General features: G+C 71.5%; 53 protein-coding genes and 2 tRNA genes (1 of these 55 only partly in view). 33 read left to right on the top strand and 22 right to left on the bottom strand.

Translation table 11 applies throughout. The features are described from left to right. The 4 genes from KVA01_RS01480 to KVA01_RS01465 all read right to left on the bottom strand — a co-directional run. Positions 1-2,236, bottom strand: partial view of an FAD-binding and (Fe-S)-binding domain-containing protein gene (locus KVA01_RS01480; RefSeq protein WP_068469151.1) — the 5' portion only. 776 nt of this gene lie to the left of the window's left edge; 2,236 of the gene's 3,012 nt are visible here — the first part of the coding sequence; its start codon is at positions 2,234-2,236; the stop codon falls past the left edge of the window. Between the two features lie 57 nt (positions 2,237-2,293). Further along, a complete protein-coding gene (locus tag KVA01_RS01475) occupies positions 2,294-2,620 on the bottom strand; it encodes a 2Fe-2S iron-sulfur cluster-binding protein (RefSeq protein ID WP_068469153.1) in 327 nt (108 codons plus the stop codon). A gap of 124 nt (positions 2,621-2,744) precedes the next feature. Then, entirely contained in the window at positions 2,745-3,569 is an 825-nt protein-coding gene (locus tag KVA01_RS01470; protein WP_068469155.1) for a thioesterase family protein, read from the bottom strand. A gap of 240 nt (positions 3,570-3,809) precedes the next feature. Beyond that, positions 3,810-4,448: a LysE family translocator gene (locus KVA01_RS01465; protein WP_068469157.1), complete on the bottom strand. Its 639-nt coding sequence runs from the start codon at positions 4,446-4,448 to the stop codon at positions 3,810-3,812. Positions 4,449-4,545: 97 nt separating this feature from the next. Between KVA01_RS01465 and KVA01_RS01460 the strand changes: the two genes are divergently transcribed. Beyond that, the gene (locus KVA01_RS01460; RefSeq protein WP_068469159.1) at positions 4,546-4,998 is read left to right on the top strand and encodes an Lrp/AsnC family transcriptional regulator; all 453 of its coding nucleotides are present in this window, start codon (positions 4,546-4,548) and stop codon (positions 4,996-4,998) included. A 207-nt stretch (positions 4,999-5,205) separates the two neighbouring features. On the opposite strand, the gene KVA01_RS01455 is transcribed toward KVA01_RS01460, so the two are convergent. From KVA01_RS01455 to KVA01_RS01435, 5 genes are all read right to left on the bottom strand, one after another. After that, positions 5,206-5,295, bottom strand: a tRNA-Ser gene (locus KVA01_RS01455). Between the two features lie 212 nt (positions 5,296-5,507). After that, positions 5,508-5,993, bottom strand: a complete 486-nt coding sequence (gene tadA / locus KVA01_RS01450) for a tRNA adenosine(34) deaminase TadA (protein ID WP_068469161.1) — start codon at positions 5,991-5,993, stop codon at positions 5,508-5,510. 5 nt (positions 5,994-5,998) lie between these two features. After that, positions 5,999-6,667: a hypothetical protein gene (locus KVA01_RS01445; protein WP_068469162.1), complete on the bottom strand. Its 669-nt coding sequence runs from the start codon at positions 6,665-6,667 to the stop codon at positions 5,999-6,001. A 54-nt stretch (positions 6,668-6,721) separates the two neighbouring features. Continuing rightward, complete coding sequence (locus tag KVA01_RS01440) at positions 6,722-8,005, bottom strand: ABC transporter permease (RefSeq protein WP_068469164.1); 1,284 nt, start codon at positions 8,003-8,005, stop codon at positions 6,722-6,724. After that, positions 8,002-8,907, bottom strand: coding sequence for an ABC transporter ATP-binding protein (locus KVA01_RS01435; protein ID WP_141268622.1), 906 nt, complete (start codon positions 8,905-8,907; stop codon positions 8,002-8,004). Before KVA01_RS01435 ends, KVA01_RS01440 begins: the two co-directional genes overlap by 4 nt. Positions 8,908-9,157: 250 nt before the next feature. Between KVA01_RS01435 and upp the strand changes: the two genes are divergently transcribed. From upp to KVA01_RS01420, 3 genes are all read left to right on the top strand, one after another. Next, complete coding sequence (gene upp / locus KVA01_RS01430; RefSeq protein WP_068469168.1) at positions 9,158-9,793, top strand: uracil phosphoribosyltransferase; 636 nt, start codon at positions 9,158-9,160, stop codon at positions 9,791-9,793. A gap of 316 nt (positions 9,794-10,109) precedes the next feature. Then, a complete protein-coding gene (locus KVA01_RS01425; RefSeq protein WP_068469170.1) occupies positions 10,110-10,910 on the top strand; it encodes a winged helix-turn-helix domain-containing protein in 801 nt (266 codons plus the stop codon). A gap of 90 nt (positions 10,911-11,000) precedes the next feature. Continuing rightward, positions 11,001-11,522, top strand: a complete 522-nt coding sequence (locus tag KVA01_RS01420) for a SixA phosphatase family protein (protein WP_068469172.1) — start codon at positions 11,001-11,003, stop codon at positions 11,520-11,522. Here the strand turns inward: KVA01_RS01420 and KVA01_RS01415 are convergent. The 3 genes from KVA01_RS01415 to KVA01_RS01405 all read right to left on the bottom strand — a co-directional run bounded on the left by KVA01_RS01415 (position 11,504) and on the right by KVA01_RS01405 (position 13,033). Beyond that, positions 11,504-11,758 (bottom strand): hypothetical protein, encoded by a 255-nt coding sequence (locus KVA01_RS01415; protein WP_068469174.1) that lies wholly within the window; start codon positions 11,756-11,758, stop codon positions 11,504-11,506. The genes KVA01_RS01420 and KVA01_RS01415 overlap by 19 nt on opposite strands. A 22-nt stretch (positions 11,759-11,780) precedes the next feature. Continuing rightward, the gene (locus KVA01_RS01410; RefSeq protein WP_082810327.1) at positions 11,781-12,647 is read right to left on the bottom strand and encodes a GmrSD restriction endonuclease domain-containing protein; all 867 of its coding nucleotides are present in this window, start codon (positions 12,645-12,647) and stop codon (positions 11,781-11,783) included. A 313-nt stretch (positions 12,648-12,960) separates the two neighbouring features. Beyond that, positions 12,961-13,033: transfer RNA gene (locus tag KVA01_RS01405), tRNA-Arg, on the bottom strand. A gap of 272 nt (positions 13,034-13,305) precedes the next feature. On the opposite strand from KVA01_RS01405, the gene KVA01_RS01400 reads away from it, so the two are divergent. The 3 genes from KVA01_RS01400 to KVA01_RS01390 all read left to right on the top strand — a co-directional run bounded on the left by KVA01_RS01400 (position 13,306) and on the right by KVA01_RS01390 (position 17,030). Next, positions 13,306-15,171 (top strand): phosphoenolpyruvate carboxykinase (GTP), encoded by a 1,866-nt coding sequence (locus KVA01_RS01400; protein ID WP_141268620.1) that lies wholly within the window; start codon positions 13,306-13,308, stop codon positions 15,169-15,171. A gap of 129 nt (positions 15,172-15,300) precedes the next feature. After that, the gene (locus KVA01_RS01395) at positions 15,301-15,786 is read left to right on the top strand and encodes an RrF2 family transcriptional regulator (protein WP_141268618.1); all 486 of its coding nucleotides are present in this window, start codon (positions 15,301-15,303) and stop codon (positions 15,784-15,786) included. A gap of 56 nt (positions 15,787-15,842) precedes the next feature. Beyond that, positions 15,843-17,030, top strand: coding sequence for a globin domain-containing protein (locus KVA01_RS01390; protein ID WP_068469182.1), 1,188 nt, complete (start codon positions 15,843-15,845; stop codon positions 17,028-17,030). 92 nt (positions 17,031-17,122) lie between these two features. On the opposite strand, the gene KVA01_RS01385 is transcribed toward KVA01_RS01390, so the two are convergent. After that, positions 17,123-18,532, bottom strand: a complete 1,410-nt coding sequence (locus KVA01_RS01385) for a phosphomannomutase/phosphoglucomutase (RefSeq protein WP_068469184.1) — start codon at positions 18,530-18,532, stop codon at positions 17,123-17,125. 135 nt (positions 18,533-18,667) lie between these two features. On the opposite strand from KVA01_RS01385, the gene manA reads away from it, so the two are divergent. From manA to KVA01_RS01355, 6 genes are all read left to right on the top strand, one after another. Further along, positions 18,668-19,813 (top strand): mannose-6-phosphate isomerase, class I, encoded by a 1,146-nt coding sequence (manA, locus tag KVA01_RS01380; protein ID WP_231860636.1) that lies wholly within the window; start codon positions 18,668-18,670, stop codon positions 19,811-19,813. A gap of 98 nt (positions 19,814-19,911) precedes the next feature. Further along, complete coding sequence (locus tag KVA01_RS01375) at positions 19,912-20,490, top strand: TetR/AcrR family transcriptional regulator (protein WP_068469188.1); 579 nt, start codon at positions 19,912-19,914, stop codon at positions 20,488-20,490. Positions 20,491-20,589: 99 nt separating this feature from the next. Further along, complete coding sequence (locus tag KVA01_RS01370) at positions 20,590-21,252, top strand: SDR family oxidoreductase (protein WP_068469190.1); 663 nt, start codon at positions 20,590-20,592, stop codon at positions 21,250-21,252. An 84-nt stretch (positions 21,253-21,336) separates the two neighbouring features. Beyond that, positions 21,337-21,675 carry an acylphosphatase gene (locus KVA01_RS01365; RefSeq protein ID WP_082810328.1) on the top strand — a complete coding sequence of 113 codons (339 nt, stop codon included), beginning with the start codon at positions 21,337-21,339 and terminating at the stop codon, positions 21,673-21,675. Positions 21,676-21,824: 149 nt separating this feature from the next. Beyond that, on the top strand, positions 21,825-22,625 hold the full coding sequence (locus tag KVA01_RS01360) for a di- and tripeptidase (protein ID WP_068469192.1): 801 nt from the start codon (positions 21,825-21,827) through the stop codon (positions 22,623-22,625). 122 nt (positions 22,626-22,747) lie between these two features. Beyond that, entirely contained in the window at positions 22,748-23,488 is a 741-nt protein-coding gene (locus tag KVA01_RS01355; protein ID WP_068469194.1) for a glycerophosphodiester phosphodiesterase, read from the top strand. On the opposite strand, the gene purB is transcribed toward KVA01_RS01355, so the two are convergent. Beyond that, entirely contained in the window at positions 23,476-24,909 is a 1,434-nt protein-coding gene (gene purB, locus KVA01_RS01350; protein ID WP_141268614.1) for an adenylosuccinate lyase, read from the bottom strand. The genes KVA01_RS01355 and purB overlap by 13 nt on opposite strands. A gap of 189 nt (positions 24,910-25,098) precedes the next feature. Between purB and KVA01_RS01345 the strand changes: the two genes are divergently transcribed. The 6 genes from KVA01_RS01345 (at position 25,099) to KVA01_RS01320 (ending at position 32,814) form a co-directional block, all read left to right on the top strand. Continuing rightward, positions 25,099-25,599: a hypothetical protein gene (locus KVA01_RS01345; protein WP_068469198.1), complete on the top strand. Its 501-nt coding sequence runs from the start codon at positions 25,099-25,101 to the stop codon at positions 25,597-25,599. Then, positions 25,596-27,644: an alpha/beta hydrolase family protein gene (locus tag KVA01_RS01340; RefSeq protein WP_068469201.1), complete on the top strand. Its 2,049-nt coding sequence runs from the start codon at positions 25,596-25,598 to the stop codon at positions 27,642-27,644. Before KVA01_RS01345 ends, KVA01_RS01340 begins: the two co-directional genes overlap by 4 nt. A gap of 42 nt (positions 27,645-27,686) precedes the next feature. Beyond that, on the top strand, positions 27,687-28,931 hold the full coding sequence (locus KVA01_RS01335) for a histidinol-phosphate transaminase (protein WP_082810329.1): 1,245 nt from the start codon (positions 27,687-27,689) through the stop codon (positions 28,929-28,931). 112 nt (positions 28,932-29,043) lie between these two features. After that, positions 29,044-30,225, top strand: coding sequence for a thiamine pyrophosphate-dependent enzyme (locus KVA01_RS01330; RefSeq protein WP_068469202.1), 1,182 nt, complete (start codon positions 29,044-29,046; stop codon positions 30,223-30,225). Then, positions 30,222-31,196 carry an alpha-ketoacid dehydrogenase subunit beta gene (locus KVA01_RS01325; RefSeq protein ID WP_068469204.1) on the top strand — a complete coding sequence of 325 codons (975 nt, stop codon included), beginning with the start codon at positions 30,222-30,224 and terminating at the stop codon, positions 31,194-31,196. The genes KVA01_RS01330 and KVA01_RS01325 overlap by 4 nt, the downstream gene beginning before the upstream one ends. A gap of 52 nt (positions 31,197-31,248) precedes the next feature. Then, the gene (locus KVA01_RS01320; RefSeq protein ID WP_068469206.1) at positions 31,249-32,814 is read left to right on the top strand and encodes a dihydrolipoamide acetyltransferase family protein; all 1,566 of its coding nucleotides are present in this window, start codon (positions 31,249-31,251) and stop codon (positions 32,812-32,814) included. 66 nt (positions 32,815-32,880) lie between these two features. On the opposite strand, the gene KVA01_RS01315 is transcribed toward KVA01_RS01320, so the two are convergent. The 5 genes from KVA01_RS01315 to KVA01_RS01295 all read right to left on the bottom strand — a co-directional run bounded on the left by KVA01_RS01315 (position 32,881) and on the right by KVA01_RS01295 (position 37,998). Further along, entirely contained in the window at positions 32,881-33,723 is an 843-nt protein-coding gene (locus KVA01_RS01315; RefSeq protein ID WP_141268612.1) for a DNA-3-methyladenine glycosylase I, read from the bottom strand. Between the two features lie 107 nt (positions 33,724-33,830). Next, a complete protein-coding gene (locus KVA01_RS01310; RefSeq protein WP_233438721.1) occupies positions 33,831-34,871 on the bottom strand; it encodes a hypothetical protein in 1,041 nt (346 codons plus the stop codon). After that, positions 34,868-36,175, bottom strand: a complete 1,308-nt coding sequence (locus KVA01_RS01305; RefSeq protein ID WP_233438720.1) for a sensor histidine kinase — start codon at positions 36,173-36,175, stop codon at positions 34,868-34,870. Before KVA01_RS01305 ends, KVA01_RS01310 begins: the two co-directional genes overlap by 4 nt. 19 nt (positions 36,176-36,194) lie before the next feature. Further along, positions 36,195-36,911, bottom strand: coding sequence for a LuxR C-terminal-related transcriptional regulator (locus KVA01_RS01300; protein WP_141268610.1), 717 nt, complete (start codon positions 36,909-36,911; stop codon positions 36,195-36,197). A 58-nt stretch (positions 36,912-36,969) separates the two neighbouring features. Next, entirely contained in the window at positions 36,970-37,998 is a 1,029-nt protein-coding gene (locus KVA01_RS01295; protein ID WP_141268609.1) for a hypothetical protein, read from the bottom strand. A 171-nt stretch (positions 37,999-38,169) separates the two neighbouring features. Between KVA01_RS01295 and KVA01_RS01290 the strand changes: the two genes are divergently transcribed. Then, a complete protein-coding gene (locus KVA01_RS01290; protein WP_141268607.1) occupies positions 38,170-39,879 on the top strand; it encodes a long-chain-fatty-acid--CoA ligase in 1,710 nt (569 codons plus the stop codon). A gap of 12 nt (positions 39,880-39,891) precedes the next feature. Continuing rightward, positions 39,892-40,842, top strand: a complete 951-nt coding sequence (locus KVA01_RS01285; RefSeq protein ID WP_141268605.1) for a LysR substrate-binding domain-containing protein — start codon at positions 39,892-39,894, stop codon at positions 40,840-40,842. A gap of 341 nt (positions 40,843-41,183) precedes the next feature. Here the strand turns inward: KVA01_RS01285 and KVA01_RS01280 are convergent, their stop codons facing one another. Both KVA01_RS01280 and KVA01_RS01275 read right to left on the bottom strand, forming a co-directional pair. Beyond that, the gene (locus tag KVA01_RS01280) at positions 41,184-41,669 is read right to left on the bottom strand and encodes a MarR family winged helix-turn-helix transcriptional regulator (protein ID WP_068469220.1); all 486 of its coding nucleotides are present in this window, start codon (positions 41,667-41,669) and stop codon (positions 41,184-41,186) included. A gap of 52 nt (positions 41,670-41,721) precedes the next feature. Beyond that, entirely contained in the window at positions 41,722-42,471 is a 750-nt protein-coding gene (locus tag KVA01_RS01275; RefSeq protein WP_068469222.1) for an NADH-quinone oxidoreductase subunit J, read from the bottom strand. A 164-nt stretch (positions 42,472-42,635) separates the two neighbouring features. On the opposite strand from KVA01_RS01275, the gene KVA01_RS01270 reads away from it, so the two are divergent. Together KVA01_RS01270 and KVA01_RS01265 are read left to right on the top strand one after the other, a co-directional pair. Further along, complete coding sequence (locus KVA01_RS01270; RefSeq protein WP_141268603.1) at positions 42,636-43,730, top strand: glutathione S-transferase family protein; 1,095 nt, start codon at positions 42,636-42,638, stop codon at positions 43,728-43,730. 234 nt (positions 43,731-43,964) lie between these two features. After that, positions 43,965-44,810 (top strand): HpcH/HpaI aldolase/citrate lyase family protein, encoded by an 846-nt coding sequence (locus tag KVA01_RS01265; protein ID WP_068469225.1) that lies wholly within the window; start codon positions 43,965-43,967, stop codon positions 44,808-44,810. A 139-nt stretch (positions 44,811-44,949) separates the two neighbouring features. Here KVA01_RS01265 and KVA01_RS01260 read toward each other — a convergent pair whose 3' ends face one another. Beyond that, positions 44,950-45,660: an HAD family hydrolase gene (locus tag KVA01_RS01260; protein ID WP_141268601.1), complete on the bottom strand. Its 711-nt coding sequence runs from the start codon at positions 45,658-45,660 to the stop codon at positions 44,950-44,952. A 118-nt stretch (positions 45,661-45,778) separates the two neighbouring features. Between KVA01_RS01260 and malQ the strand changes: the two genes are divergently transcribed. The 10 genes from malQ to KVA01_RS01210 form a co-directional block, all read left to right on the top strand. Continuing rightward, entirely contained in the window at positions 45,779-48,025 is a 2,247-nt protein-coding gene (malQ, locus tag KVA01_RS01255; protein ID WP_141268599.1) for a 4-alpha-glucanotransferase, read from the top strand. Positions 48,026-48,608: 583 nt separating this feature from the next. Then, entirely contained in the window at positions 48,609-48,845 is a 237-nt protein-coding gene (rpmB, locus tag KVA01_RS01250) for a 50S ribosomal protein L28 (RefSeq protein ID WP_012397434.1), read from the top strand. Position 48,846: 1 nt separating this feature from the next. Beyond that, positions 48,847-49,014, top strand: coding sequence for a 50S ribosomal protein L33 (rpmG, locus tag KVA01_RS01245; RefSeq protein ID WP_012397435.1), 168 nt, complete (start codon positions 48,847-48,849; stop codon positions 49,012-49,014). 4 nt (positions 49,015-49,018) lie between these two features. Beyond that, positions 49,019-49,324 (top strand): 30S ribosomal protein S14, encoded by a 306-nt coding sequence (gene rpsN, locus KVA01_RS01240; RefSeq protein ID WP_068469230.1) that lies wholly within the window; start codon positions 49,019-49,021, stop codon positions 49,322-49,324. A gap of 77 nt (positions 49,325-49,401) precedes the next feature. Then, positions 49,402-49,686: an HU family DNA-binding protein gene (locus KVA01_RS01235; RefSeq protein WP_055082754.1), complete on the top strand. Its 285-nt coding sequence runs from the start codon at positions 49,402-49,404 to the stop codon at positions 49,684-49,686. A gap of 175 nt (positions 49,687-49,861) precedes the next feature. Continuing rightward, on the top strand, positions 49,862-50,461 hold the full coding sequence (locus KVA01_RS01230) for a hypothetical protein (RefSeq protein WP_068469232.1): 600 nt from the start codon (positions 49,862-49,864) through the stop codon (positions 50,459-50,461). Positions 50,462-50,567: 106 nt separating this feature from the next. Beyond that, a complete protein-coding gene (locus KVA01_RS01225; protein ID WP_082810331.1) occupies positions 50,568-51,143 on the top strand; it encodes a copper resistance CopC family protein in 576 nt (191 codons plus the stop codon). A gap of 250 nt (positions 51,144-51,393) precedes the next feature. Beyond that, positions 51,394-52,200, top strand: a complete 807-nt coding sequence (locus tag KVA01_RS01220; protein WP_068469236.1) for a copper chaperone PCu(A)C — start codon at positions 51,394-51,396, stop codon at positions 52,198-52,200. Continuing rightward, positions 52,190-53,551, top strand: coding sequence for a Dyp-type peroxidase (locus KVA01_RS01215; protein WP_082810333.1), 1,362 nt, complete (start codon positions 52,190-52,192; stop codon positions 53,549-53,551). Before KVA01_RS01220 ends, KVA01_RS01215 begins: the two co-directional genes overlap by 11 nt. A 55-nt stretch (positions 53,552-53,606) precedes the next feature. Continuing rightward, the coding region (locus tag KVA01_RS01210) for a bifunctional copper resistance protein CopD/cytochrome c oxidase assembly protein (RefSeq protein WP_141268597.1) at positions 53,607-55,812 on the top strand (2,206 nt) is incomplete at its 3' end.

Below are 55,812 nucleotides of genomic sequence, written 5' to 3'. Positions count from 1 at the left end.
CGCCTTCGCGCGCAGCCCCCGTGGCCGCGCGGAGACCGCGGCGCAGGGCGCGTCCCGCCGCGAGGCCGCGCTGCCCGAGACCGCGGGAGCCGGATCCGGGGGAGCCGGGGAGGTCGGACGCGGGGCGCGGACCGGCCGCGGCGTCGTCGTACCCGGGGCGGGAACGGAACCACGAGGTCAGGGGGATGTCGTTGAAGCGGATCATGCTGCGGCGCGGCTCGATCCCGCCGAGCTTCTTGGTCAGGGCCTCCACCGGGCCGAAGCGCTCCAGGAAGTTCACCGCGCGCAGCGAGCCGGGCACCGCGGTGGCGATCCGCATGAGCAGCGGCATCCACCCCATGGTCAGGTGCGCCATGGGCCGGCGGTCGCGGCCCACGAAGGAGGTCAGGCCCTGCCGGAAGTGGTGGTGCAGGAACTCGGCCTTGTAGGTGGCCATGTCCACGTTCACGGGGCACTCGGTGGCGCACGCCTTGCAGGACAGGCACAGGTCCAGGGCCTCGTAGGTCTCCTTGGACTTCCAGCCGTCCGTGATGTGCTCCCCGCGCAGCATCTCCGCGAGGGAGCGCATGCGGCCGCGGGTCGAGTGCACCTCGTCCCCGGTCGCGTGGAAGGAGGGGCACATGGCACCGGTGTCCGAGCGGCACGCGCCCACGCCCACGCAGCGGTTGACGGCCTGGCCGAACGAGCCGCCGTCGCCGGAGAACGCGTGCACGGGCGTGAGGTCGAAGGTCCGGGCACCCGGTCCGGGGCGGATGCCACGGTCCAGGGGCTCCGGGTCCACGAGCACGCCCGGGTTGAAGACGTCGCCCGGGTCGAAGATCCGCTTGAAGCGGGCGAAGGCCTCCAGTGCCTCCGGGGTGTAGATGGTGCCCAGCAGCTCGGAGCGGGCACGGCCGTCCCCGTGCTCGCCGGAGACGGAGCCGCCGTAGCGGTGCACGAGTTCCGCGGCGCGCTCGATGAACTCCCGGTACTGCGCGACCCCCGCCTCCGTGTTGAAGTCGAAGGAGATGCGGATGTGCACGCAGCCCTCGCCGAAGTGCCCGAAGGGAATGCCGCGCAGCCCCATCTCGTCCAGCAGGGCGTAGAGGTCGCCCAGGTACTCGCCGAGCCGCGCCGGGGGAACCGCTGAGTCTTCCCAGCCGGGCCACGCCTCGCCACCGTCCGGCAGCCGGGTCACGATGCCCGCGCCGGCCTCGCGGATGTGCCACAGGGCGCGGGCCTGCACGGGGTCGCCCACCACCACCGCATCCACCACTGCGTCCCGGGCCAGGGCGGGAAGCTCGCGGGCGGCCTCGAACGCGGCCTCGGGAGTGTCCCCGGCGACCTCGCAGTAGAGCCAGCCGCCACCGCGGGGCAGCTCCCCTCCGGCGTTCTCCTGCCCGGGGCGGGTGCGCAGGGCCTCCAGCAGGTCCGAGCCCATGCCCTCGATGGTCGTGACGCCGGGGACCCGGAACGTCGGGGCAGCGGTGGCCGCTGCGATGGCGTCCTCGAAGCCCATCACAGCCAGCGCAGTGTGCGCGGGCCTGGGGACGAGCTTCACGGTGAGCTCGGTGATGATCCCGCACGTGCCCTCGGAGCCGGCGAACGCCTTGGCGGTGTCGAAGCCGTTCTCGCGCAGCAGGTAGTGCAGTCCGTAGCCGGAGACCTGGCGCGGGAACTGGCCCAGCTCGGTGCGCAGCATGGCCAGGTGGGAGTCGCGCAGCTGCTCCAGCTGCGAGGTGAGTGCGGGGTCGGAGGTGCCGCCGGCGTCGAGGGTGACCAGGCGCCCGTCGGCGAGCATGACGGTGAGCGAGACGAGGTTCGCGGCACTCGTGCCCCACGCCACCGAGTGCGAACCGCACGCGTTGTTCGCGACCATGCCGCCCACGGTGCAGCGGGAGTGCGTGGAGGGGTCCGGGCCGTAGGTCAGGCCGAACTCGGCGGCGGCGTCCCGGAGCTGGTCGCAGATCACCCCCGGCTCGATCCGCGCGGTGCGGGCCTGCGGGTCGATCTCCAGAATGCGGTGGAAGTACCGGGAGGTGTCGATCACCAGTCCCTCGCCGATCGCGTTGCCGGCCACGGACGTGCCACCCCCGCGGGAGATCACGGGCCAGCCGTGCTCCCGCGCGGTCGCGAGCAGCTCACGGACCTCCTCCACGGAGCGTGGCTCGGCCACGGCCTCCGGCAGCCTGCGATAGATCGAGGCGTCCGAGACGTAGGCCGCGCGGGTGGTGAGATCGTCCCGGAGAGTCGTCATGCTCCCACTTTCGCCCAGGGGCTGCGCCGTGTCCAAGTGCGTCTCAGTGGACGGGCGTCACCACTCGGGTGCGATCTCGATCTCCGCGCCCTCGAGGTCCTCGGACCACTCCACCTGGCAGGTCAGGCGGGAGTTGTCGTGGCGGGTGTCGTCCAGCATCTCCAGGAGGTCCTCCTCCTCCTCGTTGGTGCCGCCCGTCTTCACGAAGGACTCCTGGTCCAGGTACGAGTGGCACGTGGAGCAGGACGCGTTGCCGCCGCACGTGGCGAGGATCGGGAACTTGTGGCGGGTGAGGCACTCCATGAGCGACTCGTGGTCCTTCCACTCCACGCCCTCGGTGCGTTCGCCCTCGCGGTCAATCACATTGATCAGGATGCTGCTCACGTGCTGGGACCTCCTGGGGTGCTTCCCCGTCCGGAATCTTGTGGGATCTAGCGGCCATTCTAGGGTTGGCCGTCCATTCCGGCCCCATCGCGAGACGAAGTGTGATGAGCCCCGCAGCGGCGGTTCAGCCCATGCGGCGCACGGTCAGCGCCTGCGCCACCCGGCCGATCGGGCCCTGCTCGTCGAAGAGCTGGGAGTGCGTGAGACCCACCCCGTCCGGGCCGAACTCCACGTTCACGTCCAGGCCCACCCAGTCGGAGACCGGGGCGCGGAACATGTGGATGCTCAGGTCCACGTTGGGGAACGCCCACGGGCCGATCTCCGCGCGCGGGGCGATCCCGTTGGCGGAGTCCACGGCGCTGAGGAAGCGCGCGGTGTTCGAGGACTCCTCGCCCTCCACCACGGCGTTGGTGATCCGCAGCCAGCCCGCACCGCTGCCCGGGCGCGGCGTGCCGGCCACACGGCCCTCCAGCGAGGCGATGAACCCGCCGTTCCAGACCTCGGACATGTCCAGCGGGTCGCAGTCCTCTAGGGGCGTCATGGGCTCGATCTCGCCGCCGGCCACGTCGCTCGTGTCGGACGTCGTCAGCCGCCACATGCTCAGCCGGATGCAGTCCCGGCCGCCGCTGCTCATGGTCGCCTCGACCAGTTCGATGGTCTTGCCGGGGCGCAGCACGCGGGTGTGCACCTCGATGTCCCCGCCCGCGATGAACCCCAGGATGTCGTAGGAGAAGCGCACGGGCAGCATGTCCTCGCGGGGGTGGTTGCGCTCGATCTCGTGCACCAGCAGCCCGGACGACGCCGCCATGTGCTGCTCCAGCGGGCTCCACGCCCCCTGCGTGTGCACGGTGGTGCGGAAGCTGTGCTCGCCCGTGCGCACGTAGTGCGCCGCCGGGACGTCCTCGCCGTTGATCCCCAGGTGGCCTGCGGGCTGCTGCTCGTCGCTCATGTGGTGCTCCTCGTCTCGTCGGTGCCCGCCCGGTCGCAGGGCCCGGGTTCGGCCGTGCGCATGAGCGCGTGCGCCCCCGGGCGCGGAGGACCGCGCGGGAAAATGTGGTCCGCGCAACATCCTAGGGCGCACCGGCGTCGTTCCTACCGCCGGGTATCCCCGGGCGGGGACGACGCCGTGATGCAGGTCCACCTCTCCGTGACCGAAGCGCCGGGTATCCCTGGGCCGGGACGACGCCGCTCAGCCGAGCAGCTCGCCCGCCTTCTCCGCCAGGATCCCGAGCGCCACCACGAGCATCATGACCCCGGCGAGCCGGGTCATCACCGTGCTGGCCCCGGGGTGCGAACCCAGCAGCCTGCGGGACAGCAGGGCCACCGCGAAGTACACGACCGCGCAGTTGAGGACGTGGAGTCCGCCGAGCACCAGCATCTGCCCGGTGGAGAGCCACCCGTGCGGGCTCACGAACTGGGGGAGGAGGGCCATGAGGAGCAGCAGGCCCTTGGGGTTGAGCGTGCTCACGCCCATGCCCTTGAAGAACTCGGCGGAGCCGCCGCCACTGCCCACGGGTGCCTCCGTCGCGATGGCCCCGATGCCGCTGCTGGCCCGGGTCCTGAGGGTCGTGGCGCCCAGGTACAGCAGGTACGCGGCTCCCACGAGGGACATGGTGGTCAGTGCCACCGGGTACTCGGTCACCAGGGCGCCCAGGCCCACGGCCACCACGGAGACCACGACCACGTAGCCGGAGAGCATCCCCAGCACGGACGGGGTGGCCGAGCGCGCCCGCAGCCCCGCACCGATCGCACAGGCCCAGTCCGGCCCCGGTATCAGCACCAGCAGGAAGCCCAGCACCCAGAACTGCAGCATCAGCGTCACATCCATGTGAATCCCCTTTCCGGGCGAAACACTATGCGGCATCGGACGAAATGTGCTTGCGTCTTTCGGGGAAAATCGGGTCATCAGTGCAAAAATTTCAGCCATGGATGCACTGGACAGGAAAATTCTTTCGCTGCTGCAGGGCGACGGTCGGATCAGCACCACGGACCTCGCCCAGCGGGTGGGGCTGAGCCTGTCCTCGTGCCACCGGAGGCTCAAGGAGCTGGAGCGTTCCGGGGCAATTCAGCGCTACCGCGCGGTGGTGGATCCGGAGGCCGTGGGACTGGGCTTCGAGGCCCTCGTGTTCGTGCGCATGGAGCACACCGGCCCCGCCGTCATTGCCCGCTTCGAGGCCATGGTGGAGCAGACGCCCAGCATCATCGAGGCGGAGCGGCTCTTCGGCGAACCGGACTTCATGCTGCGGGTGCTGGTCCCGGACCTGGTGGCGTACCAGAAGTTCTACGACACTGTGCTCAGCGGCCTGCCCGGGGTGCAGCGGCTGAACTCCACGCTGGTGATGAAGCGGATCGGCCCGGACCGGGAGATCCCCGTGTGAGAGTCGCCCGCCGCTCGTGAGGTTCCAGGAGGGGCGAACCCGGAGCGCCCCCGGCAGCGGGAACATCTCAGGCGCGTTCTGACCGCGGAACGGCCCCCTCCGCAGTCAGATCGCGCCTCAGATGTCACACGGGAGATGCGAGGCAGCGGCGGGCATGACGAAGGCCCCCGCGCTCCGGGTTTCCGGATCATCGGGGGCCTCAGCCGCTGGCGGTGACGGTGGGATTTGAACCCACGTTGGCTTTGACACCAAACATCATTTCGAGTGATGCACCTTCGGCCGCTCGGACACGTCACCAGCACCCAGCACTTTACAGGCCGGGGTGCAACCCTTCCAAACCGGCTCGCGCGTCGCGGGGAGCCGTCAGCACCGGGCTGTCCCGCCGCAGGTCGCGGTGATGACGTCGTGCGAGCCGACCCAGCGCGGCCCGTCCCTCGGCGCGGGCGGCCCGGCAGGACGTCGTGCGAGAAGCCCCGGCACGACGTCGTGCGCGGAGTCCGCGCGCCGCGTCAGGCCCGCGGGCGGTGGGCCCGGAAGAAGTCGTGCAGCAGCGCCGCGCACTCCTCCTCGCGCACCCCGCCGGTGACGTCCACCCAGTGGTTGAGCCGCGGGTCGCGCACGATGTCGAACACGGATCCGCACGCTCCCGCCTTGGGGTCCCACGCGCCGAAGACCACCGTGGGGATGCGGGAGAGCACGACCGCCCCGGCACACATGGCGCACGGCTCCAGCGTCACCACCAGGGTGCACCCTTCCAGTCGCCACTCGCCGAGCGTCGCGGCGGCCTCGCGCAGGGCCAGGACCTCGGCGTGGGCGGTGGGATCGCCGTCGGCCTCCCGACGGTTGTACCCGCGCCCGATCACCCGACCCTCGGCATCGAGGACGACGGCACCGATGGGCACGTCCCCGGCGTCCACCGTTCGCCGGGCCTCGGAAAGAGCCAGGTCCATCCAGCCCGAGAGCTGGATGGACCTGGCGGTGTGCGGAAGCGCCATGTGGCTCAGCGCTGGACCTGGTTCTGCTTGAACCAGGCGGTGTTGGGAGCCTTGAACGCGGTGACGATCCAGATGATGTCCACGACGATCTTCACGACCACCAGCAGGATCATGATGATGTTCCACGGCGCGGGGTAGATGAACGAGCCGAAGAGGCCGAACAGACCGCCCACGATGGAGATGGCGGCGAAGACCGTGCCCAGGATGCGGGCCCAGTTCTTGCCCTTCTTCAGGTTGCTCCAGACGAGCACGTAGAACGCAATGCCGATGACCAGCGAGACGATCGAGCCGAGGGTGCTGCTCAGACCACTGGTCTGGCTCGCAGCGGCCTGGTCGGCCATCTCGGTGCTGAGCCCCATGTCGCGGTAGAGCTGGTGGAAGTCGATGCTGTTGACCGCGATCAGCCCCACGATGCCACTGAGCACGTAGACGCCCAGCGAGATCATGGTCAGCCTCAGCAACCGGTCGAGCAGCGAAGGCCGCTCCACGGCTCCGGTGTACTGCCCGGGGTTGTACTCCGCGGTGCCGTACTTGCCGCCGGCCTGGCCGTACTGCTGACCGGGAGCAGCGGGGGCGTCCACGGCGTGGGGCTCTGCCGGACGGGGCTCACCGGAGGTGGGCTGGCCGGAGACCTCGGGGCGAGGGTCCTGGGGTTCGTTGGGGGGTGTGCTCATGACGGTCGTCCTTTCTGTGGGTGCTGCAGGGGGTGGTGCATGACTGGGGGGTGACTACTCGTAGCGGAGGGCGTTGATGGGGTCCTGGCGTGCGGCGCGCATCGCGGGGATGGTGCCGGCCAGGAACGCGATGAACATCACCGCGAGAATGATGATCAAGGTCTTGAGGGGGTCGAAGAGGAACAGGCTCAGCCCGGGCAGCCCGGAGAGCAGGCCGTTGGACAGTGCGGCGCTGATGATGCTGCCGGCGGCCACGCCCACGGCCGCACCGATCGCGGAGCCCAGGAACCCGATGAAGATGGCCTCGAGCGAGAACAGACCGAAGACCTTCCCACCGCTCATCCCCAGGGCCTTCATGAGCCCGATCTCCCGGGTGCGCTCCTGCACGGACATCAGCAGCGTGTTGACGATGCCGAAGCCGGCGGCCAGCAGCGCGATGATCGCGAAGGAGTTGAGGATCCACACGATGCCGTTGATGACGGTGCGGAACATGCCGAGCTGGTCCTCCACGGTCACCCCCGACATGTTCTCGTCCGCGAGCTGGGACTTGATGGCCCCCATCTTGGAGGTGTCCCCCACGTTCGCGGTGGCGGTGAAGTACGAGTTGGGGACCTCCCGGGGGCTGCCGGAGGTCTGGTACTCGTAGAGCTTCTTGTTCAGGTCCGGGGAGGGCACGGGGTTGGAGGCGGAACCGGCCAGGGAGGCCTGCGAGACGCCCGCGATGGTCACGGGGAAGGACTTCTCCTGGTCCGCGGCGTTGCGCATCACGACCGTCAGCTTCTTGCCCACGGCGTCCTGCGCGGAGCCCAGCCCCAGCGGCTCCACCCAGGAGGCGGGCAGCAGGATCTCGTCAGCGGTGCGCGCGGGGGTCTTCCCGGCGTCGAGCTGCAGCCCGTCCGCCTGGGAGGGGGAGCCCAGACTGAGCTGGTACTTCTTCCCGTTGCCGGCCTTGAGGTAGGAGGGCGTGACCATGTACATGGGGTCCACGGAGTCCACGCCGTCGATCTTCTCGATCTTGGCGATGTCCGCGTCCGTGAGCCCGCTGATCGAGCCGAAGCCCGTCTGCACGTTGGCCTGGTCCGGGTCGTACTCCGTGGGGCCGTCGCCCTGCCCGGTGCCGGAGCCGGACTGCTCGGAGACCTTCTGCACGAACAGGGAGTCCTGGTTGCCGAACGCGGCCACGGTCTTGTCGATGTAGTTGTTGACACCGGTGCCGATGCCGCTGGTCAGGGTGAGCGTGAAGGCGCCGATGAAGATCGCGATCACGGTCAGCACGGTGCGCGCCTTGGACCGGAACGTGTTGCCCATCGCCGTGCGCAGCAGATCGATGAATTTCACGCGGTGGCTCCTGGCTGCTCGGGGGTGTGGGGGTCGGCGGCGGCGTGCTTGCCGGTGTGCGGCGGCCGCTGGGCACCGCGCGCGAGCTCCGCGAGGTCCGCCTGGCTCAGCGTGACGATCGCGCCCGTCTCGGGCTCCTTCACCGTGACGCCGCCGCGGTCGGCGGTCTCACGGGCCTCGGGCCGGGCGGGGGTGTCGACGACGTCGCCCGCCTCCTCCTCGGGGTTCGGCACGATCTGCCCGTCCACCAGGTAGATCTGACGCTGGCAACGGCGGGCGAGGTCCGTGTCGTGCGTGACGATGACCAGGGTGATGCCCTTCTCGCGGTTCAGCCCGAACAGGATGTCCTCCACCACGCGGGAGGTCGCGGAGTCCAGGTTGCCCGTGGGCTCGTCCGCGAAGATGACCGAGGGATTGTTGATCAGTGCACGGGCAATCACCACGCGCTGCTTCTGTCCGCCGGAAAGATCAGTGGCCTTGTTCTGCGCCTTGTCCGCCATTTCCAGCTGGTCCAGCGCCTCGAGACCGCGGCGTTTGCGTTCCGCCGCCGGAACACCCGCGATCTTCAGGGGCAGGGTGACGTTCTCCAGAACCGTCTGCCCAGGGGTGAGAAAGAACTGCTGGAACACGAACCCGAACGCGGAATTGCGCAGCTCGTTGAGCTCCTTGGCACCGAGGTCGTTGGTGGGCCTGCCCTCCAGCGCCACTACGCCGTGCGTGGGCCCGTCCAGCAGGGCGAGGAGGTGCATCAGGGTGGATTTTCCCGACCCCGACTTCCCCACGATGGCGAGGGATTCGCCCTTGCCGATTTCCAGGTTGATGCCCTTGAGCGCGTCGAACCTGGTTTCTCCCCGGCCGTAGATCTTGACCAGGTTCTCCGTCTCGAGAACCGGAACTGTCATGCGATGTGTTCCTTCCGCGTGTTTGGGGGGGGGCACAGAACGCCGTCGGCGTGACTCTATGACCATAAGGTATGCGCGCCGCCGGGGGCCTGAGCTTTTCCGGCGTGTGATGAATTCGTGATCTCGCCGCGGCGGAAGGAGAGGGGCGCGCGGGGCCGGGTGGGCGGCGTGGTCCCCGGTGCTGACGGCCCGGGCCCCGAGGGCCGCGGGCGGCGGCCCGGCACGGCGGGTGACTGCTAGATTCTGGGGTATGCGAGTCACCGTCTTGGACCATCCCCTCGTCGCCCACAAGCTCAGCGTGCTGCGCGAGAAGACCACCCCGTCCCCCGTGTTCCGGCAGCTGGTGGAGGAGCTCGTCACGCTCCTCGCCTACGAGGCCACGCGGGACGTCCGGGTGGAGACCGTCACCGTGCAGACCCCGGTCGCGCAGACGCAGGGCGTGGCGCTGGCCCGCCCGCGTCCGCTCGTGGTGCCGATCCTGCGCGCCGGGCTCGGCATGCTCGAGGGCATGACCCGCCTGATCCCCACGGCGGAGGTCGGTTTCCTGGGCATGGCGCGGGACGACGCCACCCTGGACATCATCACCTACGCCGAGCGGCTGCCGGAGGACCTCACCGGGCGCCAGGTCTACGTGCTGGACCCCATGCTCGCCACCGGCGGCACGCTGAGCGAGGCCATCAAGTTCCTCTACCGCCGTGGCGCGGAGCAGATCACGTGCGTGTGCCTGCTCGCCGCCCCGGAGGGCCTCGACCGCCTGAACCGCGAGCTGGAGGACGCCGAGGTCAACGTGGTGCTGGCTTCCGTGGACGAACGCCTGGACGAGAACGCCTACATCATCCCGGGCCTCGGGGACGCAGGTGACCGCCTGTACGGCGTGGTCGACTGACCGCTCGCTCCTGCGCCCAGCGTGAACGGTGTGAGCTGCGCCGCCTTTTTGGTTGACATTCACTTCCAGATGTGATTTTTCTGTCGCTCACATGAGTTCCGCGGAATCCCGCGGAATCTTGGCACGGATTCATCCTCTCCGGGGCCGGGAAAGCAACCATTTCCGACCGATCGGTCGCTGACCCGGTGTTCTGTCTCACATTGTGAGAAAAAAGTGCATATATTACTTGCCAGTCCCGGCGTGCGTCGTCAACCATGAGGTAACGCCGTTTTCCAGGGAACTCTCGGGAACGGGGCTTCACGAGGCAGGAGTTCTAATGTCAGGCGCACCGGGGTACGTCCACATCTCGCAGCGGCACCGTGCGGGGGCTGCCCAGGCCACCACGCTCCAGCGAGGGGCCCACGCCATGTCCGGCACGCCCGAGAAGTACCGGCACCTCCGGTCCGTCTCCGCCGAGTTCGGCCAGGAGGTGCGCGCCGAGGCCCACCCCGCCGTGGAGCAGCAGCCCACGGAGGCGCGTGGCTTCGTGCTCTACGTGGGCGTGGACGAGCAGGCCGCCGCGGACCGGGGGATCAACCTGGTGCAGCTCGTGCAGGACATCCGGCAGTACATCAGTGCCACGGTGCCCGAGTCGGACTCCTACGCGGCCGTGGCCCTCGCCCCGATCAACGCCGAGGGCACGGACCTGGAGGTCGTGCGCAGCGCCCTGGGTGATCCCACCTTCACGGACCCCGTGATCGAGCCGATCGCACCCCTCCCCGCCAGCGGCGGTGGCAGCGCGATCGACCACCAGTGCGTGGGTGTGCTGATCGACCTCTCCCGCCGCGAGGTCTTCCTGGACGGGGAGCTGCTCAACCTCACGCACCGCGAGTTCGAGCTGCTGAACTACCTCGTGGAGAACGGCACCCGCACCGTGGGCCGCACCGAGCTGCTCGACAACCTCTGGGAGGATGCGGACGAGGTCCCGTCCGAGCGCACCATCGACGTCCACGTGCGCCGGCTGCGCTCCAAGCTCGGCCGTCTGGCCAACACGGTGCGCACCGTGCGCGGTCAGGGCTACCGGTTCTACGACCACCCGGAAGTGGTGGTCTGGGCCGCCCCCGAGTACTCCATCTGACACCCTCGGTCCCCCTGGGCCGACCTACGACGACGCCGGGTCCCCGACCCGGCGTCGTCGTCGTTCCCGGTGCGTGACAGACTGGCGGGCATGACGCGCCACGACCTCAAGCACCTGGTGATCATGCGGCACGGCGAGGCAGACTTCCCGCGGGGCGTGCCGGACCACGACCGCCCGCTCATGCCGCGCGGCGCACGGCAGGCCGCCGCGGTGGGCCGGTGGCTCGCGGAGCACGCCGGTCCGGACATGATCCTCACGTCCCCCGCGCTACGCACGCGCCAGACGGTCACGTGGGTGTGCCACGAGCTCGGGGAGAAGGCGCCCACGCCGCAGCTGTGGGACGGGCTCTACAACGGCACGGACGCGCAGCTGGTCGGGGCCGTGAACCACGTTCCGGAGACGGTGCGCACTCTTCTGATGGTCGCGCACATGCCCGGTGTGCTGGACGCCGTCCTGCGGCTCGCGTCTCGGGACTCGGAGCAGGACGCCATGATGGACGTGGCCGGGGGGTTCCCCACGGCGGGCACCGTGGTGCTCGAGGTGCCGGGGGAGTGGGCATTGCTCGACGGTGCGGACGCCCGGCTCACGCAGTTCTACGCGCCGGAGGTGTGACCCGGACGGCTCCGCCCTGCGCGGGCCCGGCTGAGGAGCGCGAACCCTGCGGCGGCCGCCGCGCACAGCAGGCCCAGCACGAGCAGGTAGATGCCGACGAACGCGGTGCCCAGACCGTCGTCGTCCGGCAGCAGGAGGATGCCCAGGGCCGCGGTGCCCCAGAGCACGGCGGTCAGGCCGGCCAGCATGGCGGCGGTGGTCCACAGTGCGGTGATCGTGCGTCGGAAAGGTCTCACGGGTGATCCACTCCTCCGGTGATCAGTTCTTGGCCTCACAGGCTGCGCCGTCACCGTCCCCGTCCAGGCCGGTGCGGTACCCGGGCGAGCCGGCGTACAGGGGTGCGGCACCCGCGGCGCGCGCCTCGGCGCAGCGCGCGTAGTAGACGTCCGTGCCCTGCCCCGCGGCCGGGGCCTGGGCGCTGCCGGGGGCGTTCCCTGCCCCGCCCGCCGCGGGAGCCTGCTCGGCAGGTGCCTGCGCGCCCGGTTCCTGCGCCGCACTCTCCGCGGGGGCGTCCACCGGAGCGGGGACCGCGCGGGCCCCGGGAACGGTCTGCTCCGGGCACGTGTCCAGGACCTTCACCATGGCCTGCTTCTCGGCGTCCGTGACCCACAGCTCGTAGCGCTGCTTCACGGCGATCTGCGTGGCCACGTACTCGCAGCGCTCGCCGGCGGCCGGCGGCAGCCAGGTGGCGGCGTCCCCGTCCGACTTCCGGTTGTTGGCGGGCCCGTCCACGGCCAGCAGGTTCAGGGGGTCGTTGGCGAGCGCCGTGCGCCGGGCGGCGTCGAGCTGCTGGGCGCCCTTCTGCCACGCGTCGGACAGCGCCACCACGTGGTCGATCTGCACCTGGGAACTCGTGTCCTGGCCCGCGAGGAAGTCCACGGTGCCGCCGGAGTAGGGGCTGAGCAGCGTCCCGGTGCGCACCTTGCAGCCGTGCGTGCCGGGGGTCACCGTGATGCCCGTGAGGTCCCGGCGCAGCACGTCGTTGCGGGTGTCGCAGCCGTTGTGGTCCGTGTCCGCCCAGCGCGGCCCGAACTCGTCCCGCGAGTAGCCGGTCTTGGGGGCCCTGCCCTTCACGGGCAGGGTGCCCAGGGCCGCGAGGGCGGTGCCGTCGGCGGCATTGCGCACGGCGTCATCCGTGGCCTGCGCCGACGACGCCGCGGGGCTGGGCGACGCGGTGGCGCTCGGCGACGCCGTGCCCCCGCTGGAGGTGGGAGCGGTGGCGGACGGCGGCGCGCTCGCCGCGGGCGGCGTCGTCGGCCCGTCGGCCGGTGCGGAGCACCCGGACAGCACGAGTGCCAGGGCGAGGGCCCCGAGGGTGATGCTGCGGGCGGGGACGGTGCGGGGGGAAGACAGGGTGGGGCCTCGATCCTGGTGGCGCCGGCGGCGCGGTGAACGACAAAGGGCCCCACATCCAGCTGGATGTGGGGCCCTTCTGCGGTGCGCCCGATAGGATTCGAACCTACAACCTTCTGATCCGTAGTCAGATGCTCTATCCGTTGAGCTACAGGCGCCCTTGCTGCAGCGACCGTGGCCGTTGCAACGGGTAACAACTTACACCCGCGTTCCCCCGGCGACAAATCCTCTGCCGCGGCACGGTTTGCCGGTGTGGTGTAACTCTCGGGCCCGCGGGGTCCGCCGCGATAGACTGCCCGCACACCCACGCGCAACCCTGGCGGTCCTGGTGTCCTGGAACCCTCCCACGGCGACGTGGTGAGCCACCCGAGCGACATCCGGATCCGCAGGGGCGCGGAACGCACGACGGCCTCAATGAGGAGACATGTCAATGGCTGACAACACCACGGCAACCACCGGCACCCGCGAACTGGCCCCAGAGGTCCAGGAGACGCTCGAGAATCCCCCCACGGACTACCGCGCACTGACGGACTGGGTGCGTGAGATCGCCGAGCTGGCCACGCCGGACCGCATCCACTGGACGGACGGCTCGGAGGCGGAGTGGACGCAGCTGACGGACCAGATGGTCGAGGCGGGCACTCTCGTGCGGCTCTCCGAGGACAAGTTCCCCAACTCCTTCGCCGCGTTCTCGAACCCCGAGGACGTCGCCCGCGTTGAGGAGCGCACCTTCATCTGCACCAAGACGGAGAAGGGCGCGGGCCCCACGAACAACTGGGAGGACCCGCGGGTCATGAAGGAGACGCTCGAGAAGCGCTTCTCCGGGGCCATGCGCGGTCGCACCATGTACGTCATCCCGTTCGTGATGGGCTCCCTGGACGCCACGAAGCCCCAGTACGGCGTGGAGATCACCGACTCCCCGTACGTGGTGTGCTCCATGCGCATCATGGCGACCATCGGCACGCCGGTGCTCGAGAAGATGTCTCGGGACCAGGCACCGTTCGTGGAGTGCGTGCACTCCCTGGGCGCCCCGCTGCAGCCGGGCGAGGAGGACGTCCCCTGGCCGTGCAACCCGGCCAAGTACATCGTCCAGTTCCCCGAGGACCGCGCTATCTGGTCCTTCGGCTCCGGCTACGGCGGCAACGCCCTGCTGGGCAAGAAGTGCTACGCGCTGCGCATCGCCTCCGCGATCGCCCACGACGAGGGCTGGCTGGCCGAGCACATGCTGATCCTCAAGGTCACGGACCCGGAGGGCGACTCCCGCTTCATCGCCGCGGCGTTCCCCTCCGCGTGCGGCAAGACCAACTTCGCGATGCTCGAACCCACCGTGCCCGGTTGGAAGGCCGAGATGGTCGGGGACGACATCGCCTGGATCCGTTTCGGCAAGGACCACACCCCGCGCGTGGTCAACCCGGAGGCCGGCCTGTTCGGTGTGGCTCCCGGCACCGGCTGGTCCACCAACCCGAACGCGATGCATGCGATCGCCCGCGGCAACACGATCTTCACGAACGTGGCGCTGACCGACGACGGCGGCGTGTGGTGGGAGGGTATGACCGACGAGGTCCCCGAGCACCTCACGGACTGGAAGGGCAACGACTGGACCCCGGAGTCCGGGCGTCCTGCCGCGCACCCGAACTCGCGCTTCTGCACCCCCATCAAGCAGGTGGAGATCCTCGCGCCGGAGTACGACGACCCCGAGGGCGTGCCGCTGTCGGCCATCATCTTCGGCGGCCGCCGCAAGACCACGGTCCCGCTGGTCTCCGAGTCCTTCGGCTGGGAGCACGGTGTCTTCCAGGGCGCCACGCTCTCCTCGGAGACCACCGCCGCCGCCAAGGGCGCGGTGGGCGTGGTGCGCCGCGACCCCATGGCCATGCTCCCGTTCATCGGCTACAACGCGAACGACTACCTGGAGCACTGGCTGGACACCGGCGCCCGCATGGGCGAGGAGAACATGCCGCGGATCTACTACGTGAACTGGTTCCGGCGTACGCCGGACGGCGGCTTCGCGTGGCCCGGTTTCGGTGAGAACTCGCGCGTGGTCAAGTGGATCGTGGAGCGCCTCAAGGGCACCGCGGGCGGCCACGAGACCCCGGTGGGCATCCTTCCGAGCAAGGAGGACCTGGACCTCACGGGTCTGGAGATCTCGGACGAGGAGCTCGACGCCGCCCTGAAGGTGGACGCGGACGAGTGGCTCCACGAGCTGCCCGGGATCGACGAGTGGTTCGCCCGCCTCAAGGACGTCCCGGAGGTCATCCTCGAGCAGCGCGCCGGCCTCGAGGAGCGTCTGCGCAACGGCTGAGTCCACGGCCGGCGGCCCGGTCCGTTACGGAGCACGGAGTCGTCACCGGTATGATCGCGCCGCGCGGCCAAACAGGCCGCGCGGCGTCGCCATCCGTGGAAGAGGGCGGCCCGTCATGAAGGGACGACTGTGCGGCTGACGGCTTTTTCGGACATCGCGCTGCGGGTGCTGCTGCTCATGGGCGGCCTGGACCCGGAGACGATGCTGTCCACCCAGCGCATCGCGGACGGGGTGGGCGCCCCGTACAACCACGTGGCGAAGACGGTGGCGAGGTTGCGGAGCATGGGCCTGCTGTGCTCGCAGCGCGGGCGCTCCGGCGGCGTGATGCTCACGGAGGAGGGGCGCGAGGCACGGGTGGGGCAGGTGCTGCGCGTGCTGGAGGCGGACACCGCCATCGTGGAGTGTGAGGCGGACGAGGCGGCGTGCCCCCTGAACCACGGGTGCCGGCTGCGCAGGGCGCTCGCGAACGCCCGCGAGGCCTTCTACCGCGAGCTGGACACGGTGAGCATCGCCGAACTCGTGAACCCGCGCCAGGTGGGACCGATCGCCGTGCAGCTCGGGCTGCGTCCCCCCACGCAGGGGCCGGGTTCGGGAACGTCGCCTTTCGCTATTTAAGTAGCATTCCGAATGCTAGATTGGCTTCCGTCACGTCTCGACGAGAGGAAGCCACCATGCTGTCCGAGAAGTCACGCCCGGTCATCGAAGCGACCATCGGCACCATTGCCGAGCGCATCCCCGACATCACCCCGGTGTTCTACCGGTCCATGTTCGAGGCCCGCCCGGACCTCCTGGACGGCATGTTCAGCCGTGCGAACCAGAAGAACGGGACGCAGCCGCAGGCCCTGGCCGGCTCCATCGCGATGTTCGCCTCCCACCTGCTCAACCACCCGGACTCGTACCCGGACGAGGTGCTCTCCCGCGTGGCCCACAAGCACACGTCCCTGGGGCTGCTGCCGGACGAGTACCCCACGGTGCACGAGCACCTGTTCGGTGCGATCGCCGCGGACCTGGGGGACGCCGCCACCCCCGAGGTCGTGGCGGCATGGGACGAGGTCTACTGGCTCATGGCGGACGCCCTCATCAAGATCGAGAAGGGGCTCTACGCGCAGCAGGCCAACGACGTCATGTTCGCGCCCTTCCGCCTGATCTCCAAGGAGCAGGTCGCAGAGGGTGTTCTCGCCTTCGAGTTCGAACCGGCGGACGAGACCCCCATGACCCCGTCCGTGGCGGGGCAGTACGTCTCCATCCAGGTGGTGGTGGAGGACGGACTGCGCCAGCCGCGCCAGTTCACGCTCGTGCCGAGCGATCCCGGCCACCGCCGGATCGTGGTGCGCGAGGATCCCCAGGGCGAGGTCACGCCCATCCTGCACCGGGACATTGCCGTGGGAGACGTCCTGGAGATCTCCAACCCGTACGGGGACGTCACCCTGGACCCGCAGTTCCACGGCCCGCTCGTGCTCGTCTCCGCAGGCATCGGCATCACGCCCGTGATCGCGTTCCTGGACCAGCTCGTGCGCGAGGACCCCGAGCGCGAGGTGCTCGTGCTCCACGCGGACCGCTCCGAGGCCGCCTGGCCGGGGCGGGAGATCGTGCGGGACTACGTCTCGAAGCTCCCGAACGCCCGGCTCGTCTCGTGGCTCGGTGTCCCGGGCGAGGGCGACTTCGACGGCCACATGGACGTCTCCCAGGTCGAGATCCCGCAGGGCGCGGAGGTCTTCATGTGCGGGCCCCTGGCCTTCATGCAGTCGGTGCGCTCCCAGCTCGTCGCCGGCGGGATGCCCGGCCGTGCGATCCACTATGAGATCTTCGGCCCGGACCTGTGGATGCTCCACGACGAGGCACGCACCGCGGACGCCTGAGCCGCATCCGCCGGGCCGCACAGGACGACGCCGCGCAACCGGAACCGGTTGCGCGGCGTCGTCGTACCCGCTGGGTCTCTCTGGAACGGGGCTCAGCCCTCGCGCACGAGGCCCAGGACGGTGTTCCGCACGGCCTCCATGGCGGCGGCGTCCGGGGCCTCGACGTTCAGGCGCAGGAACGGCTCGGTGTTGGACGGGCGCAGGTTGAACCACCAGCCCTGCTGCGGGTGGGTGAACGTGGTGCCGTCCATGTCCTCGACCGTGACGGCCGGGTCCGTGGCGGCGAAGTGCGCGCGGACGCGGTCCACGGCGGCGGCCTTGTCCTCGATCTGCGAGTTGATCTCCCCGGAGGCCACGTACGGGTCGTAGCGGTCCATCAGCTCGCTCAGGGGCTTCTCCTGCTCGCCCAGGGCGGCCAGCACGTGCATGGCGGCGAGCATCCCGGTGTCCGCGTTGAAGAAGTCCTTGAAGTAGTAGTGCGCCGAGTGCTCGCCCCCGAAGACGGCGTGCTCGGAGGCCATGACGGCCTTGATGAAGGAGTGGCCCACGCGGGTGCGCACGGCACGCCCGCCGTTGGCCTCGATCAGCTCGGGCACCGCCCTGGAGGTGATGAGGTTGTGGATCACCACGGGGTGCTCCTCGCCGGAGGCCTGGGCGCGGGCGATCTCGCGCTCCGCGACGATGGCCGCCACGGCGGAGGGCGAGACCGGGTCGCCGTTCTGGTCCACCACGAAGCAGCGGTCCGCGTCCCCGTCGAACGCGAGGCCGATATCCGCGCCGTGCTCGCGGACGGCGGTCTGCAGGTCCACCAGGTTGGCCGGCTCGAGCGGGTTGGCCGGGTGGTTGGGGAACGTGCCGTCCAGCTCGAAGTACAGGGGCTCGATCTCCAGGGGCAGCGCCTCCAGCAGGGTGTTGCCGAGCACCGCGGGGGTGGTCAGGCCGGCCATGCCGTTGCCGGCGTCCACCACGACCTTCAGGTGACGGATTCCGGAGAGGTCCACGAGGGAGCGCAGGTAGCGGGCGTAGTCGCCGAGCACGTCCTTCTCGGACACGGTGCCCTGTCGGTCCGCCGCGGGGATCTCGCCGGCGTCCAGGTAGCCCTGGGCGGTGTCACGGATCTCGTAGAGCCCGGTGTCCGAGGAGACCGGGACGGCACCGGCCTTGGCCATCTTGATGCCGTTGTACTCGGCGGGGTTGTGGCTGGCCGTGAAGGTGGCCCCCGCGCAGTCCAGGACGCCGCACGCGAAGTACAGCTCGTCCGTGGAGATGTTCCCGATCACGGTGACGTCCGCGCCGCGCCGCGTGGCACCCTCGGCGAAGGCCGCCACGAACTCGGGGGACGAGGGGCGCATGTCCCCGCCGACCACCACGCCCGAGCCCGTCAGGCCCAGGATGTCCACGAACGCCGCGCCCGTGGCGCGCACGCTCTCGGTCGTGATGCTCTCGCCCACGATCCCGCGGACGTCGTATGCCTTGAATGATGATGAAAGATCTGTGGTCACCGTTCGGATTCTACGGGAGGCGCTCCCTGGAACCGCCCAGGTGGGGCGTCCCCACTTGGGCCCCGGTGCCGCCGGGGCGCCCGGGTTTTCCCGGGGTGCTGTGGTTACATGTGCGACATGGCCGAGTTCCTGAGGATGAGCAATCCGATCCAGCACTACGCGTGGGGCTCCTGCTCGGTGCTCGCGACCATGCAGGGGCGCTCCACCCCCACCTCCGATCCCGAGGCGGAGCTGTGGATGGGGGCCCACCCGAGCGCACCGTCCCACGTGGAAGTGGGCGGCTCCTCCCGCGGGCTGCACGAGGTGGCCCCGCACCTTCCCTTCCTGCTGAAGATCCTGGCCATCGCCGCGCCGCTGTCCATCCAGGTCCACCCCTCCACCGAGCAGGCGCGCGAGGGGTACGCGCGGGAGGACCGCGCGGGGGTGCCGCTGGACTCGCCGCGCCGCAACTACAAGGACGAGCGCGCCAAGCCCGAGACCGTCGTCGCCCTCTCCGAGATGTGGCTGCTCGTGGGGCAGCGGCAGCGCAGGGACCTCGCCCGGCTGGCCGAGCGGCTTCAGCTGCCGTGGCTCGCGGAGGCGGCGGCCGCCGACTGTCCCGTGCAGCACGCCCTCGAGCTGCCCGACGACGACGCCGCGGCGGCCGTCCGCGCGACCGTCACCGCCGCCGCGCGGCTGGCGGACGCGGAGGGCGTCCCCCGGGAACTGTCCCCGCACGGGGACCCCGTGCAGCGCGCCGCCGCCCTCACCAGCCTGCTCTCCCACCATTACCCCGGCGACCGCGGTCTGCTCGTAGCGCTGTGCATGAACGTGGTGCACCTGGATCCCGGACAGGCGCTGTTCACCCCCGCGCAGCAGGTGCACGCGTACCTCAGCGGCACGGCGGTGGAGATCATGGCCTGCTCGGACAACGTGCTGCGCGCGGGCCTCACGCCCAAGCACGTGGACGTGCCCGAGCTGCTGCGGATCATGTCCCGGACCGCCGAGCCGGTGGAGGTGTTCGAACCCCGGCCCGAGTCCGACGGCGTGGTCCACTACCCCCTGTGGGACCCCGCCGTCACGCTCACCGCCGCGCGGGTGGCCCCCGGCGCTCCGGTGCGCCGGGAGCTCGCGGGCACGTGCATGGTGCTCGTGACGGAGGGCGAGGTCACGGTGGCCCCGGGCGGGCTCCGGGCCGCCGCGGGCGAGTCCCTGATCTGCCTGGACGGCCCCACCACCGTGACGGTCGAGGGCTCCGGACAGGTCTTCCTCGTGGCGGCGGCACCCGCCCGCGAGGGGTGAACCGCCGCCGCGATCTCACCCTTTAGGCTGTCGCGGCGCTCGCGCGGGACGCGTTGAATGGCGGGGTCAAGAATTCAGGCCTCGTCACGGGAGGACGCATGGACCGGCGGATCGAACGGACCCGCGCAGCGGTGGTCGAGGCCGCGGTGGCACTGGCATCGCGCGGTGGGCCCGCCATGGGCATGACCGAGATCGCCACGGCCGCCGGCGTGAGCCGCAAGGCCGTCTACGAGAACTTCGGCTCGCGGGACGAGGTGATGCGCAGCGCCACGCAGTGGCTGCTGCGCGACGCGGTGCCCGTGCCCGGTCCCGCGGCTCCTGCCGGTTCCGGCTCCGCACCGGAGGACAGTGCATGGCACACCGTTCTCGTCCCGATCGTCGCCCACATGACGCACCACCGGCAGTACTACCGCAGCGTGCTCTCCGCTCCCGCGAGCGCCGCCGCCCGGGACGCCGTGGTGGACCACGCCGTGAGCGAGCTGCACCAGGAGCGGCGGCGCCGCGCGGAGCCGGTGGGGGACCCCTCGGGCAGCGCGGACGGGCCGCGGGACCGGTTCGTGGCCCACGGGCTGGTCGGGATGATCGCGGACGCGCTGCGGCTGCGGCCGGACGTGGACCTGCGGTGCCTGCTGCGGGAGCTGGCCGAGGGCCTCACGGCCCCGACGCCGGGCTGGTGACGTGCCGGCGTCGTCGGAATAATCCGGCGCGGCAGGGCGCTGTACCGGATCCGAGACGCACCGTTCACCGGCGCATCGTCGCGACAGGAAGGACCAGCAATGTCTGAGATCACGATCATCGGCGGCCACGGCAAGGTGGCGCTGCAGCTGAACCGACTGCTCTCCAGCCAGGGCGAGACCGTCAACTCCGTGATCCGCAAGGAGGAGCAGAGCCAGGACATCGAGGACACCGGCGCCAAGCCCGTGGTCGCGGACGTCCAGCAGATGGACGTGGCCGCTCTGACCGAGCTGTTCTCCGGGCAGGACGCCGTCGTGTGGTCCGCCGGTGCCGGCGGGGGGTCCGCCGAGCGCACCTACGCCGTGGACCGCGACGCCGCCATCCGCTCCATGGACGCCGCGGAGGCCGCGGGCGTCAAGCACTACGTGATGGTGTCCTACATGGGCGCTGGCCAGGACCACGGTGTCCCGGAGGACGACGACTTCTACGCCTACGCCCAGTCCAAGGCGGACGCGGACGACCACCTGCGCGCCAGCTCCCTGAACTGGACCATCCTCGGCCCGGGCGTGCTCACCAGCGACGACGCCTCCGGCAAGATCACCCTGGGCCGTGCGAGCGGGGACGGCAACCGCAACACCTCCCGCGGCAACGTGGCCCTCGTGGCCGCCCGCGTCCTCACGGACCCCGAGGGCACCATCGGGAAGTTCATCGAGTTCGCGGACGGTGACACCCCCATCGCGGAGGCCATCGACGGCCTCGCCTGAGGCACCCGCTCCTGAGGTGCGGCCCGGCCCGCGCGACGTCCTCCCCGGACGCGCGCGGGCCGGGCCTTCTTCTATCCTGGAAGCATGCAGATGCCCTCTATCCACCCGCAGCCCGCGTCCGGGCGGGCCCCCGAGCCCATGGACCTCAACGAGACCATCGGCCTGAGCGCCGTGGTCCACGGCACCGTGCAGGGCGTGGGCTTCCGCCACTGGTGCTGGTGGCAGGCCCAGGAGCTCGGGCTCGTGGGCAGCGCCACCAACAACGACGACGGCACGGTGAGCGTGATTGCCGAAGGCCCCCGGTGGGCGACGGGCAAGTTCCTGCAGGCGCTGATCTCCCGGGACACTCCCGGTGCCGTGATCACCGTGGACGAGCACTTCGGCCCCGCGAGCAACGCGTTCACGGAGTTCAGCACGCACTGACCGGCGAGGTGCCCGGGGACCTGCCGGGGCATCTCGTGCGCTGAGGGAAAACACCCCGGGGAAAGCTCAGCGCACTGTGGAATAGTGATCGTGATGAGTCCGGTGGGATCCGCCGGAGCAGAGCTACCCGTGTCGAGGAGTGGACGTCGATGGCCCCCAACCCCCTGAACAAGGCATTTGACGAGAGCGGCAAGCCCAAGCCCGGGGTGAACAAGTTCTTGGACCACGCGCTGCGCATCCAGCAGCCCTGGGTGGTCAAGATGATCAAGCATGAACGCCGGGCGCACCCGGACGAGACCCCCGAGCAGATCGCCCGCCGTGCCCAGAAGCTCTACGTGCGCTTCGTGACGGTGGGCGGCGGCGCAGTGGGCGCCACCGCGGCGGTCCCCGGCATCGGCACCATCGCCTCCCTGGGCCTGTCCACCGTGGCAGTGGCCGGCTACCTCGAGGCCACCGCGCTCTACGCGCAGGCGGTCGCGGAGCTGCACGGCGTGGAGCCGGAGGACGAGCAGCAGAACCGGACCATGGTCATGGCCCTGATGCTCGGCGAGGACGGCAACGCCCTGATGGGCCAGCTGCTCGCCAACTCGTCCACGAGCAAGAACCTCGGGGGCAAGTGGGGTCTGCTGCTCGGGAAGTCCGGAGCGGACTCCAAGAAGTTCGACATCGGCCACACCATCCGCAGCATGTTCGTCAAGCGCTTCCTCGCCCGCCAGACCGGTGCGGTGCTGGGCCGCGCCCTGCCCTTCGGCATCGGTGCCGTGGTGGGTGGCGGCGCCAACCTCGCCATGGCCCGCCAGGTCATCAAGGCCTCGCGCGATGCCTTCGGCGACTTCCCCGCGCAGTTCCCTGCCGGGCTGACCGCCGGGGACCGGGCCGGGAAGATCGACGGCGGCACCACCGTGGCCCAGGACCCCGCCGTGGAGTCCGGCAAGGACCAGAAGGACTGACACGACGAGCAGTCCTCCGCTGCGCCCCGGGACGGCTCAGGCCTCTCGGGGCGCGGTGCTGTCCGGGCCGCGGCCCGTGGCCCGGGCAGACACGGCAGGCCCGTGGCTCGTACCCTGGACGGGTGGCTCTCCCCGTGCGTTCCCATCCGTCACCCCCGCTCGTCTACGCGCACCGGGGTTCCTCCGCGAGCTTCCCGGAGCTGACCCGGGCCGCGTTCGTCGAGGCCCTGGCGGACGGTGCGGACGGCGTGGAGTGCGACGTCCACCTCTCGAGCGACGGTCACCTGGTGCTGCACCACGACGCCCAGCTGGGCCGCACCTCCGACGGCCTCGGCGCGCTGGCGGACCACACGCTCGCCCAGCTGCGCAACGTCGACTACTCCTCCTGGAAGGGCGTGGCCGTTCCGGACACGCACGGCGCCGCGGGGGAGCAGTTCATGACCCTGGATGAGCTCCTGGACCTGCTGCTCGCCGCCGGCCGCCCCGTGGGGCTCGCGGTGGAGATGAAGCACCCGAGCCCGCGCGGTCGGGGACTCGAGGACGCGCTGCTCGCACTGCTCGAGCGCCGGGGGTGGGATCCGCGCACCGGCAGGCTCGGGACGGTGCTCGTGTCCCTCATGAGCTTCGACGCCGACGCCGTGAGCCACCTCCTCGAACGCGCGGCACCCGCCGTGGTGTGCCAGCTGGTGGACGAGAACTCCGGTGAACGGGAGCGGGAGAACCTCTCGGGGAGGGCGGCGTCGACGTCCTCGCCCGTGCCTGCCGCCCAGCTGCCGCTCGCCGGCCCGGGCATTGGATTCGTGCGGGCCCACATCACGGAGTGGGCCTCCGTGATTCGAACGTCCGAGGATCAGACCCCGTAGCCGTCCACGAGCTGCTCGGCCAGGCCCGTGTAGCCGCCGGGAGTGAGCTCGCTCAGGCGCCGAGCGGCGTCGTCCGAGAGACCCAGACCGGCGATGAACTCGCGCATGCGCGCGGCATCCACGCGGTGCCCGCGGGTCAGCTCCTTGAGCCGCTCGTAGGGGTTGTCCATGCCCTCGCGCCCGGCGATCGCCTCCGCGCGCATGGCGGTCTGCACGGCCTCGCCGAGCACCTCCCAGTTGGCGTCGAGGTCCGCGGCGAGCGTCTCCTCGGCCACGTCCAGGCGGTCGAGGCCCTTGACCACGTTGGAGATCGCGAGCAGGGAGTGCCCGAAGGCCACCCCGATGTTGCGCTGCGAGGAGGAGTCCGTGAGGTCTCGCTGCCAGCGCGAGGTCACGAGCGTGGTGGCGAGGGTGTCCAGCAGGGAGCACGAGATCTCCGCGTTGGCCTCCGCGTTCTCGAAGCGGATGGGGTTGACCTTGTGCGGCATGGTGGAGGAACCGGTGGCGCCCTCCACGGGGATCTGCTGGAAGTAGCCGATCGAGATGTAGGACCACACGTCCGTGCAGAGGTTGTGCAGGATCCGGTTGAACCGGGAGACGTCCGAGTACAGCTCGGCCTGCCAGTCGTGGGACTCGATCTGCGTGGTCAGCGGGTTCCAGGTGAGCCCCAGACCGGTCACGAAGGAGCGGGAGATCTCCGGCCAGTCGGTCCCCGGGGCCGCGGCGGCGTGCGCCGCGAACGTGCCGGTGGCCCCGTTGATCTTGCCCAGGAACTCGGTCCCCGCCACTCGGCGCACCTGGCGCTCGAGCCGGTGCGCGAAGACCGCGAGCTCCTTGCCGAGCGTGGTGGGCGTGGCCGGCTGGCCGTGCGTGTGGGAGAGCATGGGGGTGGCCTTGGACTCGCGTGCCATGGCGGAGACGGCCTCCACGAGACCGCGGGCGGCGGGCAGCCACGCCTGCTCCACGGCGTCCTTCACGCCCAGGGCGTAGGAGAGGTTGTTGATGTCCTCCGAGGTGCACGCGAAGTGCACGAGCGGGGTCAGGTGCTCGAGGCCCAGCTCGGGCAGCCGGCGTCCGATGTAGTACTCCACCGCCTTGACGTCGTGCACCGTGACGGCCTCCAGCCCGGCGAGCTCGGCCACGGCGGCGGCGTCGAACGAGGTCACGAGCGCGCGCAGCCCGGACTTCTCCCGCTCACCCAGGGGCTCGAGACCCGGCAGCGCGCGCTGCTCGCACAGGTGGATGAACCACTCGACCTCCACGTGCACGCGCTCGCGGTTCAGCGCCGCCTCCGAGAGGAAGTCCACCAGCACGGCGGTCTGGGGACGGTAGCGGCCGTCCAGCGGCCCGAGCGCGATGGCGGGCTCCTGCTGGCCCAGGGCCACTCGTCCGGAGGGAAGGGTCTGCGGGGTGTTCGACATGGCCCTCATTCTTCCACGGCGGCTCCGCGTCCCACCGCGGCGAGCGCACTGCACACCCGCTGCCGTCCCACCCCGCTCGAAGCACCCGCGCACACCTGTGGTCCGATCCCGTCACGGCGCTCGCGGCGCCTTCTAGCGTGAGCCCGTGGCACCCCCGCACCCGCCGGAGGGCCAGGAAAGGACACGGCCATGATCCCCACCGCGAGCGCCGCTGCGCCGGTCACGATGCCGCTGGGCACGGCACCCTGGGCGCTCGCCTCCCAGGTGGAGGAGCGGCTGCACGGACTCGCCGCCCGGTACGACGCCGCGGCGCAGCAGCTCGAGGACCTCGCCTCCCGTCTGGCCGTCGTGGCGCGCCAGGAGGGCTGGACGGGTCCGGGCTCGCGGGCCTTCGAGGCCCGGGCGCAGCGGCACGGGACGGACACCAGGCAAGGTGCGGAGACGCTGCGACAGGCCGCCGAGCTCGTGAGGCTCGCCGCCGCGGGGCTGGGAGAGCGCATCCGGGCGGTCGAAGCGCTGGCCGAGCTCGGCGGGGGACTCGCCGGTGCCCTCGCCTCCGCGCTGGGCACCGCCGCTCTGGGAGCAGCTGCGCCGGGAGCCGCCGCACGGGGAGCCACCGCGCCGGGGCTGGCCGTCGCCCCCGCTGCCGCGGGCGGCGTCGTCGGGAATGGGACGGAGGCCGCCGCGTGAGCGGCGCGAGGGGGACCGCCCCGGACGTCACGGAGGTCGAGGGGCGCGCCGAGGACCTCCAGGACCTCCTCTACGGCGGTGACGGCGCTGCGCGTCCCGCGGCGGAGGGTTTCGAGGACCCTGCAACGGTCGCCGCGGCGGTGGAGGGTGCCACCGAGAGCATGGAGGTCTACGGCGGGTCCGCGGGCCCGACCGCTGCACCCGGTTCCGCCGGGGAGGAGGCGGGGGCCGTCCGCGTGGACACCGCGGTGATCCACGAGGCGGCAGTGGTGCTGGCCCGGGTGGTCGAGGACATGGGAGCCACGACGGCCGGGCTCGTGCCCGTCACCGCGGAGCTCGAACTGTGGTCGCTGAGCGGTCAGCCGCAGATCGACGGTGCCGTGACCCTGGGCCTTGTCGCGGGCCGGGACCTGCTGGGCGTGGTCGAGGGGACGCTCGGCACCGCCGGGCGCCTCGGTCTGGCCTTGAGCCGCTACGAGCTGACCGAGAACGCCCTCACCGGGTCCTTCTCGTCGGCCCTGCTGGACTCGCCGCTCGGTGCGGCCGGCGCTGCGGTGGCGCGGGAGGCCTCGCGCACCGTGGAGGACCTGGACGTCGCGTTCGCCCGGGCCGGCGTGGACTCGGTGGCGGAGTTCGGTGAGCGCGTGAGCATCTCCGGCTTCGGCATCCTCGTGCGGGGCGGCGGGCCGCGCGGCACGGATGCGATCATCCGCCCCCTGGGGCTCGACGACATCCTGGACGCGGGGCTGCAGCTGCGGCTGTCCACGCCGGACGGTGCGGAGGGTGTGGACGCTGCCGGGGCCGCTGGGAGCACGACGGCGCCGGAAGGGGCGGGCGCCCCGACCGCGGGGCCCGGCGCGGCGTCGTCGTCGGGCGTGACGCTGGGAGAGTTCCTGCGCTGGAAGGCCGTGGACCTGCTGACCGACTACGGCGCGGAGCTCGACGCGTCCGCGGAGCCTGCCGACTGGTCCACGTCGAGTTTTCCCGTCAAGGCCACGGCCTCCGCCCAGTGTGTTCTCTTCCCCCTCGCGGGCCTGACGGGTGCGGCCGCGGGGCTCCTGCCGACCTGGTTCTCCACGCGCAGCACCGGCCGGCTGCTGAGCGCGGCGGAGAAGATGTCCCACACCGGGAAGGACGCTCTGCGGCCGTGGCTCATGCCGATGGGGCTGCGAACGGCGAAGCGCGAGGTCTTCACCGGCCTGAGCCCGGCCAACGCGGCGGCGCACCGCATGACCGCCGCGCCGGGGCGGGCGCTGCCCTCCGGGGTGGCCTCGACCGGGACCGTGCCCACCACCCTGGCGGGCACGGCGGCCACGCTCAAGGACGCCAAGAACATCGTCTCCGGAGCGGGACCGGACGGCGAACCGTTCGAGAACAGCACCGTGATGGTGCAGAAGGCCACGGACGCCCAGGGCCACAGCGCGTACTCCGTGGTCCTCACCGGCACGGAGGCGTGGGTGGACGGGCTGGGCGTCCACGATCTCAAGGGCATTGCGGACGGCATGACCGCCACGCGCGACGCTGCGCTCGCGGACCTCCCGCAGGCCCAGCGGATGGCGGTGCAGGCCCTGCGGGACGCCGGCATCCGGCAGGGGGACAGCGTCGTGCTCTCCGGCCACAGCCTGGGCGGGATCGACGCCGCGGGGCTCGCGGCGAACAGCGCGTTCCGCGGTCTCTACGACGTGCAGGCGGTCACCACCTACGGCGCGCCCGTGGGGGACTTCGCCATCCCGGAGGAGACGTCCGTGATGGCGGTGGAGCACGTGGACGACCTCGTCCCCACGCTGGACGGCGTGCCCAACCCGGACGGCGCGCACCGCTCCACGGTGCGGGTGAACACCCCCTACGAGGGCGCCACCACCAAGGACGGTCTCCGGGGCGTGAAGGCGCACGAGATGAACCTGTACACGCTGGGGGCCCAGGGGATCTCGCGGTCCCACCACCCCGCGGTCGCGGAGCACGAACGGCGACTCGCGGAGGCGATCCCCCACGGAGCGGGCACGCGCACCGAGACCTACGTCTACGAAGGGTGGGAGCAGCGCTGACGCACCGTTCTTCCGGGCATCCCGGGCGCTAGCATGGCACCTATGGAGAATTCGGCGACCGCCTCCGGACCGGCCACCCCCGGGGAGCCCGTCACCCCCGACGGGCCGGGTGCCTCGGCGGTTTCAGGCTCCGCAACGGGGACCGAGGCATCGGAGGGCTCGGACGGGACGCAGAGCACGAGGTGCATCACACCGCGCGCCGCCCTGGGCAGGCTCCCGGCCTACGCGGCCGGCAAGCCCGCGAGCGAGGTGCCGGGGCTGGTGGCCTACAAGCTCGCCTCCAACGAGAACCCGTTCGGCGCCGTCCCTGCGGTGCGCGAGGCACTGGCCTCCTTCGACGCCTTCAACCGCTACCCGGACCCGGCGGCCACCGCCGTGCGCGAGGCGCTCTCCGCGCACCTGGGGGTTCCCGCCGAGGACATCGTGGCCGGGGCGGGCAGCCTCGGTGCACTCAACCAGCTCCTCGCCGCGTTCGCGGGGACGGGGGAGGACGGCCGCCCGGACGAGGTGGTCTACGCGTGGCGCTCCTTCGAGGCCTACCCCATCTCCGTGGGCTTGGCCGGGGCCACGAGCGTGCAGGTGCCCAACCTCCCGGACGGCTCCCACGACCTCGACGCCATGGCCGCCGCCGTCACGGACCGCACCCGCGTGGTCCTGCTGTGCACCCCCAACAACCCCACGGGCCCCAGCCTGCGCGACGACGCCGTGCGGGAGTTCCTGGGGAAGGTTCCGTCCCACGTGGTGGTCGTCGTGGACGAGGCGTACACCGAGTTCCAGCGCCTCGATGGGCTGGCGGACGGCATCGAGCTCTACCGGGAGCACCCGAACGTGGTCTCGCTGCGCACCTTCTCCAAGGCCCACGGGCTGGCGGGGCTGCGGGTGGGATACACCGTGGCCCAGCAGGAGGTCACCCGGTACCTGCGCCGGAGCGCGCCCGCCTTTGGAGTGACCGAGGTCGCGCAGCTGGCCGCCGTGGCGTCGATCGAGAACATCGACCAGGTGCAGGAGCGCGTGCAGCGCGTGGTGGACGAGCGCGACAGGGTGCTGCGGAGCCTCACGGAACTGGGCTGGCAGTACCCTGAGACCCAGGCCAACTTCGTGTGGTTGCCGCTCGGGGAGCACAGCGAGGCGTTCGCCCGGGTGTGCGACGAGCACGCGCTGTCCGTCCGGCGCTTCGGTGCGGAGGGCGTGCGCGTCAGCATCGGGGAGCCGGAGGCGAACACGCGTTTCCTGGAGGTGTGCGCCGAGTTCCCGCACCCCAGCACCATGCCCGTCGTGGGCGGGTGAGACCGGGACCGTGAAGAACACAGGACCCCGAGCACCGAGGCCCGCCAGCACCCCGGAGCCCTCGTCCGCGGAAGCGGCGGGCGGCACCACTGCGGAAGGATCGAGACCCCACATGACAGCACCCAGCCACCACGACGCCGCGGCCGGCACGCTCCCGCGGCACCAGCTCCTGGACGAGCGCGGTGAGGTGCGGGAGGACCCGGCACTGTCCCCGTACGTCGAGGACCTCACCCTGGAGGACCTCCAGCACCTCTACCGCTCCATGACGGCCGCGCGCCGGGTGGACAAGGAAGGCACGTCCCTGCAGCGCCAGGGGCAGCTGGTGCTGTGGGTCCCCCTGCGTGGCCAGGAGGCGGCCCAGGTGGGCTCGGCGTGGCCCACGCGGCCCACCGACCGGCTCTTCCCGTCCTACCGTGAGCACGCCGTGGCGTTCGAGCGCGGTGTCCGCCCGGCGGAGCTCATGCAGCTGTTCCGCGGGATCACCGCCGGGGGGTGGGATCCCGAGGAGCACCAGATGAACCTGTACACCATGGTGCTCGCCTCCCAGGTGCCGCACGCCGTCGGCTACGCCATGGGCACCGCCCTGGACCGGCGCGCCGCGGAGAGCGAGGGCACGCCGCCGGAGACGGAGCCGGAGGCCGTCGTGGCGTACTTCGGAGACGGTGCGAGCACCGAGGGTGAGATCCACGAGTCGATGGTCTTCGCGGCCTCCTACGACGCGCCCGTGCTGTTCTTCATCCAGAACAACCAGTGGGCCATCTCCGTGCCGTTCGCCACGCAGTCCCGCGTGCCTCTGGCCACCCGCGCCGCGGGCTACGGCTTCGAGGGGCTGCGCGTGGACGGCAACGACGTCCTGGGCGTCGTCGCCGCGACCCGCTACGCGCTCGAGAAGCTGCGCGCGGGGGAGGGGCCCGTGCTGATCGAGGCCGAGACCTACCGCATGGGCGCCCACACCACGGCGGACGACCCCACCAAGTACCGCGAGCGGGACGAGGAGGACGAGTGGGGCCACCTGGACCCCATCGAGCGGCTGCGGGTGCACCTGCGCACCCACCACGACGTCGACGACGAGTTCTTCGAGACCGTGGCCCGCGAGAACGACGAGCTGGCGCACGAGCTGCGCGCGGAGGTCCTCGCGATGACCCCGCCCGCGTTCGAGGAGTCCTTCGCCAAGGCCTACGCCGAGCCCCACTCGCTCGTCGAGGCGGAGCGCGCCGAGTACCTGGACTACCAGGCCGGCTTCACCACGCAGGACGACCCGCGGGACACCGAGACCGGAGGGACCGGCGCATGACACAGATGACCGTGGCCAAGGCCATCAACGCCGGCCTCGCGCGGGCCATGGAGGAGAACCCCAAGGTCATGCTCATGGGGGAGGACATCGGCTCGCTGGGCGGCGTGTACCGCGTGACGGAGGGGCTCAAGAGCCGGTTCGGCGCGCACCGCGTGCTCGACACCCCGCTCGGTGAAGCCGGGATCGTGGGCACCGCGGTGGGCCTCGCGGAACGCGGCTACCGGCCCGTGTGCGAGATCCAGTTCGACGGCTTCACGTTCCCCGCCTTCAACCAGATCACCACCCAGCTCGCCAAGATCCACGCGCGCTCGGACGGGCGGCTCACCGTGCCCGTGACCATCCGCATCCCCTACGGCGGGGTCATCGGCTCGGTCGAGCACCACTCGGAGTCCCCGGAGGCGCTGTTCGCCCACACCGCGGGGCTGCGCATCCTGGCGCCCTCCAACGCGCAGGACGCCTACTGGATGTCCCAGCAGGCCATCGCGTGCGACGACCCCGTGATCATCTTCGAGCCCAAGCGCCGCTACTGGCTCAAGGGGGACGTGGACGAGACGACCTCCCCGGGGGACCCGTTCAGCGCGTCCGTGATCCGGGAGGGCCACGAGGCCACCGTCGTCGCGTGGGGCCCGCTGGTCCCGGTGGCGCTCGCCGCCGCGCAGGCCGCCCAGGAGGACGGCCGCAGCGTGGAGGTGATCGACCTGCGCAGTCTCTCGCCGGTGGACTTCGACACCGTCACGGCCTCCGTGCGCAAGACGGGCCGCCTGGTGATCGCGCACGAGGCCCCGACGTTCGGGGGCCTGGGCGGGGAGATCGCCGCGCGCGTCACCGAGCGGGCCTTCTACTCGCTCGAGGCACCCGTGCTGCGGGTGGGCGCGTACCACCTGCCGTATCCTCCCGCAGCCGTGGAGGACCACTACGTCCCGGACCTGGACCGCGTGCTCGAAGCACTCGACCGGTCCTTCGCCTACTAGAGCAGCCACGCCGCGACCCCCACCCGGGGCCACGGTGTACGAGGGAGACGACATGTCACAGGTTTTCACGCTTCCGGACGTGGGCGAGGGGCTGACCGAGGCCGACATCCTCGCCTGGAAGGTGTCCGAGGGGGACACCGTCACGGTCAACCAGGTGCTGGTGGAGATCGAGACCGCCAAGTCGGTCGTGGAGCTGCCCTCCCCGTTCGCGGGGACCGTGCAGGAGATCATGGTGGCCGAGGGCCGGACCGTGGAGGTGGGCACCCCGATCATCGCGGTCAGCACGGCCGACGACGCCCCCGCCGGCGCCACGGACCCCGGCTACACGGGCTCCGCACCGGAGAACGGCCTGGCGGCCGAGCCGGTGGCTCCCGTGGAACGGGCGGAGGAGGACATCACCTCCGGGACCGGCACGAGCATGGACTCCTCCGAGGGCAAGGCCCTCGTGGGCTCCGGGCCCAAGGCGGACCCGGTGCGGCGGCGGCGTCGTACCCGCGTGGGCATGCGCACCGACGCCGAGGCGCCCCAGGGCCTCAGCGGCGGCGGGACCACGCCGGAGCCGGATCCGGACCCGGAGGCGGCCCGGAAGCAGGGCTGGGCGGACCGGCTCTCGGGGATCGGCACGGCGGCCGCGGACCTCGCGGAGAAGGCGGGCAAGATCCGCGACCGCAGTGAGACGTGGTGGAAGTCCCGGGAGGAGCCGGCGGAGCAGACCCCTGCCTCGGCCTCGATCCCGCGCCGCCCGAACCTCGCCAAGCCGCCGGTGCGCAAGGCCGCGAAGGAGATGGGCATCGACCTCGCGGACGTCCGCGCCACGGGCGACGGCGGTCAGGTCACCAAGCGCGACCTGCTCGCCTACGCGGCGCACGCGCGGGAGGTCGAGGACGGGCCGGACACCTTCTGGAGCTCCACGGACCGGGCCCGCGACGCCCGCGAGGAGCGCATCCCGGTGAAGGGCGTCCGCAAGGCCACGGCCCGCAACATGGTGAAGTCCGCGTTCAGTGCGCCGCACGTGTCGATCTTCGTGGACGTGGACGCCAGCCGGACCATGGAGTTCGTCAAGCGGCTGAAGCAGTCCCCGCACTTCGAGGGCGTGAAGGTCACGCCGCTGCTGATCCTCGCGAAGGCCGTGATCTGGGCGGCCGCGCGCAACCCGCAGGTCAACGCCACGTGGACCGACAGCGAGATCGTCATCAAGCGGTACATGAACCTCGGCATCGCCGCCGCCACCCCGCGCGGTCTGCTGGTGCCCAACATCAAGGACGCCCAGGACCTGAGCCTGCGCGAACTGGCGATCGCGCTGCACGAGCTGACCCAGACCGCCCGGGCCGGACGTACCCAGCCCGGGGACATGCAGGGCGGGACGCTGTCGATCACGAACATCGGTGCCCTGGGCATCGACTCCGGCACACCCATCATCAACCCCGGTGAAGCGGCCATCGTGGCGTTCGGGACCATCAAGCAGAAGCCGTGGGTCGTGGACGGGGACGTGATCCCGCGCTGGATCACCACGCTGGCCGGGTCCTTCGACCACCGCGTGGTGGACGGGGACCTCTCCGCCCGGTTCATGGCGGACGTCGCCCGGATCCTCGAGGAGCCGGCGCTGCTGCTCGACTGACGCGTGGCGGCCCCGCGGCACCGCGGCACTCGAAGCACGGGGCCGCGGTGCAGCGGTGTTGCGGGCTCAGGAGGTCAACTCCGGGTCCGGGGCCTGGCGGAAGCAGCCGCGCACGTGCCCCGGGGCGCGTCCGATCCGCTGGAGCCACCGGTGCGCCGTGACCGGTCCCACCAGCCCGAACCCGCTGGCGCGCAGCACGAGAGCGAGCCTGCGGGAGGCCTCGGTGCTGTCGGGCAGGTCCCGCGAGGTCTCCGGGGGCGGGCCGGGCGGCGGCACCTCCGCGTCCGTGAGGAGCGTTTCCCAGTCGGCGACCTCCCAGTCCTCGCAGGCCCGCGCGTTGCGGACCACGGCCTCGATCTTCGACCGGTTGCGGATCAGCTCCGGGACGTCGAGGAGGTCGTCCACGTCGTCGTCGTCGAGGAGGGCCACGCGCGCCGGATCCAGACCGGCCATGTGCAGGAACCAGGCGTCGTGCCGCGCTGACTGGGACCAGCGCGCGAGTCCCGAGTCCACGAGCTCCAGCGTGAGCGCCGCGAAGTAGCCGTGCGCGCTCGTGGGCCGCGCGCCCCAGTCCAGGTCGTGGTCCGCGAGCGCCCCCGGAGTGGCCGGCGCCCAGGGGCAGCGGTCCAGCCCGTCCCCGCACCGGACCGCGCGGAAGGCGGCACGGGAGGGGGCAGCGGCAGTTTCGACGTCGGACGGTGCGGAGGGTGGCGTGCCCGGGGCAGACGCCACGGCTCCGCTGGACGGGCGGGCCTCCGGCGCGCTGTGTGAGGCCGGGGCCGGCGATGCGCGGGGGACTCTCGGCGTGCGGCCGGTGGCCTCGTCCGGGACGGTGGGCGCGGCGTCGTGGGCGGGGGCGAGCGCAGTGGCGGTGTCGGTGGCGGTGCTGGGCCGCGGGGCCGTCGTCATGCCAGCACGCTAGGGGCGGCGCTCCGCCGTTCCCCCGGCGAGCGGCCCGCCTGGGGATCCGCGGCCCGCCGACGACGCCGAGCGGTCGCCTGTGCAGTGCGCTCGGCTCAGAAGACGGAGACGGCGCCCGTGCCGTCCTCGATCTCGATGGCCACCGGGTCCGCGTCCGGGTCCTGGCAGTCGTGGACGATGAACACCGCGGCAGCGTCCCCCTCGGGCAGAGCGCGCACCGTGATGATGCCGGTCTCCGCCTGGGCGATGACCTCCGCGAGCTGCTGCGCCGTGGCCTCCAGGACGGCCTCGGACGGCGCGCTGCCCCGATCGTCGAGGATGTCCACCGTGAGCCCGCGGGCCCGGGCAGCGCGAGTCATCTCGAGGACGTGCGGAGTGGCGATGGAGCGCCCTCGGATGCTGTCGCGCAGCTGCGCCTCGGTGAGCCGGAACTGCTGCGCGTCGTAGTCGGTGACGGGGGAGGTGTCGTGGGCGATCCGTTCCAGCAGACCGCCCGCGAGGCGTCGCACCTCGTCCACGCGCCGGCTCGAGGCCTCGCGCATGTCCTTCTCGGCCTCGTCGCTGCTGCGCGCCGCCTCCAGGATCTTCCGGGTGTCCTCCTGCCGGGCCATGAAGCTGTTGTACTGCCGCTCGACCATCCAGGTGACGAGCAGAACCGCGGCCCCGACCACGTGGTACGCCTCGATGGGGCGCAGGACGCCGTCCACGGTGGGCCAGCGCATGATGGACAGGGCGGAGACCCCGAGCCACACGGCGCACGCCCACCCCGGGCGCAGCCGCATTCCCAGGGCGAAGAGCAGCGCGATGAAGCCCAGGTGGAACCAAGGGGTCTGACCGGCGTCCAGGGTGACCGGTGTGGCGGCGTAGCCCTGCTGCGCGGCAACGAGGAAGAGGACGGTCACCACCACCGTGGGGAGCAGGGGGAAGCGGTAGCCGTCCCACGCGGGCAGGGACACCATCAGCCCGGCCAGCGCGTAGGCGATCATCGAGACGATGAACTCCTCCTGCCTGCCGGAGGCGGAGCGCAGGTGTCCCAGGGCGTCCACGAACGGGGCGGCGAACGCCGGGAGCACGATCACCCGCAGGTAGCGGTGCGCGAAGACCTCGTGGGGCACGCCCTTCTTCCGGCGCTTCACGCGGCGGCGTCCCTGGGCCACAGCAGCGTGAGCTTGGTGCCCCGGCCGAGGGCGGTGTCCAGGTCCACGCTGCCCCCGATGGCCTCGATGTTCTCCATGATGGACACGCGCACGCCCAGCCGGCGGCCGGGGATGTCGTGGTAGTTGAAGCCGCGGCCGTCGTCGCTGATCGTGAAGCGCAGGTAGAACCCCTCGGGGTTGATCCGGGTGGGGGCGCACAGCTCGCCCTCCATGGAGACCGTGGTGACCTCGCTGCCCGAGTGGCGGGCGCTGTTCGAGACCGCCTCCGTGACGGCCTGGGTCAGTCCGTGGGCCACGTAGCCCGGCACGAACACGCGGGGCTCGCCCACGGGTCGCATGGGCGCCCGCAGGTTGGTGAAGCGCACGCGGGTGCGCCACGGGGCGAGGGCGTCCATGAGCTCGTCCATGAGCACGTGCACCATCACGGTGTGGGAGCCCGTGGCGCGGCTGGACTCCTCCGAGAGGACATCGAGCGCGCGGGACGCGAACTGCCGGGTCTGGCGCGAGAGCGCGCCCTGCGAGCGGGAGGCGTCCAGCAGCGCGGCCATCACGTTGTCGTGGATGAGCCGGTCGATCCGCTCCTGGTCCGCGGTCTCCGAGCGGTTGCGGTGCATGGCCAGCGTCCGGGCGAGGGCGTCCGCGTAGTTGCTGTCCAGCCGCTCCACGCCGCGCTTGCCGAACGTCAGGATCATGACGAGCACGGAACCGAAGAGCATGCGGGCCAGCCCGGCGCCGAACCACGACTCCGCACTCGCGTTCACGCTGACCACGTGGGTGGCGATCACCGCATATACGGCTTCAAGCATGAACATGTACAGCAGGGCGGCCCGGGCGCTCCACAGCACGGCGGCGGCCCCGACCGCGAGGATGATGAACCCGGAGATCCACGGATTCTGCGGCATGGACTCGCCGGTCCAGGCGAGGGGAAGGGCGATGATCGCCGCCGCCACCACCGTGGTGTAGGCGACGAAGACCCACGGGCTCACGGAGTGCCGCAGCCCGTAGAAGAGGGTCAGCCCGGTGAGCACCGCCAGCGCCACGAGGAACAGCACGTACCACCCCTGCAGCATGTGCTGCTGCTGGGCGTAGATGGGCAGCACCTCGATCAGGTGGGCCACTCCGAAGATCCCGAAGCCGATCATGGCCATGTAGTGGGCCCTGTAGGTGTACAGGCCCAGCTCACCCGGTGCGGTGGTGGCGAAGAAACGCTTCCACCGCAACCGGATGTTGACCCGCCGGTACGAGCGGGCCCTGTCGTTGGCCGCCCCGGTATGGAGGGTCACACGGTGTGCTGCGCCGGGGTCACAGCTTCTTCTCGGCGCTGATCACGTCGTCCTCGGGGTCCACCAGACCGTCCTCGATCGCGCGGATGCGCAGGTCGATCTTCGTGGGCGCGGGGCGTCCGATGCGGGCGTACTTCTCCCGGATGCGGTCGATGTTCGTCTTCACCGTGGACTGCTTGATCCCCATGCGCCGGGCCACCTGGACCTGTGCGAAGCCGGAGGCGTAGAGCCGCAGGGTCTCCCGCTCCCGCGGTGAGAGCGCGGCGCGCGAGAACTCGGTGTCGCCGTCGATGGCCGCGGCCAGTTCCTTGGTGATGACGGGCTTGCCGTCCGCGATGGCGCGCGCTTCCTCGATGGCGTGCTCCAGGGGGTCCGACTTGCGGACCAGACCGAGCGCACCGGCGCGCAGGGCCTCGCGGATCAGGCCCGCGTTCTCCCCGATGCTGAAGATCAGCACCTTCATGCCCGCGCTGCGCAACCGCTCCACGTTGCTCGCGGGACGCGACTTGTCCGCGAGCGAGAGGTCCAGCAGCACGACGTCGCACTCGATGCGCTTGGCACCCTGCGCCGTGAGCGCGGGATTCTCCGGATCCCGCCCCAGCTGGTCCAGCAGCGTGGACACGGAGTCGGAAGACCCCACGAGTTTCACGTCCGCGAGCGATGTCATGGACACCAGTCGAACACCCTCACGGACCACTTCATGATCGTCGACAACTGCGACGAGTGTTGAAGGCATAACGAGTTCCTCCGTACTCCCCTGTGAGGTCCCAGCCCAGGTCCTCGACAGGCAAAGTCTACTCGCTCAGTGCATGCGAAACCGTCCAGGCGTCCACTTTGCGGTGGTAGCGCATTCCCCAGGTTCCACCGAGGATCGCGGCGAGGAGACCGAGCACGAGCAGCCCCGCGAGAGCGACGAGTCCGACCCCGGGATTCCCGCCGACCACCTGCTGCACGACCCACCGGGGCCCGCCCAGCTCAGTGGCGTCGGCCCACAGCAGGACCGCCCCGGAGGCCACCGCGTGGGCGAGCAGGGACCACAGCCACACGCTGAGCCCCTGCGCAGGCCCGGAGAACCTGCCCATGCGCCCGGCCACGTATCCGCCCGCGAGCATGGAGAGGAACTCGACCACGCCGAGCGCGGCCACCGCGCCCCACAGCGCGGTGGCCCCGGGCTGCTGCCACGCGCGCTCCAGGACGTCCCCGGCGCTGCCCGCGGTGTCGACGCCGAACTGCGGCGCCACGAGCGCGAGCACCCCGGACAGCAGGGCACCCAGCGCCATCGCGGCCAGGAGGCCCATGAGGCCGGGCAGGGCCTGCAGGCCCCCGAAGCGCCGCTTCTGACGGGCGCGCAGCTCCTCGGCGGTGGGCCGCCGCACGGCGGACGCACCGTCCGGGCGCACGTCGGGACGCATGGTGTCCCAGGCGGCCTCGGCGGTGATGCGGTCCTGCGCGGGGGTGAGGTGGTCGTCGCCCACCGGGCCGGCGTAGCGGGACGCACCGTCCCTCGGGTGCAGCCGGCCCGAGGCCACGCCGGTCCGCCCGCTCTGGGGCGCGGCGGCGGGAGAGGTGCCACGGGCGTCGTCGTCCGTGAGGGCGGGCATGGCCGCCGTGGCGGCGGGGGAATCATGCATCGTGTCCGGATCCCGACGGTCCCCGGGGGTCCCGACGCCGCGCGCACCGCTGCCGACGCCGCCCGGTTCCGGGAGGGGGCGCGTGGTCTCGCCGTCCGCGGGACCGGCCGCCGCCGGGGTCCGCTCCGTCCAGGGCGCCTCGCCGTTGTCGAACGGGTCGCGGGCGGACGGGAGGGCGGAGGAGGGGGACATGGGTGGCCTCGTTTCGGCGGGAGATCCGGTGCGGTCCCCGAAGTCTACCGAGGTCGGGGCGGGTGGAGGCGCGGAGAGCGGGACGGTGCGGGAGGTCTCGCCGGACGACGGGAGCGCGACGGTACGGGGGTTCCCATGCGCGGGAACGGACGGGCGGGTAACCTCGCACACATGGCTGAGGCGAATTCCCGAGACTTCCTGGCGGCGCGACCCTGGACGGCGAGCTACGACCCCGGGGTGCCGCGCGACCTGGACCTCCCCGAGACCTCTCTCGTGCACATGCTGGAGAAGTCGGTCGCGCGCCACGGCGGGAAGACGGCCGTGGAGTTCTTCGGGGCCGGGATGACCTACGCGCGCCTGGGCGACCAGGTGCAGCGTGCGGCCGAGGGGCTGCGGATCATGGGGGTGCAGGCGGGGGACCGCGTGGCCATCGTGCTGCCCAACTGCCCGCAGCACATCGTCGCCTTCTACGCGGTGCTGCGCCTCGGGGCCATCGTGGTGGAGCACAACCCCCTCTACACGGCTCCGGAGCTGCGCCACCAGTTCGAGGACCACGGGGCGCGCGTGGTGATCGCGTGGGACAAGATCGCGACCTCCATCCTCCAGATGCCCGAGGACCTCGCGGTGGAGCACGTGGTGGCCGTGGACATCACCGAGGGCATGTCGCCGCTGATGCGCCTCGGGCTGCGGCTGCCGGTCAAGAAGCTCAGGGAGCAGCGCCGCGAGCTCACGCAGTCCGCGCCGGGGGCCATCGCGTGGAAGACCCTCGTGGCCCACGAGCCGCTGCGCACGGACCACCCCCGCCCCACCGCGCACGACATCGCCCTGCTGCAGTACACCTCCGGCACCACCGGCAACCCCAAGGGTGCGATGCTGAGTCACCGCAACCTCGAGTCCAACGCCCTCATGGGCCGGCACTGGCTCGACAGCTCCTCGGACGAGGTGGTCTACGGAGTGCTTCCCCTCTTCCACGCGTTCGGCCTCACCCTGGGGCTCACGTTCGCCATGTCCCTGGGCGCCAAGCTCGTGCTGTTCCCCACCGTGCGCGGTGACCTCATCCTGCGGGCCATGAAGAAGAGCATGCCCACCGTGCTGCCCGCCGTTCCGCCGGTCTACCAGAAGGTGCTCGACACCGCCGAGGAGACGGGCGTGGAGCTGTCAGGCATCCGCGTGGCCGTCTCCGGTGCCATGACGCTGCCCGTCCCCCTCGTCGGGACATGGGAAGATGCCACGGGAGGCATGCTGATCGAGGGCTACGGGCTCACCGAGTGCTCGCCGCTGGTGGCGTGCAACCCGCTCAACGAGCACCGCCGCGCGGGCTCGATCGGCATCCCGTTCCCCAGTACGGACATCCGCATGGTGGAGCCGGGCACGGACGACGACGTCCCCGTGGACGCCGAGGGCGAGCTGCTGGTCAAGGGTCCGCAGGTAACCCGCGGGTACTGGAAGCGCCCGGAGGAGACCGCGGAGCTGTTCACGGAGGACGGCTGGCTGCGCACCGGTGACGTGGTCACGGTGGACGAGGACGGCTTCCTGCGCGTGGTGGACCGGATCAAGGAAGTGATCATCACCGGCGGGTTCAACGTGGCGCCCACGGAGGTGGAGACCGCGCTGAAGCTCCACGACAGCGTCGCGGACGCCGCCGTGGTGGGCATCCCCAACGCGGACGGCAACGAGACCGTGGTCGCGGCGGTGGTCCTGGAGCCCGGCACCACCCTCGACGAGGCCGCCCTGCGGCAGCACTGCTACGACAAGGTCACCCGCTACAAGGTCCCGCGCCGCATCGTGGCCATGGCGGACCTGCCCCGCACCATGCTCGGCAAGACCCTGCGGCGCGCGGTCAAGGAGGAGATCCTGGAGCGCAAGCTCCTGGACTCCTGAGGCCTGGCATCCGTGGAGCTGCGACACCTCACCCAGTTCATCGCCGTGGCCGAGGAGCGGCACTTCGGCCGTGCGGCCAAGCGGCTGCACATGGCGCAGCCGCCGCTGTCGCAGCAGATCCGGCAGCTGGAGGAGCAGCTGGGGGTACGGCTGCTGGACCGCACGACGCGCCGCGTGGACCTCACGCCCGCGGGCCAGGAGCTGCTGGACCGTGGGCGCAAGGTCGTCGAGGAGCTCGAGGCCCTCGAGGCGGACGTGCGTCGGCTCGGCAGCGGCACCACGGGGGACGCCCGGCTCGGCTTCGCGGGCAGCGCGACCTACGACCTGATGCCGGCGGTCGTGCGCCGGATCGAGGAGCGGCTGCCCGGGGTGGGTGCGCTGGCCCGGGGCGAGCTGCTGACGCCCACCATGGAGAGCGGGCTGCGGGACGGCTCGTTGGACATCGCCTTCCTCCGCCCGCCGGTGGCCTCCCCGGAGGTCGAGTTCCGGGTGCTCCGTCGGGATCCCCTGGTGGTCGCGGTCCCCGCCGGGAGCTCCTTCGCCGCCGGCCGGGCCCCGGAGGTGGCCGAGCTGCGGGAACAGGCGTTCGTCGCGCACCCGCCGATGTCCGTGGTCCACCGTGCGCTGCGCGAGCTGTGCCGGCGCCACGGGTTCGAGCCGCGCACCGCCCGGGTCGCGCAGGGCACCGCCGAGATGCTCTCCTTCGTCGCCGCGGGCAGCGGGATCGCCGCGGTCCCGGCCTCGGTGCGGGCCCTGCGGCTCGACGGCGTGGCCTACGTGGACCTGGTGGACGCGCCGGAGGTGGAGCTGGCGCTCGCGTGGCGCCGTGACGAGCGCTCCGCGCTCGTGCGCTCCCTGCTGGACGTGGTGGTGGACCTCACGGACGGCGGGACCGGGGTGGCGGCGCCGCAGCGGGCGGAGGGTGTGGTTCTTCCGGGGGACAACGACGTCGCCCTGCCGTAGTTCTCGTGGTGAGGGAACCCTCACCTATATGACGGTGTGACGGAATGTTGCGCCCTGCCACCGGCCCAAAAGACGATGCGAAATGATATTTTGTGCGCAATGCGCCCCATTACTTGCGTCTCGATGGAGTTGCCACATAAAGTGTTGATGTCGGCCGAAGTGGCCCGGGCGCATCCCCCCAAATGAGCGCACGGACGTTCCCCCGGTTGGCCGGCGTCCCGATCTCCCCCAGATTCGGGATGTCCGACGGGTCCTGCCGATCCCCCAAGTGGCAGGACCCGTCCCCTGTTAACAGGACTTTTTCCCGGACCGCCCGGCACGGATCCCTCGGGGGCGACCCCTCAGCGGTGGCCCATCTCCTCGAGCCGGGGGAGCACCTTCTCCGCGATGCCCAGCAGGGCGGAGCTCTCCTCCTCGTCCAGCAGGTCCATGAAGGCCTCCCGCACGAGTACCAGGTGCCCGGGGGCCGCGTTCTCGATGACTTCCCGGCCGTGGGCGGTGATCCCCACGACGAGCCCGCGGGCGTCCGTGGGGCTGGGGGAGCGGGAGATCATGCCGCGGCGCTCCATCCGCGAGAGCATGTGGGACAGCCGCGAGCGCTCCCAGCCCAGAAGCCGCAGTAGCTCCCGCGAGGGCAACCCCTCGGAGGGCGCCTCGGAGAGCGGCACCAGGATTTCGTACTCGGAGCTGGAGAGGTCGCTGTCGCGCTGCAGCTGCCGGTCCACGGCCCGTTCCATGCCGCGGCTGAGCTGGAGGAAGCCGCGCCAGACGTCCTGCTCGGTCTCGCTGAGCCATCTGACGTTCCGGGCGCTGGGTGGGGTGTCCATGGGGCGGGGCTTTCTGCGGTGCGCCGGGGGCTGCGGCGGTGCGGGCGGGTGGTCAGTCACGGGGGTCGCGCGTGATCCAGTCGGAGTCGTAGTGGCCGCCGGTGTTCTCTCGGCGGTCCCGTTCGCGCACGCGCTGCGCGTAGTCGGTGGGGCGCAGGGGTGAGTCGTCGTCGTCCGGGCGGGTGAGCCGCGCGACGGCGACGAGGCCGAAGCCGAGGCCCGCGCCCACCACGAGGGTCATGCCGCCCACGACGAACGCCAGGACGTAGTCGTCCAGCAGGTCCGGGTCCACCACGGGCCCGAGCCACGAGGGCACCACGAAGGCCGTGGCGAAGCACCCCAGGCCCAGCACCAGCAGCACGGCGGGGATGAGCCACAGCTTGGACCATGCGCGGCGCGGGGGCTCGTGCGGGTCGCGGAATGCGGGCAGCGCACGCGTCTGCACGAGCACATAGCCGCCCAGGCCCACGAGAACCAGCAGCCCCCCGACGACCCATCCGAGCCACGAGCCCCCGGCCAGCAGGCCGAGGCCCACGAGCACACCCAGCAGGATCGCGGTGAAGGAGAGGCCGCGGCCCATGCGGCGGGTGGCCTGCGGGGACGCCGCGCGCACGTCGCCGGACTCGCGCGGCTGCCGTGCCCCGACGGGCTCCTCGGAGGGCTCCCGGCGGATGCCGTAGCGCGGCGGCTCGTCCCGGTCCGGGACGTGCGTGTCCCCGGACCGTGCCGCGGGGGAGGGCGTCTCCCGGGCGCGGGGTTCGGACGGACCGTGCGGGTCGCGGGGGTGCTGGGCGGAAGTCATGGTGGTCCAGGGTGGGTGATCGGCGGTGCCGCGCGGCTGGTTGCCGCGAGCGGCCTCATCATGGCCACTGTATCCCGCCGCGGTGACGCGGTGACCGGTGCGTCCGGGGGTCGTGCGTGGGAGGGTGGGGAACGACACGCACAGACGTCGACAGGAGGCGGGACATGTCGGAGACGGCGGCCGGAGGCACCGGCCAGGACCACGAGAAGTACTCCACGGTGGGCTCCTACGTCCACGAGGGCGAGGAGTACGACCGCGACACCACCTACATCGAGGACCGGATCGTGGCGGACCCCGCGCACGCCGAGCTCTCACCCGGCGCGCAGGCGTGGCCCGTGGAACCCGGGCGGTACCGCCTGGTCCCGGCCCGCGCGTGCCCCTGGGCGAACCGCACGCTGATCGTGCGCCGTCTGCTGGGCCTGGAGGACGCCCTCTCCCTGGGTCTCGCGGGGCCCACCCACGACTCCCGTTCCTGGCAGTTCGACCTGGACCCGGACGGGCGTGACCCCGTGCTGGGCACCCAGCGGCTGCAGGAGAACTACTTCACATGGTTCCCCGACTACCCGCGCGGCATCACGGTGCCGGCCGTCGTGGACGTCCCCACCGGGCAGGTCGTGACCAACGACTTCCCGCAGATGACCGAGGACTTCGCGACCCAGTGGGGCCCGTACCAGCGGGAGGGCGCGCCGGACCTGTGGCCCGCCGAGCTGCTCGACGAGATGCGCCCGGTGATGCGCCGGATCTACACGGAGGTCAACAACGGCGTGTACCGCTGCGGCTTCGCGGGCTCGCAGGAGGCCTACGACGCCGCCTACGACCGGCTGTGGGCCGGGCTCGACTGGCTCGAGGAGCGCCTCGCGACCCGCCGCTACCTGATGGGCGAGCACATCACGGAGGCGGACGTGCGGCTGTTCACCACACTGGTCCGCTTCGACCCCGTGTACGTGAGCCACTTCAAGGCCTCCCGGAACAAGCTCGTCGAGATGCCGAACCTGTGGGGCTACGCCCGCGACCTGTTCCAGACGCCCGGCTTCGGGGACACGGTGGACTTCCAGCAGATCAAGGAGCACTACTTCGTGGTGCACCGGGACATCAACCCGTCCGGGATCGTGCCGCTGGGCCCGGACCTCTCCACCTGGACGACGCCGCACGGGCGCGAGTCGCTCGGCGGATCACCGTTCGCTCCCGGGGCCACGGCTCCCGGACCGGTGCGCCCGGAGGAGCGCGTGCCCGCGGCGCACACGCCGCTCGCCGGCTGAGGGGCGCGCGGGGGCGTCGTTCCTCGTGGGATCCCCACAAAGCGGGGCGGGGGGCCTTTGCGCGTCACGCGGGGAGCGGCACCGGTGCCCGGGTACTAGGGTTTATGTGGTTTCGGGTCCGGAACCGAGCTCCCGCCGCGCCCTCGCGCCGGGGTGCAGCGGCAGCGCGCCGCCGGATCCGCAGCCGTTCCGTCCGTTCCCCGGACGCCGCCCGACCACTCCCGGAGGAGATCCATGGCCCCGTACCGCAATCAGCGTGCAGCAACACTTCCCGCACGGCTCTCCCGTTCCTGGCTGCTTACGTCCGCGGCGGACCCCTCCCTCTTCGCGCCGGCCATGGCCTCCGAGGCGGACTCCGTGGTCCTGGACATCGAGGACGCCGTGCCGGAGGAGGACAAGGACCGTGCGCGGGCCCAGATGGTCGAGGCCATGCAGGACGGCGTGAGCGCGTGGGTGCGCGTCAACGACATCAGCACCCCGCACTGGGAGAAGGACCTCGCGGCGCTGAGCGAGGTGCGCAACCTGCGGGGCATCGTGCTCGCCAAGACCGAGCACCCGGACCACATCACCAAGACCGCCATGATGAGCCGCGCGGGAACGCCCGTGGTCGCGCTCATCGAGTCCGCCGTGGGCCTGATGAACGCGTACGACATCGCGCGCGCACCCGGCGTCTTCCGCCTCGCGTTCGGCGTGGGGGACTTCCGCAAGGACACCGGCGCCTCCGGCGATCCCATGGCGCTCGCGTTCGCACGCTCGACCCTGGTCACGGCGTCCCGCGTGGGCGAGCTGCCCGGGCCCATCGACGGCCCCAGCAACGGCATGTTCGGGGAGGATCTCGCGGCGGCGTGCAAGGTCACCCAGTCCATGGGCATGACCGGCAAGCTGTGCCTGGACCCCGCCCAGACGGACGGCATCAACCACGCGCTGGCGCCGAGCGAGCAGGAGATCAGCTGGGCCCGCGAGATGATCGAGCAGGCGAACTCCGGCCACGCCGGCGCGGACGGCTCCTACCTGCCGCGCCTCGCGCGCGCCAAGAAGGTCTCCGAGCTGGCCGAGACCTACGGCCTCTGGAACAGCTGAGCGGACAGCACCCGCTGCCCTCGGGGCCCGTGTCCTCCACCGCGGTGGGGACGCGGGCCCTCGTCGTCGGGGCAGGTCCGGGGGTGTGGCCCTCTGCGGTCCGCATAGGGCGCGGGCTCCGCGCCGCCCGCGCGGCGGTTCAGCGCTCGACGCCCCACCCGCGCAGCAGCTCGACGAGGGCGGGATCGTCCAGGGAGCCCACCAGCCAGTGGCTGCGCAGCGGCTCGTCGTGGCCGCGGGGGACGCCCAGGACGGCCATCCCTGCGGCCTCCGCGGCGGTGGTGCCCGCCGGCGAGTCCTCCACGGCGAGCGCGTCCGCCGGTGCCACCCCGAGCCGGCGCACGGCCTCCTCGTAGATGTCGGGGGAGGGCTTGCCGTCGGCCACGTCGTCGGCGCTGACCCACGTCTGCAGCACGCCCTCCAGCCCCACGGCCTTCATCTTGCGGTCCAGGATCGGGCCGGTCGAGTTGCTGGCCACGGCCACCGGCACGTGCCGCGCGAAGGCACGGACGGTCTCCAGGGCGCCGGGCAGCGGCTCGATCACCGATCCGACGACCTCGTCCTCGGTGCGCAGCAGGTGGGCGGAGACCTCGTCGAAGGACGGCGCCGCGCTCCCGCGCACCTCCGCCAGCTTCTGGGCCTCGCGCGTGATGTGCCGGGCCACGTCCCGGGCGGAGAGGCCCATCAGGTCCTTCTCGGTGCGCTCGTCGATCGCCACGCCGAAGTCCTCGGCGACGTCGCGCTGCACGTGGGCCCACGCGCTCTCGGTGTCCATGAGCACCCCGTCGCAGTCGAAGACGACGGCGTGCGGGCGCCACTGCGGGTCCGGTGCGGGGAGGGTGGGTTCCATGGTCCCAGTCAACCACGCGCGGTGGGGCGGCCCGCGCGCCGGGAGCGGGCGTCGTCGTCGGCGCGGGGCGGCTGCCAGGGCGGCGAGCGCGCGTCGCCCCGCTGGCTAGAGTGGGACCATGCCGGAGAACGCGAGACATTCAGGGGACACCACGCTGCAGCGCCTGGCCACGGAGTACGGGGTGGCCACGCAGTACGAGGGATTCGATGGGTCCGAGGTCACGGTGCCGGAGCAGACGTTGCGCAGCGTCCTCACGGCCCTGGGCGCGGACGTCGCGGACGACGACGCCGCGCAGCGCACCCTGCGCGAGCGCGAGGACGCCCCGTGGCTGCGGCTGCTGCCGCCCCTGCTCGTGACCGAGGAGGGCGCCGAGGCCTCGGTGCCCGTGACCGTTGCGGACGGTGACACCGTGCGCGTGCGGCTGTGGCCCGAGGACGCGCCGGACGAGGTTCAGGAGCTCGAACCCGCCCGGGGAGCCAACCCGCAGACGCGGGACGTCGGGGGCGAGGCCCGACGGCGTGTGGACCACGCCCTGCCGAGCGGGCTGTCCCTGGGCTGGTACCGCCTCGAGGCGAGCACCGGTTCCGGCGAGACCGAGCAGATCGACGTGGCGGTCACGCCCCGTCGGCTCAGCACCACCGACCGGCTGCGCGGGCAGCGGCGCTGGGGCTACATGGCCCAGCTCTACTCGGTGGCCTCCTCGCGCTCGTGGGGCGTGGGCGACCTCTCCGACCTCGCGTCCCTCGCCGCGGTGAGCGGCGTCCAGGGCGCGGACTACGTGCTCATCAACCCGCTGCACGCCGCGGAGCCCGAACCCCCGGTGGAGCCCTCGCCCTACCTGCCGTCCAGCCGCCGGTTCTTCAACCCCCTGTACCTGCGCGTGGCGGACGTGGCCGAGTTCCCATACCTGCGTCCGGCGGACCGGGAGGTCGTGGACCGGCTCGCGGCGATCCAGCGCAAGGCGGTGCTGGACCCCGCCACGATCGACCGCGACTCCGCGTTCGCGGCCAAGCTCAAGACCCTGGAGCTGCTCTACACGGTGCGCCGCTCGCCCTACCGCCAGCAGCAGCTGGAGGCCTTCGTGGCCCAGGGCGGCCAGCCCCTGCAGGACTTCGCCCTGTGGTGCGCGCTGCGCGAGGAGCTCGGGGAGGACTCGCCGCTGTGGCAGGACGAGGCCGCCTCGCCCGAGTCCCCGTACGCCCAGGAGGCGCGCTCGCGGCTGCGCCACCGCATCAACTTCCACGTGTGGCTGCAGTGGCTGCTGGACAACCAGCTCGAGGCCGCCCAGCGCGCGGCGCACCGGGCGGGCATGGACATCGGCGTGGTGCACGACCTCGCCGTGGGCGTGCACAAGCACGGCGCGGACGCCTGGGCCCTGCAGGACGTCATGGCGCAGGGCGTGAGCGTGGGTGCCCCGGCGGACATGTACAACCAGCTGGGCCAGGACTGGAGCCAGCCGCCGTGGCACCCCGAGAAGCTCGCGGCCGTGGGGTACCGGCCGTGGCGCCAGATGATGCGCACGATCTTCCGCCACTCCGGCGGCGTGCGGATCGACCACGTGGCCGGGCTGTTCCGGCTCTGGTGGATCCCGGACGGCAACAAGGCCTCGGACGGCACGTACGTCTACTACGACCACGAGGCCATGGTGGGCGTCCTCGCCCTGGAGGCCGAGCTGGCCGGTGTGCTCGTGGTGGGCGAGGACCTGGGGACCGTGGAACCCGGTGTGCGCGACTACCTGGAGAGCAAGGGCGTGCTGGGCACGTCCATCCTGTGGTTCGAGATGGACGGGGACGTCCCCCTGGACCCCTCCCGCTACCGCGAGCTGTGCATGGCCTCGGTCAACACCCACGACCTCCCGCCCACCGCGGGCTACCTGGAGGGCGTGCAGCTGGAGCTGCGCGAGAAGCTGGACCTGCTCGCCCGCTCCCCGGAGGAGGAGCGCGCGGAGGCGCAGCGCCAGCTGGACACCTTCTTCACCGCGGTGGCCGAGGCCGGCTACCTCCCGGACGGGGAGGATGCCGGGCCGGAGGAGAAGATCGAGGCGCTGTACCGCTACCTGTGCGACGCCCCGTCCCTGCTGCTCAACGTGTCCCTGGTGGACGCCGTGGGGGAGAAGCGGATCCAGAACCAACCCGGCACGAGTGACGAGTACCCCAACTGGCGGGTGCCCCTGGCGGACTCCGACGGCCGTCCCGTGATGCTCGAGAACCTGCCTCGCATCGAACGCGTGAACCGGCTCGTGGACGTGGTCAACGAGGCGCTGGGCACGCACCGGAGGGATCCCAAGGTCACCTCACGGGCTCCCACGCAGCCCGAGCGGCGGGACATCGCGGACCCGTTCCGCACGGCGTCCTCGGGCTCCTGAGCGGGTGTTCCGAGGACTCCGCTGCCGGTTCGCGGCGGGGGTTGCCGCGCCGGAAGAATTAGGTAAGATAAGTCTTACCTAATCTCCTGGGTGAGGAGATGGGGCCGAAGAAAGCGTGTTGGGGTGGCGAGCCGGGTCATGGACGGGTCGCCACCCCTGCTCGTGTCTGCATCCCGATGCGTCGGGGCCCGTCCGGTGCCGCGTCCCGCGAGTGCCGACGGCGACCCGGCCCGCCGTCGCGGGCCCGGGAATTGGCGCATCGCGGCTCACCGGCTAGGATCGAGGGGCGCTCAATCGCACCGTTTCCGTTTCAAATTTGCGAGAGAGTCCGTAGAAGCCTAGAATCTAAGGCTGTCGTGTGGTGGAGTCCATCTACCGGCGCCTAGATCTTCACCGTCTTCGTCGTAGCGAGTGCCCTGACCGGTACTGCCGCGGGGTAAGAGAACATCACGCCCGGCGCGCGAACGGTGGCATTTTCTTGAGGTGACGGACCACTCGTGGCCACGGCCGCTGGCGGAACACCGCCCGGCGGCCGCCATGCGTGCCGTCATTTCGTCGACATTGGACATTGGAGGAGAACACTATGGCAGCGCACTGCCAGGTGACCGGGGCCCAGCCGGGCTTTGGCCACAGCATCTCGCACTCGCACCGCCGCACCAAGCGCCGGTGGAACCCGAACATCCAGAAGAAGCGTTACTGGGTGCCCTCGTTGCGGCGCAACGTCACGCTCAACCTGAGCGCCAAGGGCATCAAGGTCATCGATGCCCGCGGCATCGACGCCGTGGTCAACGAGCTCATCGCACGTGGGGAGAAGATCTGAGATGGCCAAGGACAAGGACGTACGTCCCATCATCAAGCTGAAGTCCACGGCCGGTACCGGGTTCACCTACGTCACCCGCAAGAACCGCCGGAACAACCCCGACCGCCTCGTCATGAAGAAGTACGACCCGGTGGTCCGCAAGCACGTCGATTTCCGCGAGGAGCGCTGAAACCATGGCCAAGAAGTCCAAGATCGCCAAGAACGAGCAGCGCAAGGTCATCGTCGAGCGCTACGCGGCCAAGCGTGCTGAGCTGAAGAAGACCCTCGTGGACGAGAACGCGTCCCCCGAGGCACGCGAGGAGGCCCGCCTGGGCCTGCAGAAGCTGCCCCGTGACGCCTCCCCGATCCGCGTGCGCAACCGCGACCAGATCGACGGCCGTCCCCGCGGCACTTTCCAGCGTTTCGGGATCTCCCGCGTGCGCTTCCGCAACATGGCTCACCGCGGCGAATTGCCCGGTATCTACAAGTCCAGCTGGTAATTTCTCCACCGGAGGGGCCCTAGCCCCCCGGTCATCCCTTCCGAGAGAATGCCGACCCAGTCCAGGAGGACACGTACATGGCTATGAACCGCAGCGAACTCGTCGCCGAGGTTGCCGAGAAGTCCGGCAACACCCAGGCCGCCGTCAACGGCGTGCTGGATTCCCTCTTCGAGGTCTTCGAGAGCTCCGTCTCCAAGGGCGAGAAGATCACCATCCCGGGCTGGCTCTCCGTGGAGCGCACCGACCGTGCCGCTCGTCAGGGCCGCAACCCGCAGACCGGTGAGGCCATCCAGATTCCCGCCGGCCACGGTGTGAAGCTCACCGCCGGCTCCAAGCTGAAGGCTGCCGTCTCCTCCAAGTGAGACAGCTCTGAACGGGTCCCGGACCCGTGAGCGCCCCAGGGACCGTTCGCGCACTCGCGCGAACGGTCCCTTTGCATGTGGGAGGTGTGCGCGTGGCGAGGTTCTTGCAGGGCCACTGGAACGCGCATAATGGGACTCGACTGTCGTGCCCACTCATCAGCCTCGGAGGTGTTCGGTGTCCCCTCGCGCGCGCCGGCTTGCCCGGGGCTGGGTGGCGGCCTTCACCGCCACAGCGCTCGCGGCCGGTTCCCACGCCGCTCTCGACGGGACGTGGCCGTCACCCCTGATCATGGCGCTCTCGCTGTGCCTCGCGGCCCCCGTGTGCATGCTCCTCTCCGGCCGGAGGATCTCCCGGCTGGGCACTGCCGCGAGCGTGGTGGTGAGCCAGGCGTTGCTGCACACCCTGTTCGCGCAGTCCGCGGGCGCCGCCCGCGTGCTCGACCACGGTCACCACCACGGTGCTGCCGCAACGGCCGACGGCGCTCAGGTGCTGATCTCCGCCGTGCCGCCCATGGCCCACCACGGCCTCCCGATGGTGGTGGGGCACGTGGTCGCCGCCCTCGCCACGTACGCCCTGCTGCGCCACGGTGAAGTGGCGGTGCTGCGCCTGGTCGACGCCGTCTCGCTGCGGGTCCTGGGCCTGCTCACCCTTCATCCGCGGCCGGTGGCCGTGCCCGTGCGGCGGCGGACCGCATGGGCCTCTCCCCGGGCGCTGGCGGACCAGCTCCTGCTCTCGTGCCTGTGCGGGTACCGTGGGCCGCCGGTGGCCGCGTAGGCATCGCCCCCGGCACCCGCCGCGGCGTCGATGCCCTCCTCGGCATCCACCGTCCACCCGCCGCTCCGTGCGGCACACCGCGCGCACCGCGCAGGAGAGTCATTCCATGTCACGCACATCATCACGTTCCATCCTCCCCGCACTGTGGGCGGGCCTCGTGGCCCTTGCCCTGGTGCTGGTCACTGCAGGCCCCGCAAGGGCGCACGACGAGCTCGTGAGCACGAACCCGGAGGCCGGGTCGAGCATTGCGAAGGCACCGACGACGCTCGAGCTCACCTTCTCCGGCAACATTCAGGACATCGGCAGCGAGGTCCGGGTCACGGACTCCCACGGCACGGACATCACGCGCGGGACCCTGGCCGTGCAGAAGACCAAGGTCTCCCAGCCGCTGCGCGAGGGTGGGGACACGGACGAGACCTACACGGTCACGTGGCGCGTGGTCTCCCAGGACGGCCACCCGATCGAGGGCACCTTCACGTACAACGTGGGCGAGGGTGCGGGGTCCACGGCGTCCCCGGCTCCCGTGGCGTCCGGGTCCGAGAGTCCCGCGCGCAACGACGGCTCCCAGCAGGTCAACGGCTCGGGCATCCCGGGCTGGGTGCTGCCGGTGATCGGCGGCGGCGTCGCGCTCGTGCTGCTGCTCGTGGTGCTGGCCTTCGCCACCCGCCCGCGCCAGCGCTGACCCACCCCGCGGACACGAACCACATCCCTGACACCCGGTCCGTATGCGCGGAGCGGCATATGGGCAGAGCCGCGGAGAGAGCAACGGTCTGGCGCGGAACCCTCCGCGCACTCCGGTCAACCCCCTCGCGCCGCCGGCGGCCCGCCACGCTCCCAGCGGCCCGGCGCGCAGCCACCGGCTCGAACCCGCCGCGACTCCCGGCGACATGCCCCGCGCGCAGCGGACCACACACTTCACAAGGACACACACCATGAACCAGCACACCACCGCCCCGACCACCACCGACCGTCCGCTGACCACGCGGCCCGCGGCACACCGTGCCCTGGCCACGGTCGTCGCGCTCGGCCTGGGGCTCGCGGCCGTGACCGGCTGCTCCGCGCAGCAGGGGGACGAAGCGTCGTCGTCGGCGCAGAGCCCGACCAGCGCGTCCGCATCCGCGGCGCCTCTCACCCTCGACAACGGGTGGGCCAAGGCCGCCGACTCCGGCATGACCGCCGCGTTCGGCACCCTGACCAACACGTCGGACAAGGACGTGACACTCACGGGCGCCACCGCCCAGGGCACCGCCGAGTCCGTGCAGCTGCACGAGACCGTCACGGACGGCTCGAACGGGTCCTCCACGATGAAGGAGAAGGACGGCGGCTTCACGATCCCGGCGGGCAAGAGCATCACCCTGGAGCCCGGAGGGAACCACATCATGCTCATGGGTCTGACGTGCTCGCTCAAGGCGGGCGCGGACCTCACGCTGCAGCTGCGCACGGACGCCGGGACGCAGGACGTCACCGTCCCCGTGCGTGACTACTCCGGGGCCAAGGAGGAGTACGCCCCGGGTGAGGGGGCGAGCGGTTCCGCGGACCCGCACGCCTCGCATTCCGGCATGGACATGTCTTCCTCGGCGGCGACGGGTGCACCGTCGGACGAGCACGCGGGCCACGACCACTCCGGGCACGGCGATGCGTCAGCCGCGGCGTCGGGATCCTCCGAGCACGCGGGGCACGAGGGCATGGCCATGAGCTCGCCGTCCTCCTCCGCCCTGCCGGAGTGCCATGCCCACTGACCCGGCATCGACCGACCCGGCACCGCCTGACCCCGCGCCGAGGGGCCGGGCGGCCGCTGAGACAGACCTCTCTGGTCCGGCCCCCAGCGACGCGGCCCCCACGGACCGCCCGGCCTGGAACCGGCGGTCGCTGCTCACGGGCGCGGTCGCCGGGGCCGGGGTCACCGGCCTCGGGGCCGTGTCCGCCGCGGCACTCGGGGGACAGGCCCCGTGGTCCGGCGCCGCCACGGACGAGACCCGTCCCGGGCAGCGCACGGAACCGTTCCACGGGGCCCGGCAGGCCGGCGTGGCCACGCTGCCGCAGGCGTTCTGCGCGTTCGTCGGTCTGAAGCTCGACGCCGCGGCCACCCGCGACTCGCTGCGGCGGCTGCTGCGCGTGCTGACGGACGACGCCGCGGCGCTGACCAGTGGGCAGGCGCCCGTCAACGACCAGGAACCGTGGCTCGCGGAGAACCCGTCGCGGCTGACCGTGACGGTGGGCTTCGGCCCGCGCACGGTGAAGCTGATCGCCCCGTCCCGCGTGCCGCAGTGGCTGCGTCCGCTGCCCGCGTTCGGTGTGGACCGGCTGCAGGAGGCCTGGGGACAGGCGGACCTGCTGCTGCAGCTGTGCTGCGACGACAAGCTCACGCTCGCCCACGCGCAGCGCGTGCTGCTCAAGGACGTCCGCTCGTTCGCGAGCGTGCAGTGGGTGCAGGACGGCTTCCGCAACACGGTGGGCGCCACCCCGGACGGGCAGACCATGCGCAACCTCTTCGGTCAGGTGGACGGCACCTCCAACCCCTACCCGGGGGAGGCGGACCACGAGAAGGTCGTCTACGGGCAGAGCGGCTTCACCCCGTGGGTGCAGGACGGCACCTCCCTGGTGCTGCGGCGCATCCACATGAACCTGGACACGTGGGACGAGGCCGACACTCCGGCCCGCGAGGACGCCGTGGGGCGCAGGCTCTCGGACGGCGCCCCCCTCACGGGGCAGCAGGAGCACGACGAGCCGGACCTGGACGCCGTGGGACCGCTGGGCTTCCCGGTGATCTCCTCCTACAGCCACGTGCGGCGCTCGCGCAGCCCGAACCCGGACGAGAAGATCTTCCGTAGGGTGTACAACTACGACCTGGCGGTGCACGACGCGTCCGGTCGCAGCCGTTCCGGGGACGTCTCCGGAGGGGTGTCCACCACGGGGCTGATCTTCGCGTCCTACCAGGCGGACCCGGTGAAGCAGTTCGTGCCCATCCAGCGGCGGCTGGACGAGCTGGACATGCTGAACACGTGGACCGTTCCGATCGGCTCGGCGGTCTTCGCGATCCCGCCGGGGTGCCGCGAGGGCGGGTTCGTCGGGGACGTGCTGTTCACGTGAGCGGCACCGCGGGCAGCGTGAGATCGAACCACCAACGGGCCGGAGGGTCACGAGCATGAGCAGCACCGCACGCACGACGGGCAGGGGAACCGGCGGAAAGGACCGCGCCCGACCCACGGGCGGGGCCGACGCCGCCCGGGCCGGCCGCGCGCCGTCGTCCGGCGGGAGCGGCGGTTCCGGGGCAGCCGGTGTGAGCGTGAGCCCCTGGACCATTGCGGCGGTGCTCGTGGCGGCCATGATCGGCATGACGGCCGCGCTCCTCTACGGGGGCGCGGCCGCGCCGCGGCAGGTGGCCGATCCGGGCACGCTCGTGCGCTGGGGCCTGCCCACCGTGAAGGTGGTCCACAACATCGCGATGACCGTGGTGATGGGCGGGCTGCTGTTCGCCATCGGGGTCGTGCCCCGCTTCGAGGACCGTTCCCGCACCCGCCCGCCGCGCAACAGCAGGGAGCAGGCGGGGCAGCCGGAGCACCCGGTCTTCCGCGCGGTGCTGCAGCTCGTGTCCGCGGCGTCCGTGGTGTGGACCGTGGCGGCCGTGGCGGTGCTGGTGTTCACGTACTCGGACGTCTCCGGCTCCGCGATCGGCGGCGGGGACAACTACACGCAGCAGCTGCTGCACTACGTCACCGGGATCTCCACCGGGCAGGCGCAGGCGACGATCGTGATGGTCGCGGCGGTCGTGACGACCCTCGTGTTCGGCGTGCGCGCCCTGCTGGGACTGTTCTGCACGCTCGCGCTGTCCTTCGTGGCGCTCGTGGCCATGGCGCTGAACGGCCACGCCTCCGGCGGCGCGGACCACATGGGCGCCGTCAACTCCCTGGGGCTGCACCTGCTGGGCGTGTGCCTGTGGGTGGGCGGGATCCTGGTGCTCGTGTGGGCAGGCCCCCTGCTCGCGCGGGAGTCCTCGGTGACCAGCCGGCGCGGCAGGAGCACCCGCACCGAGCCCCTGCTCGCGGTGGTGCTGCGGCGCTACTCCGTGGTGGCCCTGGGCTGCTACGTGCTCGTGCTGCTCTCGGGCGTGATCAACGCCGCGGTGCGCATCGGCACGTGGGAGCAGCTCGCCTCCCCGTACGGGACGCTCGCCCTGACGAAGCTCGTGCTGACCCTGCTGCTCGCGGTGGCCGGCTTCGCCCACCGGCAGTGGCTGATCCCGGGCGTCGAGGACGGCTCGCGCTCCCGCACGGCCACGCTGTGGCGGGTGGTCCTGGGGGAGGTGGTGCTCATGGGCCTGCTCATGGGGATCGCCACGGCGCTGGGCCGCACCGCCCCGCCGGTGCCGGAGGAGCTGCAGCCGGACGCCTCGCCCGCGCGCATCCTCACGTGGTACGAGCTGCCCCCGGAGCCCACCGTGGCCAGCTGGTTCACCACGTGGCGGCTGGACTGGTTCTGGGTGGCCGTGGTGGTCTTCATGGCCGTGGTCTACCTGTGGGCCGCGCTCAAGGTGTGGCGCCGCGGGGACACCTGGTCCCCGGTGCGCACCGGCTCCTGGTTGGTGGGCCTCGTGGCCCTGCTCTACGCCACGAGCGGCGGCGTGTCCGTGTACGCCCGCGTGCTGTTCTCCGCGCACATGGTGGAGCACATGAGCCTGACCATGATCGTCCCGCTGTTCCTCGTCTCCGGGGCACCGGTCACGGTGGTCCTCAAGGCGCTCGAACCCCGCCGGGACGGCACCCGCGGTCCGCGCGAGTGGATCCTGCGCCTCGTGCACTCCACGTGGGGCAAGGTGGTGACCAACCCCATCTTCGCGGCGGCGAACTTCGCGTTCTCGATCGTGCTGTTCTACTTCACGGACCTCTTCCGCTTCACCCTGCGATACCACGTGGGCCACGAGTTCATGATGGTGCACTTCCTGTTCACCGGGTACATGTTCGCGCTCGTGCTGATCGGCATCGACCCGATCCCGCACCGTCCCGCCTACCCCATGCGCCTGCTGCTGCTGCTCGCCACGATGGCCGCCCACGCGTTCATCGGGATCAGCATCATGAGCATGACCACGGTCCTGCAGGCCTCCTGGTTCGGGAACATGGGGCGCCCGTGGGGGCCGAGTGCGCTGGAGGACCAGGAGCTCGGCGGCATGCTGATGTGGGGGATCGGCGAGTTCCCCACGTTCCTGCTCGCCGTGATCGTCGCCGTCCTGTGGGCCATGGAGGGCTCCAAGGAGAACCGGCGCGTGGACCGGCAGGCGGACCGCACGGACGACGCCGAGCTGCGCGCCTACAACGAGATGATGGCCCGGCTCGCGGAGGGCGACGACACCCGCC

Source organism: Kocuria varians (assembly GCF_006539885.1).
Classification (GTDB): Bacteria; Actinomycetota; Actinomycetes; order Actinomycetales; family Micrococcaceae; genus Kocuria; species Kocuria varians.
The sequence above is the reverse complement of the archived record's forward strand: the minus strand, read 5'-3'. Positions and strand labels throughout refer to the sequence as shown.

What these genes read in the sequence shown, in the direction of transcription:
- KVA01_RS01400 (WP_141268620.1), top strand. Translation starts at nt 13,306, where the DNA reads ATGGCTGACAACACCACGGCAACCACCGGCACCCGCGAACTGGCCCCA.
- KVA01_RS01420 (WP_068469172.1), top strand. Translation starts at nt 11,001, where the DNA reads ATGACGCGCCACGACCTCAAGCACCTGGTGATCATGCGGCACGGCGAG.
- KVA01_RS01375 (WP_068469188.1), top strand. Translation starts at nt 19,912, where the DNA reads ATGGACCGGCGGATCGAACGGACCCGCGCAGCGGTGGTCGAGGCCGCG.
- KVA01_RS01365 (WP_082810328.1), top strand. Translation starts at nt 21,337, where the DNA reads ATGCAGATGCCCTCTATCCACCCGCAGCCCGCGTCCGGGCGGGCCCCC.
- rpsN (WP_068469230.1), top strand. Translation starts at nt 49,019, where the DNA reads ATGGCCAAGAAGTCCAAGATCGCCAAGAACGAGCAGCGCAAGGTCATC.
- KVA01_RS01460 (WP_068469159.1), top strand. Translation starts at nt 4,546, where the DNA reads ATGGATGCACTGGACAGGAAAATTCTTTCGCTGCTGCAGGGCGACGGT.
- KVA01_RS01235 (WP_055082754.1), top strand. Translation starts at nt 49,402, where the DNA reads ATGGCTATGAACCGCAGCGAACTCGTCGCCGAGGTTGCCGAGAAGTCC.
- KVA01_RS01335 (WP_082810329.1), top strand. Translation starts at nt 27,687, where the DNA reads ATGGAGAATTCGGCGACCGCCTCCGGACCGGCCACCCCCGGGGAGCCC.
- KVA01_RS01325 (WP_068469204.1), top strand. Translation starts at nt 30,222, where the DNA reads ATGACACAGATGACCGTGGCCAAGGCCATCAACGCCGGCCTCGCGCGG.
- KVA01_RS01330 (WP_068469202.1), top strand. Translation starts at nt 29,044, where the DNA reads ATGACAGCACCCAGCCACCACGACGCCGCGGCCGGCACGCTCCCGCGG.
- KVA01_RS01275 (WP_068469222.1), bottom strand. Translation starts at nt 42,471, where the DNA reads ATGACTTCCGCCCAGCACCCCCGCGACCCGCACGGTCCGTCCGAACCC.
- rpmG (WP_012397435.1), top strand. Translation starts at nt 48,847, where the DNA reads ATGGCCAAGGACAAGGACGTACGTCCCATCATCAAGCTGAAGTCCACG.
- tadA (WP_068469161.1), bottom strand. Translation starts at nt 5,993, where the DNA reads ATGGCGCTTCCGCACACCGCCAGGTCCATCCAGCTCTCGGGCTGGATG.
- KVA01_RS01370 (WP_068469190.1), top strand. Translation starts at nt 20,590, where the DNA reads ATGTCTGAGATCACGATCATCGGCGGCCACGGCAAGGTGGCGCTGCAG.
- KVA01_RS01280 (WP_068469220.1), bottom strand. Translation starts at nt 41,669, where the DNA reads ATGGACACCCCACCCAGCGCCCGGAACGTCAGATGGCTCAGCGAGACC.
- KVA01_RS01270 (WP_141268603.1), top strand. Translation starts at nt 42,636, where the DNA reads ATGTCGGAGACGGCGGCCGGAGGCACCGGCCAGGACCACGAGAAGTAC.
- KVA01_RS01425 (WP_068469170.1), top strand. Translation starts at nt 10,110, where the DNA reads ATGTCAGGCGCACCGGGGTACGTCCACATCTCGCAGCGGCACCGTGCG.
- KVA01_RS01300 (WP_141268610.1), bottom strand. Translation starts at nt 36,911, where the DNA reads ATGCCTTCAACACTCGTCGCAGTTGTCGACGATCATGAAGTGGTCCGT.
- KVA01_RS01435 (WP_141268622.1), bottom strand. Translation starts at nt 8,907, where the DNA reads ATGACAGTTCCGGTTCTCGAGACGGAGAACCTGGTCAAGATCTACGGC.
- KVA01_RS01215 (WP_082810333.1), top strand. Translation starts at nt 52,190, where the DNA reads ATGCCCACTGACCCGGCATCGACCGACCCGGCACCGCCTGACCCCGCG.
- KVA01_RS01390 (WP_068469182.1), top strand. Translation starts at nt 15,843, where the DNA reads ATGCTGTCCGAGAAGTCACGCCCGGTCATCGAAGCGACCATCGGCACC.
- KVA01_RS01445 (WP_068469162.1), bottom strand. Translation starts at nt 6,667, where the DNA reads ATGAGCACACCCCCCAACGAACCCCAGGACCCTCGCCCCGAGGTCTCC.
- KVA01_RS01360 (WP_068469192.1), top strand. Translation starts at nt 21,825, where the DNA reads ATGGCCCCCAACCCCCTGAACAAGGCATTTGACGAGAGCGGCAAGCCC.
- upp (WP_068469168.1), top strand. Translation starts at nt 9,158, where the DNA reads ATGCGAGTCACCGTCTTGGACCATCCCCTCGTCGCCCACAAGCTCAGC.
- manA (WP_231860636.1), top strand. Translation starts at nt 18,668, where the DNA reads ATGAGCAATCCGATCCAGCACTACGCGTGGGGCTCCTGCTCGGTGCTC.
- KVA01_RS01220 (WP_068469236.1), top strand. Translation starts at nt 51,394, where the DNA reads ATGAACCAGCACACCACCGCCCCGACCACCACCGACCGTCCGCTGACC.
- KVA01_RS01260 (WP_141268601.1), bottom strand. Translation starts at nt 45,660, where the DNA reads ATGGAACCCACCCTCCCCGCACCGGACCCGCAGTGGCGCCCGCACGCC.
- rpmB (WP_012397434.1), top strand. Translation starts at nt 48,609, where the DNA reads ATGGCAGCGCACTGCCAGGTGACCGGGGCCCAGCCGGGCTTTGGCCAC.
- KVA01_RS01265 (WP_068469225.1), top strand. Translation starts at nt 43,965, where the DNA reads ATGGCCCCGTACCGCAATCAGCGTGCAGCAACACTTCCCGCACGGCTC.
- KVA01_RS01225 (WP_082810331.1), top strand. Translation starts at nt 50,568, where the DNA reads ATGTCACGCACATCATCACGTTCCATCCTCCCCGCACTGTGGGCGGGC.
- KVA01_RS01290 (WP_141268607.1), top strand. Translation starts at nt 38,170, where the DNA reads ATGGCTGAGGCGAATTCCCGAGACTTCCTGGCGGCGCGACCCTGGACG.
- KVA01_RS01470 (WP_068469155.1), bottom strand. Translation starts at nt 3,569, where the DNA reads ATGAGCGACGAGCAGCAGCCCGCAGGCCACCTGGGGATCAACGGCGAG.
- KVA01_RS01315 (WP_141268612.1), bottom strand. Translation starts at nt 33,723, where the DNA reads ATGACGACGGCCCCGCGGCCCAGCACCGCCACCGACACCGCCACTGCG.
- malQ (WP_141268599.1), top strand. Translation starts at nt 45,779, where the DNA reads ATGCCGGAGAACGCGAGACATTCAGGGGACACCACGCTGCAGCGCCTG.
- purB (WP_141268614.1), bottom strand. Translation starts at nt 24,909, where the DNA reads ATGTCGAACACCCCGCAGACCCTTCCCTCCGGACGAGTGGCCCTGGGC.
- KVA01_RS01345 (WP_068469198.1), top strand. Translation starts at nt 25,099, where the DNA reads ATGATCCCCACCGCGAGCGCCGCTGCGCCGGTCACGATGCCGCTGGGC.
- KVA01_RS01295 (WP_141268609.1), bottom strand. Translation starts at nt 37,998, where the DNA reads ATGTCCCCCTCCTCCGCCCTCCCGTCCGCCCGCGACCCGTTCGACAAC.
- KVA01_RS01320 (WP_068469206.1), top strand. Translation starts at nt 31,249, where the DNA reads ATGTCACAGGTTTTCACGCTTCCGGACGTGGGCGAGGGGCTGACCGAG.
- KVA01_RS01465 (WP_068469157.1), bottom strand. Translation starts at nt 4,448, where the DNA reads ATGGATGTGACGCTGATGCTGCAGTTCTGGGTGCTGGGCTTCCTGCTG.